General features: G+C 68.4%; 27 protein-coding genes and 1 pseudogene. 12 read left to right on the forward strand and 16 right to left on the reverse strand.

Annotated features, from left to right (window positions below; translation table 11 throughout):
• Window positions 1-456: 456 nt before the first annotated feature.
• The 4 genes from R5W23_RS26125 to R5W23_RS26140 all read right to left on the reverse strand — a co-directional run bounded on the left by R5W23_RS26125 (window position 457) and on the right by R5W23_RS26140 (window position 7,447).
• Window positions 457-1,209 (reverse strand): PIG-L deacetylase family protein, encoded by a 753-nt coding sequence (locus tag R5W23_RS26125; RefSeq protein ID WP_320688900.1) that lies wholly within the window; start codon window positions 1,207-1,209, stop codon window positions 457-459.
• A 116-nt stretch (window positions 1,210-1,325) separates the two neighbouring features.
• A complete protein-coding gene (locus R5W23_RS26130; RefSeq protein ID WP_320688901.1) occupies window positions 1,326-3,632 on the reverse strand; it encodes a hypothetical protein in 2,307 nt (768 codons plus the stop codon).
• A 277-nt stretch (window positions 3,633-3,909) separates the two neighbouring features.
• Window positions 3,910-6,348, reverse strand: coding sequence for an ABC transporter permease (locus R5W23_RS26135; RefSeq protein WP_320688902.1), 2,439 nt, complete (start codon window positions 6,346-6,348; stop codon window positions 3,910-3,912).
• Between the two features lie 172 nt (window positions 6,349-6,520).
• Window positions 6,521-7,447: an ABC transporter ATP-binding protein gene (locus tag R5W23_RS26140; protein WP_320688903.1), complete on the reverse strand. Its 927-nt coding sequence runs from the start codon at window positions 7,445-7,447 to the stop codon at window positions 6,521-6,523.
• 380 nt (window positions 7,448-7,827) lie between these two features.
• Between R5W23_RS26140 and R5W23_RS26145 the strand changes: the two genes are divergently transcribed.
• On the forward strand, window positions 7,828-8,673 hold the full coding sequence (locus R5W23_RS26145; protein WP_320688904.1) for a hypothetical protein: 846 nt from the start codon (window positions 7,828-7,830) through the stop codon (window positions 8,671-8,673).
• A 240-nt stretch (window positions 8,674-8,913) separates the two neighbouring features.
• On the opposite strand, the gene R5W23_RS26150 is transcribed toward R5W23_RS26145, so the two are convergent.
• Both R5W23_RS26150 and R5W23_RS26155 read right to left on the reverse strand, forming a co-directional pair.
• Complete coding sequence (locus tag R5W23_RS26150; protein ID WP_320688905.1) at window positions 8,914-10,449, reverse strand: MlaD family protein; 1,536 nt, start codon at window positions 10,447-10,449, stop codon at window positions 8,914-8,916.
• 98 nt (window positions 10,450-10,547) lie between these two features.
• Window positions 10,548-11,165 carry a hypothetical protein gene (locus R5W23_RS26155; protein ID WP_261188878.1) on the reverse strand — a complete coding sequence of 206 codons (618 nt, stop codon included), beginning with the start codon at window positions 11,163-11,165 and terminating at the stop codon, window positions 10,548-10,550.
• A gap of 218 nt (window positions 11,166-11,383) precedes the next feature.
• Here R5W23_RS26155 and R5W23_RS26160 point away from each other — a divergent pair, with 218 nt between their 5' ends.
• Together R5W23_RS26160 and R5W23_RS26165 are read left to right on the forward strand one after the other, a co-directional pair.
• Window positions 11,384-12,007: an OB-fold protein gene (locus R5W23_RS26160; protein ID WP_320688906.1), complete on the forward strand. Its 624-nt coding sequence runs from the start codon at window positions 11,384-11,386 to the stop codon at window positions 12,005-12,007.
• 12 nt (window positions 12,008-12,019) lie between these two features.
• Entirely contained in the window at window positions 12,020-12,658 is a 639-nt protein-coding gene (locus R5W23_RS26165; protein WP_320688907.1) for a hypothetical protein, read from the forward strand.
• On the opposite strand, the gene R5W23_RS26170 is transcribed toward R5W23_RS26165, so the two are convergent.
• Complete coding sequence (locus R5W23_RS26170; RefSeq protein ID WP_320688908.1) at window positions 12,615-14,054, reverse strand: DUF1501 domain-containing protein; 1,440 nt, start codon at window positions 14,052-14,054, stop codon at window positions 12,615-12,617. The genes R5W23_RS26165 and R5W23_RS26170 overlap by 44 nt on opposite strands.
• A 168-nt stretch (window positions 14,055-14,222) precedes the next feature.
• Between R5W23_RS26170 and R5W23_RS26175 the strand changes: the two genes are divergently transcribed.
• Both R5W23_RS26175 and solA read left to right on the forward strand, forming a co-directional pair.
• The gene (locus tag R5W23_RS26175) at window positions 14,223-16,268 is read left to right on the forward strand and encodes a trypsin-like peptidase domain-containing protein (RefSeq protein WP_320688909.1); all 2,046 of its coding nucleotides are present in this window, start codon (window positions 14,223-14,225) and stop codon (window positions 16,266-16,268) included.
• Window positions 16,269-16,274: 6 nt separating this feature from the next.
• Entirely contained in the window at window positions 16,275-17,420 is a 1,146-nt protein-coding gene (gene solA / locus R5W23_RS26180; RefSeq protein WP_320688910.1) for an N-methyl-L-tryptophan oxidase, read from the forward strand.
• 44 nt (window positions 17,421-17,464) lie between these two features.
• On the opposite strand, the gene R5W23_RS26185 is transcribed toward solA, so the two are convergent.
• From R5W23_RS26185 to R5W23_RS26195, 3 genes are all read right to left on the reverse strand, one after another.
• The gene (locus tag R5W23_RS26185) at window positions 17,465-20,050 is read right to left on the reverse strand and encodes a DUF4159 domain-containing protein (protein WP_320688911.1); all 2,586 of its coding nucleotides are present in this window, start codon (window positions 20,048-20,050) and stop codon (window positions 17,465-17,467) included.
• Between the two features lie 135 nt (window positions 20,051-20,185).
• Complete coding sequence (gene purL, locus R5W23_RS26190) at window positions 20,186-23,071, reverse strand: phosphoribosylformylglycinamidine synthase subunit PurL (protein WP_320688912.1); 2,886 nt, start codon at window positions 23,069-23,071, stop codon at window positions 20,186-20,188.
• Window positions 23,055-23,900, reverse strand: a complete 846-nt coding sequence (locus R5W23_RS26195) for a prephenate dehydrogenase (protein ID WP_320688913.1) — start codon at window positions 23,898-23,900, stop codon at window positions 23,055-23,057. Before R5W23_RS26195 ends, purL begins: the two co-directional genes overlap by 17 nt.
• A gap of 72 nt (window positions 23,901-23,972) precedes the next feature.
• On the opposite strand from R5W23_RS26195, the gene R5W23_RS26200 reads away from it, so the two are divergent.
• The 3 genes from R5W23_RS26200 to R5W23_RS26210 all read left to right on the forward strand — a co-directional run bounded on the left by R5W23_RS26200 (window position 23,973) and on the right by R5W23_RS26210 (window position 26,438).
• Window positions 23,973-25,355 carry a DUF1501 domain-containing protein gene (locus tag R5W23_RS26200; RefSeq protein ID WP_320688914.1) on the forward strand — a complete coding sequence of 461 codons (1,383 nt, stop codon included), beginning with the start codon at window positions 23,973-23,975 and terminating at the stop codon, window positions 25,353-25,355.
• A gap of 15 nt (window positions 25,356-25,370) precedes the next feature.
• On the forward strand, window positions 25,371-26,036 hold the full coding sequence (locus R5W23_RS26205) for a 3-keto-disaccharide hydrolase (protein ID WP_320688915.1): 666 nt from the start codon (window positions 25,371-25,373) through the stop codon (window positions 26,034-26,036).
• A gap of 225 nt (window positions 26,037-26,261) precedes the next feature.
• Window positions 26,262-26,438: a hypothetical protein gene (locus R5W23_RS26210; RefSeq protein ID WP_320688916.1), complete on the forward strand. Its 177-nt coding sequence runs from the start codon at window positions 26,262-26,264 to the stop codon at window positions 26,436-26,438.
• Window positions 26,439-26,446: 8 nt separating this feature from the next.
• Here the strand turns inward: R5W23_RS26210 and R5W23_RS26215 are convergent, their stop codons facing one another.
• The 3 genes from R5W23_RS26215 to R5W23_RS26225 all read right to left on the reverse strand — a co-directional run bounded on the left by R5W23_RS26215 (window position 26,447) and on the right by R5W23_RS26225 (window position 28,969).
• Complete coding sequence (locus tag R5W23_RS26215) at window positions 26,447-27,289, reverse strand: alpha/beta fold hydrolase (protein ID WP_320688917.1); 843 nt, start codon at window positions 27,287-27,289, stop codon at window positions 26,447-26,449.
• A 43-nt stretch (window positions 27,290-27,332) separates the two neighbouring features.
• Window positions 27,333-28,505: an enolase C-terminal domain-like protein gene (locus tag R5W23_RS26220; RefSeq protein ID WP_320688918.1), complete on the reverse strand. Its 1,173-nt coding sequence runs from the start codon at window positions 28,503-28,505 to the stop codon at window positions 27,333-27,335.
• An 83-nt stretch (window positions 28,506-28,588) separates the two neighbouring features.
• The gene (locus R5W23_RS26225) at window positions 28,589-28,969 is read right to left on the reverse strand and encodes a DUF309 domain-containing protein (RefSeq protein ID WP_320688919.1); all 381 of its coding nucleotides are present in this window, start codon (window positions 28,967-28,969) and stop codon (window positions 28,589-28,591) included.
• An 87-nt stretch (window positions 28,970-29,056) separates the two neighbouring features.
• Between R5W23_RS26225 and R5W23_RS26230 the strand changes: the two genes are divergently transcribed.
• On the forward strand, window positions 29,057-30,091 hold the full coding sequence (locus tag R5W23_RS26230) for a type II secretion system F family protein (protein WP_320688920.1): 1,035 nt from the start codon (window positions 29,057-29,059) through the stop codon (window positions 30,089-30,091).
• A 75-nt stretch (window positions 30,092-30,166) separates the two neighbouring features.
• On the opposite strand, the gene R5W23_RS26235 is transcribed toward R5W23_RS26230, so the two are convergent.
• Window positions 30,167-31,795, reverse strand: coding sequence for an ArnT family glycosyltransferase (locus R5W23_RS26235; protein ID WP_320688921.1), 1,629 nt, complete (start codon window positions 31,793-31,795; stop codon window positions 30,167-30,169).
• A gap of 660 nt (window positions 31,796-32,455) precedes the next feature.
• Here R5W23_RS26235 and R5W23_RS26240 point away from each other — a divergent pair.
• The gene (locus tag R5W23_RS26240; RefSeq protein ID WP_320688922.1) at window positions 32,456-32,776 is read left to right on the forward strand and encodes a hypothetical protein; all 321 of its coding nucleotides are present in this window, start codon (window positions 32,456-32,458) and stop codon (window positions 32,774-32,776) included.
• A gap of 274 nt (window positions 32,777-33,050) precedes the next feature.
• Here R5W23_RS26240 and R5W23_RS26245 read toward each other — a convergent pair whose 3' ends face one another.
• Window positions 33,051-33,794 carry a NotI family restriction endonuclease gene (locus R5W23_RS26245; protein ID WP_326522219.1) on the reverse strand — a complete coding sequence of 248 codons (744 nt, stop codon included), beginning with the start codon at window positions 33,792-33,794 and terminating at the stop codon, window positions 33,051-33,053.
• Window positions 33,794-35,014 carry a DNA-methyltransferase gene (locus R5W23_RS26250; protein ID WP_407936164.1) on the reverse strand — a complete coding sequence of 407 codons (1,221 nt, stop codon included), beginning with the start codon at window positions 35,012-35,014 and terminating at the stop codon, window positions 33,794-33,796. Before R5W23_RS26250 ends, R5W23_RS26245 begins: the two co-directional genes overlap by 1 nt.
• Window positions 35,015-35,391: 377 nt before the next feature.
• Here R5W23_RS26250 and R5W23_RS26255 point away from each other — a divergent pair, with 377 nt between their 5' ends.
• A complete protein-coding gene (locus tag R5W23_RS26255; RefSeq protein WP_320688924.1) occupies window positions 35,392-40,719 on the forward strand; it encodes an Ig-like domain-containing protein in 5,328 nt (1,775 codons plus the stop codon).
• A pseudogene (locus tag R5W23_RS26260) lies at window positions 40,692-41,462 on the forward strand (hypothetical protein); the annotation flags it as partial. The gene R5W23_RS26255 and the pseudogene R5W23_RS26260, both read left to right, overlap by 28 nt.

Raw genomic sequence — 41,462 nt, forward strand, 5'->3', positions numbered from 1 at the left:
CGGCACCGGCTCGGCGGACGCGGCCGGCGCCGCTTCGGCGTCACCCGGTGTTGCGGTCGGCGTTTCGGGCAGCGGTGCGGTCGGCGAGTCAGACGCGTTCGAGGTCGGGTCGGACGGGGTCATGTTGCGAGCGTCCTGGGGACAGCGGGGCGGCTCCGGCGGCGGAGTCGGGACGATTCACCGGCCGCGCGGGTTCGCGCGGCCGGCCGGTTCGCGCCTGAAAACGAGGCGTTCACGGGAAATGATTACGGGCGGGTCCGAGGTGCGTCAAGGAACCCGCGCCCGAACCGTCGGGCAAAGTGTGAAACGCGGAGGTCCGTTCCGTGTTTCAGGCGCGCGTCAGTTCGGGTTCAACCCGACTTCAGTCGTTTCAAGTTCCGCGTGAACCTGAAGGCACACGAATGGCCCGGAGTTTGTGCGCCGCGGGTCCTCAACTTGGTACGACTCGAATTGGTATCACACCGCGCCGAGCAGTTCCTTGAGAACGTTGTTCGCCGGGTAGCTGTGCCCGAGGTGCTGCCGGAACCCTTCCGCGAACGCCACGCCGGCGGCGGCCCCCTGCGCCGCCCCCCACTCGCGCATCGAGTCCACCAGGTTATCGACCCCGTGGTGCTTCCGCAGCCACGCGCGCTGGCTCTCGTGGCACTCCAGCATCCGCCCCTTGTCCGCAATAACCGACGAAATGTCGATCCGGAACGCCGGCGTGATCGGCCGTCCGAACGCGTCGCGGCCTTCGAGCGGGTCGCAGTAGAACAGGTGCGGGATGTGCGCGACGGGCGGGTGCAAGTGCCGCCCGTGCAGAAAGTTGGGGATCGGCGCCGCGAACGTGGCCGCCCGCACCAGCTTGCTCGTCTGCTCGTGGTCCAGATGGTAGTCGTCCGGGCTGTGCGTGAACACCACCGCCGGCGCGACCGCGTTGACGAGCCGCACCACCTTCTCCAGCGCTGCCTCGTTGTACACCACGCGCAGGTCACGCTCTTCGAGGCAGTGGTACGCGGCCCCGATCGCCTCGGCCGCGGCCCGCCCCTCGCCCCGGCGGATGCGGGCGATCTCCTCGGGCGTGTGCTCGGCGGAGCCACAGTCGCCCGGGGTCATGGTGGCCACGTGAACCGTCCAGCCGTGCTCCTTGTGGAGCCGGACCAGTGTGCCGGCGCAGAGGAATTCGGCGTCGTCGGGGTGCGCGAGAACGGCGAGCGCGGTGCGGTTCATGTCGGGTTGCGTGCGAATGGACGGGCGGCGTGTGGTGAGATGAGTGTTGTACGAACCGCGGGCCGCGGAGATGACCCCGCGGCCCGCTAATGTGCTTCGGTCTCGGCCCTTTACGGTTAGGGCTGCTCTTGCGGCCCCGCGCCGGGCTGCGGCGCCCCGCCGGCCGCGATGCCCGCCGGCTGCTTGCGAGAGACCCCCTGTTTCTGCCGCACCGACTCCTTCATGGAGTCACTCACCCACGGCCCGCCGTCCGGGGCCATCGACCCCACGAACGGGGACGAGAAGCTCTGGCCGGACACGTTCTCGACCACGTACCACTTCAGCTCCTCGCGGTTCCCACTGGGCCACAGCGGGTCCGCTTCCACCCGCGGCTCCTCGGGCCGCGGGTCCGGCTTGTCGTCGGGCTTGCGGGTCCGCTGCCGCTCCTCCCACTGCTTCAGCTCCGCGGCCCACTGCTTGCGGCGCTGGTCCAGTTGCGACTGGTACCACTTGTCCTGCATCGGGAACGGCAGGCTCAGGAACGGCACCACCGACTGCGACCCGCCGGCCAGCCGGTCGGCGTACTCGCGCACCCGCTCGTCGTCCTGCACCAGCAGCCGCTGGTACGCCATCTCGAACTCGCAGGTCTCCTCTTCGGTCCGGTCGGACCGCTCGGGGCGGTGGAAGGTGGGGTTGGCCCGCAGCACCTCTTTCCACTGGTCCAGCCCGTTCTTGTACAGTTGGATCGCGAGCGGCGGGTTGCCGATCTTGCGGGCCAGCTCGGCCTTATACAGGGTCTTCCGCGCGGCCACGGTCTCGCGCTTCTGCTCGGCGTTGGCCGCGGCGACGAAGTACGGGAAGTTGGTGACCTGCCGGTTCGAGGCGTAGTAGTCGAGGGCGGTCTTGGCCACGTACCGCTTGCGCAGGTCCTCGTCGTTGTACTGGTCCTGGGTCAGCTCCCCGGGGATCGAGCCCGGGTCGGTGGCTTGCGCCCGGAGCGTCTGGTACCGGGCGGGATCGACGTACAGGCCGTAGTCGGCCCCGTGCCGGTTCCACAGCTCGGCCGCCTTCTGCCACTCGACGAGGGACCACGCGCGGCCGGCCCCGGCCACAACGCCCTTCGGCCGCGACGGGCGGTCCGGGTCGTCCGCGAACCACAGCTTCGACGGCTCCGCGGTCGGGTCATCGACCAGCCAGCCCTCCTCGTCGAACCACCCTTCCTTCTGCTCCATCTCGGCCTGGTAGCTCTGCGCCCGGGGGGCGCCCTGGCGGAAGATCACCATCGCCGGGAGCCGCGGCACGCGGTGCTTCGCCGGGTCGTGCCCGAACTGCCCGGCCCGCGGGGTCGGACCGGGCACCGGCTGCCCCTGGGCGTCCTTGATCTGCGGGGGGAGCAGCAGCAGCGAGTAGCTGAACCAGGCCCGGGCCGCCTTGAACGCGGTGAAGTACCCGCCCGCGGTGGACAGCTCGGTCTTGGTCTCCATCTTGGGGTGCGCTTCGTTCGACTCGGTGAACTGGTCCGGCAGGGCCGGGAACTGCTTGTCCTTGTCGGCCAGCTCGTTCTTGTACTCGCGGGTGCCGTCCACCCGGTACACCACGCGGTACCGCGACGGCACCTCGTAGTTAGTCTCGAGGAACTGCACCACCTCCTGCGGGGTGGCGCGGCGCAGCTTCTCGGCGGCCTTCTTGTCGGTGTACCGCTGGTCCTCGCCGCGGAGCCGCCGCACGAGGTGCGGGTAGTCCTGGCAGAACGACTCGAACACGTCGTACCGGAACTTCTTGGTCTCGGGGTCCACGAACCGGCGCGGGTCGCGCTGCTCGGGCGGGATGCAGCTCAGGTCGAACAGGCACCGCAGCACCTCCACCTGGTCCGACACGCCGAACTTGTTCTGGTAGTAGAAGGCGATCTGGTACCGCATGTCCGGGGACCGGCGGTTCTGCCGCTCGCCCTTGGCCAGCAGCTCGATCCCGCGGGCGATGTAGAAGTACATGTCGCCGGACCCGTGCATCTCGACCGACACGTTGTACGCGATGTTCCAGCTCTGGAAGATCCAGGGCGTGATGAAGTTGGGCTGCAGCTTGGTGACGGCCTGCACCCGCTGCTCGAACTCGTGGAAGTCGTTCCGCCGCTGCTTGTCGATGGCCGACAGCCACAGCCCGGTGACCACGAACCCGCGGCTGCCGGTGAGGGTGAGCCGCAGCGCGCTGCCGACCACCTCGGCCTCGCTCTCCTCGGGGTTCAGCTCCCACACCTCCAGGCGCTGGGCCTGGCTCTCGATGGTGTGGTTGCCGGCCCACCGGAACGGGGCCGCGGCGCTGGCGGCGCTGAGCCGCAGCGGGAGCGGGATCACCCCGCGCCAGTACAGGCTGACCGTGAACAGCACGAGGATCGCGCCGAGGTAGCTCGCCTTGCGGATCGTCGCGGCTCGTTGCAGGGGGTTCATTCGCCACCGGAGGACAGAGGACAGCGATCAGAAGGTAGCGGCCAGACGACAGAGATCAGGCAACCGAAGGCAAAGATCCGAAGAAAAAGGCGCGGTCCGGTTGAGGGGAGCGAACCGGGCCGGCCCGATTTGCTCTCAACCTCGAACACCGAATCCGGTCGAAGAGTGCCCTTTCTCTGTGCGGTCGGTGTGACACCACCCGCTTACTACCGGCCTCACAGAGGCCGGCCACAGAACAAGGCGTGAGACAGGTCAACCGGATTCGGTCCGCACCCGACTACGCGGCCACCTCGCGGTTCCGCATCAAATAGTACGCCAGCACGGCCCAGGGCAGCAGGTACCCGGCGGTGACCACCACGTTTACCACGAGGTACTCGGCGTTGATGTTGAAGCCCTCCGCCACGAAGTGGCCCCAACTGAAGGACTCCACGTCCGGGATCAGGTTCTGGAACCGGCGGAAGAACCACGCGGCGATCTTGTCGCCGAACATCAGCGCGCGCGTCCCGGCCGAGTCGGTCACCTGCGCCGTGGACTGCTCCGCCTTCACGATCTGCGACAGGCTCTGGAACGGGCCGCCGATGTTGCGCCCCGTCGCCAGGTCGGTCAGGTGGTCCGTGAACAGCCCGATGATGTAGATGCCCGCCGACAGCAGGAACGCCAGGATGCCGCTGAGGTACGTGCTGGCCGCCACCGCCACGCCGATGAACATGCACAGCCGGCACCACAGCCCGACCATGCTCTTGAAGAAGTTCACCTCGTAGCGCAGCTCGTTGCGGAGCAGGTACAGGTCCGGCTCGGCCATCCCGAGCAACTGGCCGGGGCTCTCGCACTTCACGTAGATCGCGAGCCGCGGCAGCGCCTGCCCCCGCTCGTCCTTGCCCGGGGCGCCCTGGTTGGCGTTGCGGAACAGCCCGGCCGGCACCTCGATGCCCATGACCGTGTAGTCCAGCACCCGCTTGCCCCGGAGCTCGAAGAACCCGAACTCCTCGGCCAGCGCGCTGACCGCCTTCCACGCCGGGGTGCCGGGCCGCGGGTCGGACACGTTGGCCGGCTCCGCCGTCACCAGCCCGTCCGCCTCGGTCACCTTCACGCCGTTCGCCTTGAGCTTCTCGGCCAGGCTCTTCATGCGCTGGGCCAGCCGCAGCTCGGCGCGCTCCTGGTCGGTTTTGGGTTCACCGCCCTTGAGGCGGGCGGCGAGCCGGGCGTCGATCAGCACACCGGTGGTCAGCCGCGACACCGCGGCGGCGTAGTCCTTGCCCTGCTCGTCGTCCACCCACCGCCACTCCGCGCCCTCAAGCTTGGACGGCTGGCGCTGCGGCGCGTTGTGGGTGACGACCGTGAAGTTCGTCAGCACCCCGGCGTCCTGCTCGCCCTTGGTCATCCGGTACACGTCGAAGGTGAACTCGAGCGGCACCCGGTCCCCGTCGGGGCGCTCCAGGTCGGTCGGCACGGTGGCAAACTTCCAGATGCCGCGCTGGGGGGAGTCCGGGTGCCCGGCGATGTACCGCCGGTAGTCGAACTCGCGGCCCACGTTGGTCCCCTCGAAGTCCTTCTTCTCCTGCCGGTCCTGGGCCAACATGCTCTTGAACTCGAGCTTCCCGCGGTGCGGCACCCGGGCCTTGTACGTCTCCGCACGGGCCTGCGGGGATACCGACGTGTTGGCGATCAGCGCCACGCTGATGCCGGTGAGCCCGAGCAGCACCAGCGTCATCAGAGACACGTACCCGATGAACCGCCCGAGCACGATCTCGAACCGCTCCACCGGCTTCGAGACGATGGTGAAGATGTTCAGGCTCTTGATGTCGTCCGGGATGCCCAGCGCCGCCAGCAGCACGCCCGGCACGAGGCACAGGATGCTGAGGACGAACGTGATCGTGCCGGTGGTGTTCCGCAGCTCGTCGCTCGGCTTGCTCGGGAAGAACCACTGCCACGGGAACAGGGCCGGGAGCAGCATGATGAGGAACACCCACAGCACCCGCTTGCGGATCACCTCTTTGAAGCTCAGCTTGGCGATGGCCCACACCGGCCCTTCGGCCTCGAACAGCATGAGCACGGCCAGCGCCGCCAGGGCCACCCCGGCGCCGACCGCCAGGAGCCACGCCCAGATGGCGGTCAGTTGCGGCGCCCCGATGGCGAACAGCACGGCCCCGATCGCGAGGTACGCCGCGACCGCGCCGCCGACCGCGATCAGGAGCCGCCGGCTCATCAGCCCGCTCGTGTACGTGCCGAGGGCGTGCCCGAACCGCCGCGCCCCGGACGAGTTGAACGACACGTTGCGGCGCAGGATCTTGTACAGGTCGCGCACGAACGGCTCGCACAGCCCGAGCAGCGAGAACAGGCCGCCGATCATGAGGGCGATGGCCTGCGACTGCCCGTGCCAGACGGGCAGCTCGGGCTTGGGCGACTCGCCCGGCTGGGGCGGGGGCGGCACCGGCACCTCGCCCTTCTTGAAGATGATGAGCGCCACGTAGATCGCGTAGCTCACCAGCGCCAGCGCCGCCATGCCGAGCATCCAGGTGGACACCGGGACGCGGAGCCGCTCGGACTCGGACTTGTCGGTCGGGGTCGCGAGGGCGTACAGCAGGTACACGGCCAGCCCGACGGCCGCGAACCCGCCGGCGTCCTGGAGCCACGCCTGTACGAGCCCTTGGAGCTCGGCGTACCCCCACGGGTCGCCCCGGTCCAGTTGCAGAATGCCGAACAGCGGCGCCGTCATCGAGTCACCCTTGAGTCCGGGATGAGAACCCCGGCGATTCCCGATACGCGAACCCGGAACCGTCGAACCCGCACGGGCGGCACGCCGCCCGAACGCCCCGAACCCGACGGGGCCTTTTCACGTCGTGTCGCCTCGCGCCCGCCTCTTGTCCGCGGGCCGCGACGCGGACGGCTCACGCCTTCGGCGGCACCGCGGTGTTCTGCATCGCCTCTTCGGGCGGCAGGTACCGGCGGCCCGGCCGCGCCCGCGACTCCTCGATCACCCGCAGGAACAGCTCTTCCAGGGTGCTCGCCGGGTGCCCGACCGTTTCCAGCGTGCCGCCGTACTTTTTGAACAGCGCGGCCAGTTCGGCCTTGAGCTCGGGGGTCTCCTTCACGCTGCTGGCCCGCACCTCGAGCCGCGCCGCGTCCTCGACGAGGGTCGACACCTTGCCGAGCGTCTGGAGGTCGCCGTTGTAAAGGATCGCGATCCGCCCGCACACGTCCTGCACGTCCTCCAGGCGGTGCGAGCACATGAGGATGGTCTTGCCCTTCGCCTTCAGGTCGAGGATCAGGTCCTTCATCCACCGGGTGCCGAGCGGGTCGAGGCCCGAGGTCGGCTCGTCGAGGATGATGAGGTCCGGGTCGTTGATGAGCGCCTGGGCCAGCCCGATGCGCTGCCGCATCCCCTTCGAGTACTCTTTCAGGATGCGCTTCTTGTCCGCGGACAGCCCCACGCGGTCGATCAGCTCGGCCGCCCGGCGCTTGCGGGTGTCGGGGTCGATGTTGAACAGCCGGCCGTAGAAGTCGAGCGTCTCTTCCGCGTTAAGGAACCGGTACAGGTACGACTCTTCCGGCAGGTACCCGATGCGCTCGTTCTTCTCGACCTTCGCGGCCGGCTCGCCGAACACGAACGCGTCCCCGGAGGTCGGGAACAGCAGCCCGAGCAGCAGCTTGATGGTGGTGGTTTTGCCGGACCCGTTCGGCCCGAGCAGCCCGAAGATCTCGCCTTTGTAGATCTTCAGGTCGAGCGCGTTGAGCGCGGTCTTCTTCTTGCGGCCCCAGAAGTCGCGGTACACCTTGGTGAGGTTGCGGGTCTCTACGACAACGTCTTCGGCCATTTCCAAGCACTCCGGGCGCCGCACGAGCCGATTGAGGGGTGTACCCAGTTGTTACGTACCGGCCCGCGGGCCGGTTCGCCGATATGCTAGGAACCCGCCCCGGGGCGCGGCGAGGCGCGGCGCGCAGTGTCTCGCGAGCACCCCGCGGCGGCGGCGGGCGACCGAACGCAAAACCGGCCCCAGGCCGGAGCGCCCCGCCGCACCACCCGCAACCCCGGCAGAGGCGGACCGGCCCGGACCCGCATTCCGCGCTTCTCCGCGCCAACCCGTCTCGCGTTCCCAACGCCGGTTCGCCCGCGCCGGTTATGACCGTAGGCGCGGGGCCGGCGCGAGCGATACAAAACAGGACGAACGTGTCGGCGAATCCCGGAGGGTGGCAGATGAAGCGGTACGGAGTCGGCGCGGTCCTCTTCGGGTTCGCCCTGTCGCTCGCCGGCTGCGGGCCGGAAAAGGCGCTGCCGACCGACCTCCTGAAATCCGGGAGCGGTCCGGTTCAATCGACGGTACCCACCAAATCTGACCCCGAGGCGCTGGCGGTTATCGATCAGGCCGTGAAAGCGTTCACCGGCGGAAAGCCGGAGCTGCTCGCGAAAGGCAAGTACTGCCGGGTCGCGACAGAAGGGCTGATGTACTCGGTTGTCAGCTCCACCCCGTCGATCGAGGCGACCCGCGCCATCGACGCCGCGTGGCCCGACAAGATCCACTTTACCAACAACGGCCAGGGTCCCGAAAACAAAATGGCGGTGGAGTCGTGGCTCCGCCGCCCGGAGTTCGTGGTGGTCCACAACGGGGCCGAGCACCGACCGGCGAACCCGGCGGAGTGGGAGCAGAACCTCGCGAGCGACTTCGTCGGGCAGGTGTGGATGGCGTTCCTGCTCCCGCCCACCGACCCCAAGGCGGTCGTGTTCGAGCCGCAAACCATTACCCTCGAGCACCGCGACCTCAAGCTGGTGAAGCTCTCGCTTCGCGAGCACCCGGTGTACCAACTCTACTTCGACGCGAAATCCAGCGCGCTGGTACGGGTCGAGTACACCATCACCGAAACCGGCGTCCCGCGGCGCACGACGATGATCTTTTCGGACCACAAGCCGGGACCGGACGGGTTGCTCCTCCCGTACCGCTTGGAGTGCCTGCACAACAAGTCGGTCGTTGAGAAGTGGGCGGTCAAAAAGTGGGAGTTCCCGGAGACGATCAAAGACGACGAGTTCATGCCGAAAAAGAAGTAAGCAAGAAGAGTTTGGCCACAAAAAAGCACCAAAGACGAAGACAGAAGAGGATTGGCCGCAAAAAAGCACAAAGGGCACAAAAGAAAACCAAGACCGAAGCAGAGAAGTGAGTTTAACACCACTCTTGTCTTCGTCTTTTGTCTCCCTTTTGTGCCCTTTGTGCTTTTTTGCGGCCAATCCTCTTCTGTCTTCGTCTTTGGTTTCCCGTTGTGCTTCTTTGTGGCCGATCCTCTTCCATTTTCACGGTGGATAGCCCTGAACCGCTGGCGGTTTGCCGTTGTTTTGTGGCTCAAGCCATGCCGGACCGCTGAACGGGCGGGCCGACGACGCCGGCGGCCAGTCCGGGCGGTAGCTCGGCGTCCCGGGCAGTTCCTTCAACCCGCCGCTGCCGCGGAGCGCGCCGCCGACCCCGATCAGCTCCGGGCGCCGGGCGACCTTGTCCGCAAACACCTCGAGGTCGCGGGTGATCTTCTCCGAGCGCGCCAGGATGCGGGCCAGTGAACCCGCGGCCAGATCGAGGTTTTGGTACACCGTGGGGTCGCTGATGAGCTTCTGAACGGTGCCGTTCTCCTTGCCGAACGCGGTCACGATTCCGCGGACCTCGGCGATCAGTTTGCCGAGTTGCTCGGCGGACTCCGCGACCCCCTTCACGAGCCCCTCCGAACGCGCCGCGAGCGGCCGGGTCACCGCCCGCACGTCCGCCACCACCTGCCCCACTTCCGCTACTCGGTCGTCGATGTTTTTGACCGTCTTCTCGGCGCTGTCCAGCAGGGTGCCGAGCGCGCCGGCGAACTTGACCACGTTCAGCGCCACCGAGTTGAGGTTTTTGAGCAGTTCCGCGAACTGTTTGCGGTTCTCCGGCGACAGCACGTCGTTCACGTTGTCGAACGCCGTCCGCGCGCCCTTCACCGCCGCCGCCACCTCGGGCTCCAAGCGCTTGACGGTGGCGCGAACGTCGTCCACCGCCGGCTTGATGGTGCGGAGCGCGTCCTGGGCGTCGCGGATGAGGGTCTTCAGGTTCGGTTCTTCGGGCACGAGCGGGGGCTGGGTCGTGACGAACCCGACGGGCAGTTCCGCGCCGACCGGGGCCGCGCCCGGCGCCGGCGGCCCCTTGGGCGGGACGGGGCCGTCGGGGCCGAGAATGTTCTGGATCTTGGCGTTGGTTTTGCGCAGCTCGGGGATGAACGCGCGGACGTCCTTGAACAGCGCGGTGGCCTCGTCGGCGGTGGCCTCGATGCGCGGGCCGACCTCGCTGAGCCGCTCCAGCTTCTCGAACGCCTTGGTCATGCGCTCGAGCGACTGCTGCGCGTTCTGGAGCGCGTTCGACGCCGGGGCCACGAGGCTCCGCGGGGTGATCGGCGTGACGCCCGGCAGTTCGCTGCCCGGCGGCCAGTCCTCCCCGCGGGGAACGGGCTGGCCGTCGGGGCCGAGCTTCGGAAGGAAATCCACCGCGGTGTCGCCGCTGAGCAGCCCGCGGGTGATGTGCGCCTCTTCGGAGGTCCGCGGGAGGTACTTGCGATCGAGTTCGACGCGCACCCGCACCTGCCCGCTCTCGGGGTCGAGTTCGACCCCCGTGACCTGCCCGATGCGGACGCCCGATTTGCGGATCGGCGTGCCCGGCCCGATCCCCGGCGCTTCCGAGAAGAGGACCGAATATTTGACGTCGGACGAGAACACGCGGGGCGTGCCGCCGAACAGTACGACGAGGCCCGCGAGCGCGAGCAGCGACGCGCCCATGAACAGCCCCAACCGCATCCGTAGCGCGCGCTCGGCCATTACATTTTAGTTCCGGATCCCAGGTTCCAAGTTAGAAGGCGCATGGTTGGAGTTCTGTTGCCTTCAACCAACTCGGGACTCGGGACCTGAAGCTCTCCCTATCGGCACTCCCGGATCCGCCGCAGGATCTGCTGCTCGAAGGCGTAGTCGCGCCCGGTGCGGATCCAGCCGCGGTTCCCGGCCGTTTCGGGCGTGACCACTTCCACCTGCCGGTCCACGGTGGGCGCCTCCTGGAACACGGCGTTGCCGATGGTGGCGCGGGACGGCCGGGGCACGTCCTCAAGTTCTTTGTCCACCACGACGTACACCAGATACCCGCCGCGTTCCGCGGCGCGGATCTCGACGCTGGCGGTCTGGCGGGTGCTCTGAAAGGTGGCGAGCAGTCGCAGCCGCGGGTCCGGGTTGCCGGCCTTCCAGAACTGCTCGTACCCGGGCGCGACCCGCGGCTTAGTCGTGATGCGCCCCTCGTAAGGGTTCGGCGTGTTGAGGTCGAAGTAGTCGTCGAGCACCTCCACGCACTTCTCGAACACCTCGCGGTACGACAGCGCGGTGGGCTGGCCCGGGGACACGAGCACCGGGTTCTCGACCTCGGTGCGGCGGACCGTAACGGGGTTGTCCAGCGGCGGCGCGGTGGCGCACCCGGCCGGCCCGAGCGCGGCACACGCCATTATTACAGCCGCCCCCGAGGCGCGCGTAACGACTCGCCGCGTGGTCATTCGGAACGTCCCTCGGGACCAACTCTGTCCGGTATCGGGCGGCGGTATGCCCGAGACGGCCGGCCCGGTCAAGGCGGGTTGCGCCCGCCCGCGGCGCGCAAGCGCGGCCGTGAAGTTTGCGTGCGGGTCCGTCGCGCGGGTTGCACCGGCTCTCCGGGTCGAGTAGCCTTTCCAAAAATACCGTGCGGGTCGAGCCCCACATCCTCACGAGACGCCCCGTGGCCAAGACGTGTCCCAGTTGCGGGTACAGCCCCATCGGATCGTTCACCGACAACTGTCCGCTCTGCGCCGAGCCGGTCCACTCGTCCTGCGGCGGGCGGCGCTCGTGCGGCCCCTACGAAACCGGCGGGCTCTCGCCCGCCGCGCGGCGGGCCATCGGCGGCGGCTTCCTCCTGATGTTCGTGCTCGCCGTCTGCTACGGGCTGGGAATGTGGGGTGGCAACCGCACCGACCGGAACATCGAACGGCAGATGGCCGAGGTGCGGGCACAAATCGAAGCCGACCGCAAAATGCGCACCCTGAGCATTTCTGCCACCCAGTTGCTCCAGGAGTTCCAAGCCGATCCGACCGCCGCGGACCGGAAGTACCGGCACAAGTACCTCGAAATCGACGGCGTGATCGAGCGCAACGGCACTGACCGCGAGGACGACGCCCCGTTCCTGGTGCTGCACGCCGGGGATGATGCCGCCAAACTTCGGATCGAGTGCTTTTTCGACACCTCGGATGATGACGAAGAGGCACAACTCAAGCGGCTGAAGAAGGGCGACCGGGTGATCGTGCGCGGCGAGTACGGCGGGCAGGTCAGCAACGTGCAAGTGCGGGACTGCACACTGGCGAAGTGACCGGCGACCGTCATGAACCTGCTCTACCCGGCGCTGCGAGCGGACCAACTGGCCCCGATGGTTCGGGTTTCGCTCGTTTGCGCCCTCGTCGCGGGCGCTTACGGTGCGCTGCACGATCAGATCAGCTACGCCATCTCGCCGGAATACTTCACAAAACTGAAGGTGCACCAGTTCGCCTACGCGGACTTCGGGTGGCCGCCGCGGGCGTTCGCCTCGGCGGTCGGGTTCCTCGGGACGTGGTGGGTCGGGCTGCTGGCCGGGTGGTTCTTGTCCCGGGCGGGATTGGTCGAACTCCCGCCCGAGCGGCGCCGGCGGTGCCTGCTCCGTGCGTTCGGATTCGTGCTGTTCGGTGCCGCCGCCGGCGGGCTCGCCGGGGCGACCGTCGGTGTTGTGACGACCCGTGACGGCGACCTCCGCGGCTGGCAGCACTGGCGCACCGAGATCGGCATCGAAGACCTGCGCGGGTTCGCCATCGTGGCTCAATTGCACGCCGGCGGGTACCTCGGTGCGCTGGCCGGCGCGGCCTTCGCCTTCGTTGATGTCCGGTGCCAGCGGACGCGCCTTCGTACAGAAGCGGGCGCCCCCGGGCACGAGCCGCCGAGCGCGGCTACGCCAGCGCCTTCTCGACAACCACCCCCGCAACATCCGTGAGGCGCTCGTCGCGACCGCTGTGCCGGAACGTCAACTGCTCGTGATCCAGGCCCAGCAGGTGCAGAATCGTCGCGTGGAAGTCGTTCACGGAAATCAGGTCATCGACCGCGTTCAGCCCGAACTCGTCGGTCGTGCCCACGGTGGTCCCGCCTTTCGCGCCGCCGCCGGCGAGCCACATCGTGTAGCCGAGTGGGTTGTGGTCGCGGCCCTTACCGCCCTGGCTGTTCGGTGTTCGTCCGAACTCGCTGCACCACACCACCAGCGTGTCCTTGAGCATCCCCCGCTGCTTCAGGTCCTTTAACAGCGCCGCGATCGGCCGATCGACGTGGCCGCACATCTTCTCGTGGTTGGCGTTCACGTCGTCGTGGGCGTCCCACTGCGTCACGATCGGGCCGCCGCCGCTGTACACGGTGACGAACCGGACGCCCCGCTCCACGAGCCGCCGGGCGAGGAGGAGGCGCGTGCCGAAGTCCGCGGTGGCCTTCTCGTCGAGCCCGTAAGCCGTCCGGGTCGCCGCGGTCTCCTTCGCGAGATCGACCGCGTCGGGCGCGTGGCGCTGCATCTTGAACGCCAGCTCGTAGCTCGCGGTGCGGGCGTTGAGTTCCGCGTCGGCGCCCGCCTGCGCGGCGTTGAGCTTCTGCACGAGCTCGAACTGGCGCCGGTTCTGTTCCGCGCCCGTGTCCGCGGGCGGCTTCAGGTTGATGATCGGGTTCGGCCCGCGCCGCATCAGCGTGCCCTGGTAAACGGGCGGGAGGAACGCGCTCGACCAGCACGGCGCGCCGCCCTCGGGCACGCCCTCCGGTTGCGGCAGGACGCAGTAGGCGGGCAGGTTCTCGTTCACGCTCCCCAGCCCGTAGGTGACCCAACTCCCGAGGCTCGGCCAGCCCATCAGCGTGCGCCCGCTGTGCAGCTCGTACATCGCCGGCGCGTGAACCGTGTTGCTGCACCAGCACGACCGCAAGAAGCAGATGTCGTCGGCGCACGTCGCCAAGTGCGGCATGAGGTCGGACACGTCCGCGCCGCTCGCGCCGTGCTTCTTGAACGTCCGGGTGCTGGGCAGGATCACCTCCTGCCCGGTGGTGAACTGGCTCTTGGGCCGGCCGGTGGACTCCGGGAGGGGCTTGCCGGCCCACTTGGCGAGCGCCGGCTTCGGGTCGAACAGGTCCATCTGGCTCGGGCCGCCGACCATGAACAGGAAGATGACGCGCTTGGCCTTCGGCTCGAAGTGCGGCTTCTTCGCGGCGAGCGGGTTTGCGACGGGCGCGCCCCGCGCCCCCGCCTCGGCGCCGCGGGCGTCGCGCGCCAGGAGGTAGTTCAGCGCGATGCCGCCGAGCCCGCCTCCGGACCGGAACAGGAACTCGCGCCGGGACGCCGCGTGCGGGAAGTGGGTGCTCATGCCGTCAGCGTACCCGGCCCGTAACGGGCGTGCAAGAACGCGGAACCGGTGCTTCCGCGCCGACCGGTTCACACCCGGCGCGGAGGCACCGGCACTCGGCAAAGGAGGCGGCATGTTCCGTCGCGCCGCCGTTCGCCGTGGAACCGCGGATCGGGTAAGCTGGACGGCATGTGGCTTACCCTCTTAGTCGCCGCGTCGCTCGCGGAACCGTCGCTGAGTTCGTGCGCGTGGGTGCGGGCCGAAAACGACAGCGCAGGGACCGGCTTCGTTGTCGGCACAGACACGCGCCTCCTGGTCACCTGCCGGCACGTCGTGGCGGACCGGAAGAACGTGGACGTGTTCTTTCCGTGGGTTCGTGACGGTTCGCTCGTCACCGATCGAGCCGAATACCTGCGCAACCGCAGCAAGCTGCGCGAACTCGGACTGCTCGTGACCGGGACCGTGCTCAAAACGAGCGACGAGTTCGACCTCGCGTTGCTCGCACTCGATTCCCTTCCTCGCGGCACGAGAGCCGTCACGTTCGCAACCGAAGTGCCGCCGCCTGGCACGGAACTGTGCGTTATCGGGAACCGGCTCGACCTCGATACCGTGTGGAACGTCACCCGCGGCCCTCTTCGCACCAGCGGCCAATTGCGTGACGGCTACTTCTGGCGCGGGAAGAAGCTTGCCCTCAACGCCAACGCTCTGATCGCACAGTTCCCCACCGAAGAAGGCGACTCCGGCGGTCCGGTGTTCAATCCGCGCGGTGAGGTGGTCGGCGCGAATTGTGCGCTGCGACGGGCGTGCCCGCTCGCATCGGTGTTGATCTCCGCGACCGACATCCGCGCGTTTCTCCGTTCGCCCGCAGAACCCGCGAAGCCAGCCCGACCGGTGCCGGTTGCCGAAGCGCTGACCCGCGCAACCGTATGGGTGAAGCCCACGGCCACGGACGTTCACCTCGCCGGCGTGCTCATCGAACCAGACGTGGTGCTGACCGCCGCACGCGGGCTGACCGCCGGCGGCTGTGTGGGAATCGCGTTGCCGATACGCGAAGGCGACCACTGGGTCAGCGAACGCGACGCTTACGCCGATCCGCTCGGGTTATACCTTCAAGGGGTTTGGCGGAGTGGCACCGTGCTCGCACGCGACACCGGCCGCGACTTGGCGCTCGTTCAGCTCGATTCAACCCCTCGCGCGCTCAAACCGCTTCCGCTCGCGGAGCGTGTGCCGGCAGCGGGCGAGGCACTGCACGCGCTCAGTCACCCGAGCGGTCTGGAGTTCGCGTGGGTGTACTCTTCCGGATCGGTTCGACAGCGCGGGAACGTCGCGCTGGACATCGGCGAGCGGGCGCCGCGCGTCGAGGTGCTGGTGTGTCAACTTCCCGCGCAGGCCGGTTCGCCGGGTGGACCGGTCACAAACGCCGCCGGCGAACTGGTCGGAATCCTCTCTTCACGCGAGGGCGCCCAGCAGGTCGGGTACGCCGTCACGGCCGATGAGATTCGCGCGTTCCTGGATGAGGCTCGTCGCAACACCCCGCCGACCAGTCTCGCAGGGTTGCTGACGCGGCTCGAAGCGGTGCCCCGCACGCAGCGCGTTGTTTGGGCACGGGCACTCGCGCGGCAGGCGGACGCGCACCGCGTGGCGGGCCGATTGGCGGACGCGCAACGGCAGTGCGAGGCCGCCATTTCGCTCGACGCCGGATGCCCGGACGCGCGGCTGTGCCGCTCGCGGATGCTTGCCGCGGAACCGGCACTCGCGGAACTCGACGCCGCGGTCGAAGCCGGACCGTTTCACCGGGACGTGCTGCTGCGCCGCTCGGCGCTCGCGCGGGAAGTAAAAGACTTCCGCAAGGCCCGCGGCGACGCCGCGCGCGTTCTGGATGCGTTCCCCGCAGACACCGATGCGCGTGAGGCGCTGGCGCTCGCATATCTGGGCCTCGGTGACGACGCGAAGGCCGCGACCGCGCTCGGCGAGTCGGTTCGCGCCGACCCGGCGCGGATGAAATCGGTCGCGGGCATCATCCTCGCGCACGCCGCGGTGTTGGAGCAGAAGTTCCCCGACACCCCGGGCACCGCCGCCAACTGGCTCGCGAGCGCGCTCACCGGTGTGCAGAAGGGGACGCGATCCCCTCACCGGCGAACCGCAATCGCCGACGCGCTGAAAGCCGCCGGCGCGGCCAAAGATGACGCCACGCGACTCGCGCAGCTCCGTGCGTGGGTTGACAAAGAAAGGTAGCCGCCCGTGTCGCAATCGTTCGACGTGATCGTGCTCGGTGCCGGCGGCATGGGATCGGCCGCGTGCTTCGAGTTGGCCCGGCGCGGGCTCAAGGTGCTCGAGTTGGAGCAGTTCGCGCTTGTCCACGACCGCGGCAGTTCGCACGGGCACACGCGCATCATCCGCACCGCCTACGCCGAGCACCCGGCCTACGTGCCGCTCGCGCGGCGGGCGTTCGAGCGGTGGTACGAACTGGAGCAACTCACGGGGCGGCACCTGCTGACGGAGTGCGAGTGCCTGAACGCCGGCCCGCCGGGGAGCGAACACGTTGAGGGCGTGCGCGCCTCCGTGCGAACGCACAACCTCGCCGCCGAGGAGCTAAGCGGCACCGAGATTAACCGCCGCTACCCGGCGTTCCGGTTCCCGGCCGAGTACCGTGGCGTGGTCGAACGGGCCGCGGGCTTCCTGTACGTCGAGGAGTGCGTGCGCGCTCACCTCGACATGGCCGTGGAACGCGGTGCCCATATCCGCGCCGAAGAGCCCGTTCGTGCGTGGAACGTCATCGGCAGCGGCATTGAAGTGACGACGGACCGGGGCACTTACCATGCGGCGAAGCTGATCGTAACGGCGGGCGCGTGGGCTACCAAACTGCTCGCGGACATCGGGGTTCCTCTGCGCGTTATGCGTCAGACACTTTTGTGGTTCGACATCGGCTCGCGAGGGCACCTCTTCCGGCGCGACACGTTTCCGCTCTTCATCGCGGACGTTCCCGGCGCGCCGTTTTACGGCCTCCCTGCAATCGACCCGAACGGGCTCAAGGTGGCCCGGCACTACGGGGCGCCCGAACTCCCCAACCCGGACGGCGTGGACTGGAACCTGGCCGACGCAGACGTGTTGGCACTACGCCCGCTGATCGACGAGTTCTTACCGGGACTCGGCGCGCTGAGGAAGGGGCAGGTGTGCATGTACACGGTCACACCGGACCGGCACTTTGTGATCGACACGCACCCTGGCTCCCCGCAAGTGGTCGTCGCGTGCGGATTCTCGGGGCACGGGTTCAAGTTCGCCAGCGCGGTCGGCGAAGTGCTCGCCGATCTCGCACAGACCGGCGCCACGAAACACGACATCACCTTGTTCCGCGCCGGACGCTTTGCGGAACCGGCCCGCCAATGACGGGAGCCGGCGGTACGTGACACTCTTCCCAACCGCCACGCATTCTACCGCCGCAGCGAGTACAGCGCGATCGCGCTGGCGATGCGGAGCGCGCTCTCCTTGTCGTGCCCGAGGCACTCCGCGGACTTGTGCCCCTCGATCGCGCAGCCGATGTCGTACTTGCTGTAAATCACTGCCCACCGGCCGCCCACCTTCTTCCCGTCCACGATCTGCTCGTCAATCTTGATGCCCTCGAGCAGCACCGGGTAGTTGCGCAGCTCCCGCTCGGCGCCCGTGCCCTCCGCGTTCTCGCGGCGGCACTTCACGCTCCCCAGGTTCAGACCCGATTGCTTCGCCAAATCGAACAGCGGCTCGTTCGCGAACGGAATGGTCGTGAGCTTCTGGTCCGGGAACATTTTGGCCATCGAATCGCGGAACGACTTATCGAACGCCCGCCACTGCTTGATGTCGTTGCACGCGGCGTCCACCAGCAGCAGCCCGCCGGTCTGGAGGTTCACCTTGACGTTGTCCGCCTCGTCGGGCGTGAACTGGATCGGCTTCCGCCCGTGCAGGTACATGAACTTGTACCGCGTCAGCTTCGGGTCCGACGGCTGGAGCACCTCGCTCGTCAGCGCCACGTCCAGCTTCGCGTTCTGCCCCAGGTAGGACATCAGGTTCCGCAGCGCGTCCGACGCCGGCGGCTGCTGGACGCTCGCGTCGCTGACGTACTTCAGTTGCAGCGCCCGGAACTTGCTCCGCGCGATGCCCTTGTCCGGCGTGACGATCGTGGTCTTGGTGAGCTTCGGCTTCGGGAGTTCCATGCCGGTGGCGTACGCGATCACGTTCCGCGACAGGCAGAACGCCTTTTCGCCCCGGTTCTTCGGGTCACGGCCGTCCGCGGGGATGAACCGCCGCTCCTCCCAGTACCCCGCCAGCGGGCTCGGGCTGAACACCGCCACCGTGCGGCACCCGCGGTCGAGGTACATCAGGTCCGGGAAGTCCTCCGGCGAGACGCCGGGGAACATCTGCCAGATGGCGTGGTCCGGCGGCACCTTCTTCAACTGGCTGCCCGGGAAGATGCGGTCCACGAGGCTCTCGAACGAGGACGCGAAGTCCCGGTCACCGCAGCACGCCTCCGCGAACAGGAACCCGCCCTCTTCCACGTACCGCTTGAGGATCTGCTCGGCGACGTGGAGGGCCGGGTCGGTCGAGCGGGTGACGAACGGCATCGGCCCGTGCCCGTTCAGGTACACCAGCGGCGACTGGAGCAGCAGCCCCACCTCGGAGTCGATCCGGTCCTGCGAGGTCAGGTTCTGCAGGCGCATGTCGTACACCTGCCACGACAGCGGCGCGCCCTCGAAGATCTCGCGCTGCGCGAACTCGACGACGTTACGGCAGTCGTTGTGCTTGCGGTTCCAGTTCGGCGTGCCGGTGGCGTTGCCGCCCGGGTCGCGCTCGGTGAGGATCGCCTGGTCGCTCTTGCCCACCTCGCCGCGAACGAAGTTGCCCCACGCGAACTTGCTGACGAGCACCGGCGTGCGGCCCTTCGAGAGGTAGAGGAGCGCGAACGCCGTGGTGACGACCGGGTACGGCTTGTCGAGCCCCGAGGTGTTGGAGGTGTACACGAACGCGCCGTCGGGCTGCTGGAGCCGGAGCAGCCGCACGCACCCCTCGCGGTACCAGTCCATCCGCCCGATGAACCGCTGCCCGGACAGGCGCCCCAGCCGCTCGATGCCGTAATAGTTGTAGAAGTACGACATGCCCTGATCGAACGCGAAGTTGGTCCCGATGTAGTTCATCCCCTTGGCGAGCGCGTCGTTGTCGGAGTAGGCCCCGCACCGCGCGGCCACCCCGGTGTCCGGGTTCAACTGCTGCTCGCTCTTGTCGAGGCCCAGGTTCGCGATGATGAGGCCGCACGCGCCGCCCACGCTCATGGTGAAGCTCGGCTTGTTCTGGTCCAGGCTGCTGTACACCCAGAAGCCGGCCTTTTGGTTGCTCTGGTCGGGCTTCTGCGTGCGGGTGTAGAAGTCCTGGATCTCCTTCCAGAGCGAGTCCTCGATTTTGACGCCCGCGACCTTCGCGGCGTACAGCCCCAGCAGCGCGTACTGGGTGTTCGAGTTGTCGGGGATGTCGCCCACGGCGGATTCGGGCCGCGACGGGTAGCTCCAGCCCTGGAGCTTGCCCCCGGTGCGGATCGCGATCCGCGCGAGCCACTCGGCGTTCGCGTTGAGCTTCGACTGGTCTTTCTTGTCGCGCGAGAGGAGCTGGGCCTCGGACAGCGCCATCGTCTGGAGCGCGACCGCGTAGGTTTTGCGCGGGGTCCGCTTCCGCAGGTATTCGATGCCGCCTTTTACGGCCGGGTCGTCGACCGGCACGCCGGAGTTGAGCAGCGCCAGCACCGCGAGGGCGGTCGGGCCGCCGTCCATGTCCGCGAGCGTCTTGAGGAAGAAGCCCCCTTCCCAGCTCCCGTCCTTGGCTTGGTTCTTTCGGAGGTACGCGACCCCACGATCGATGGCGTCCTTGACCTTGTTGACGAGTTCACCGTCGCCGCCGCCGGGCGCGGGGGCCGGTTGCGCCGCCACCGGCGGCGCGGGAACCAGCCCCACGCCGGCACACAGTGCGAGGGCGGCAACCAGCAGCGAACGGGTCATCTCGCGATCCTCCGCGGGCGTGTGTTGCCCTTCCCTCCGGGCGGCGAAAACCGCGTTCCGGGTACGAGCCCCGGTCGCGTCGGCGCGCCGCCCCTCTCACCGAGGGCAGAACAAATTCGTCCGCCATTATACCCCTCACCAGCGGAGCGGTTTCTGCCACGCCTCCTTGAGGGTCGCCAGTTTAACCCAGACGAGCCACTCGGCGTTGGCGCCGGCGATGCGCAGCCGCGGCTCGGAAACGGTGGCCCCCACCCGCGCGACCGGCAAACCCGCGAAACAGTGCTCGAACGCCGCCGCGTGCTCCGGCTTCACCTCGACGACGAACCGCGTCGGCGATTCGCTGAACAGCTTGGCCTCGTCCGGCAGGTCACCCGGCAGCGACGTGACATCGGCCCCGATCCCGCCCGCGAAGCACATCTCGGCCACCGCGACCGCGAACCCGCCCTCGCTGAGGTCGTGGCACGCCCGCACCAGCCCCTGACCGATCGCGGCGTGGACCGCCAGGAACAGCTTCGGCGCCTGAACGACATCGACCGTCGGCACCGCCCCGCCGGTGCGGCCGGTGACCAGTTCGAAGTGCGACCCGCCCAGCTCGTTCTTCGTCGCCCCCACCAGGTACAGCGCGTTGCCCGCTTCCTTGATGTCCATCGTCACGCACCGGCGCACGTCGTCCACGCGCCCCAGTGCCGTTACGAGCAGCGTGTGGGGGATGTTCAGTCGCTCGTCGTTCTTGCCCTTGTAGGTGTTGTTGAGGCTGTCTTTCCCGCTGATGAACGGCGTCCCGTAAGCGACGGCCACGTCGCGGCACGCCTCGGCGGTGCGGACCAGCGCGCCGAGCACCTTCGGGTCGTGGATGTTGCCCCAGCAGAAGTTGTCCAGGATCGCGACACGCTGCGGGTCGGCCCCGACCGCGACCACGTTCCGCACCGCCTCGTCGATCGCGCACCCGGCGGCGGCGTAGGGGTCGAGGTCCGCGAACCGCGGGTTGATCCCGCAGCCCACCGCGGCGCCGGTCCAGGTGCCGAGCACCGGCATCACGACCGACGCGTCCGACGGGCCGTCGTTCAGCACGCCCACGAGCGGCTTGATGACGCTCCCACCCTGCACCTCGTGGTCGTACTGCCGGATCACCCACTCCTTCGAGCAGACCGAGAAGTGCGACAGGATGGACACGAGCACGTCCTGCGCGGGCTTCGGTTCCAGCACCGCGGCCGGTGCGCCCATCGCGAACATCGGCGGGTCCCACTCGGCGCTCTTCACGACCGTCGGCCGCCCCTCGTGCAGGAAGTGCATGTCGAGGTCGGCGACGACGTTGTTCTGGTAGGTGAGCTTCAACCGGCCGCTGGCCTCGAAGGTGCCCAGGACGGCCGCCTCCACGTCCTCGGACGCGCACAGCGCCTTGAGCGCGGGCCACTTCGCGGCCGGCACCGACAGCACCATTCGCTCCTGCGACTCCGAGATCCAGATCTCGGTGTAGCTGAGCCCGTCATATTTCAGCGGGGCGTTTTCGAGCTGCACCGTCGCGCCCAGTTCCGCACCCATCTCGCCGACCGCCGAGGAGAACCCGCCGGCCCCGCAGTCGGTGATCGCGGTGAACAGGTCGAGGTCGCGGGCCTGCAGGATCACGTCCTGCACCTTCTTTTCCGTGATCGCGTTGCCGATCTGCACCGCGCCGCCGCTGACCGTTTCCGACTCGTGCGTGAGCTCCAGGCTAGAGAAGGTGGCGCCGTGGATGCCGTCACGGCCGGTGCGCCCGCCGACGGCGACGATCAGGTCGCCGGGGAGCACCTTCTTGAACGCTTTATCCGTGGGGATCGTGCCGACGGTGCCGCAGAACACAAGCGGATTCGCGAGGTAGCGGTCGTCGAACAGGATGGCCCCGTTCACGGTGGGGATGCCCATCCGGTTGCCGTAGTCGCGCACGCCCGCGACCACGCCCTGCATCACGCGGCGCGGGTGCAGCACGCCCACCGGGAGCTGGTTCGGCTCGAAGTCCGGCGGCGCGAAGCAGAAGACATCCGTGTTGCACACGGGCTTCGCACCCAGACCGGTGCCGAGGAGGTCGCGGATCACCCCGCCGAGCCCGGTGTTGGCGCCGCCGTAGGGCTCGATCGCCGACGGGTGGTTGTGCGTCTCCACCTTGATCGCGATGTGGAAGTTCTCGTCGAACTTCACCACGCCGGCGTTGTCGGCGAACACGCTGACGCACCAGTCGTCCTCGCCCAGCTTGGCGCGGATGGTTTGCGTCGCCCCGAACACCGTCTCTTTGAGCAGGTTCTTATAGGTGCGGCTCTGCCCGGTGGCGTGATCGGTGAAGTGGATCGTCCCCTTCAGCGTCTTGTGGGAGCAGTGCTCGGACCACGTCTGCGCGATCGTTTCGAGTTCCGCATCAGTCGGCTCGCGACCCAGCTCGCGGAAGTGCGACTGGACGACCTGCATCTCCTCCAGCGAGAGCGCGAGCGTGTTGTCCTTGCTCAGCTTCACGAGGCCCGCGTCGTCCAGGTCGCGGAGCGGCACCGTCAGCAGCTTGAACTGGTACGGCTTGCCCAGCGCGAGGTGGGCGGCCTGGACCGGCCCGACCACGATCTGCTCGATCGCGTCGTTCGCCAGGACCTTGCGGAACAGCACGTCGCGGTCGAGCGACGGCAGCTCCGGCGGGCCGAAGTACCGGCGGAACGTGCGCACCGCGGTGACGGGGATGCCGAGCATCCGGACCGCCTCGAGCACCGTTTGCGCGACCGGTTCCATCACCCCCGGCTTGAGGAGCACCGTGTAGGCGTGGGCGGCGCGGGTGCCGACCGGGGCGAACTCGCCGCTCTCCACGAGCGGGTCGAGGAGCACCTCGTTCAGGAGCCGCGCGCGGTGCTCGTCGGTGAGCTCGCCTTCGACCAGGAACCCGCGGGCGCTGGCGGTCACCAGGTCGCCGCCGCGCTCGCTGTGCGTGAGCAGGTCGAACTCGTCGCACACCCGCTCGCGCTCGCGGTCCAGGCCGAGCGGACGAATCTCAAGTTCCCAGAGCATCGCGTACCTGCTTTCCTTCGGTCAGCCACCGCACGAGCCCCGCCCGGTCGCGGGATTCGAGCAGCGTGCGGAATTCGGTCATCCGGTCGGTGAATTGCGTCAGCGCCGCGAGCGTAGCGTCGCGGTTGGCCTCGAAGATGGCGGCCCACAGGTCCGGGTCGCCGGCGGCGATCCGGGTCACGTCGCGGAACCCGCCGGCGGTCAGCTTCAGCCACTCCTTCGGGGTGACCGCCGCGACCCCGGACGCCACCGCGTGGGGCAAGTGGCTGGTGGACGCGACCGTGCGGTCGTGCTCCTCGGCGTTCATCAGCACGACCCGCGAGCCGAGCGCCTCCCAGAACCGGCCCACGGTCACGGTGCGGCCCCAGTCCGCCCCCAGCGCGCCGACGATCAGCACCGTGACGCGGTTGACGAACAGGTCCGCGCGGCCGTTCTCGGCCCCGCCCTTCTCGGACCCCGCCAGCGGGTGCGCCGCGACGTACTCGACGCCCGCCGGCAGGCGCCCCTGCACCGCCGCGACGATGTTGCCCTTCGTGCTGCCGCCGTCGGTGAAATATGTGCCCGGCCGGACGTGCCGCGCGGCCGCGACAATGGCATCGGCGATCCGATCGACCGGCGTACAGACGACCACGAGCTGCGCGCCCGCGACGCCGGCGGCAAGGTCGGTGGTTCCGGTGTCGATGGCGCCGACCCCGGCGGCCCGGGCGATGCAGTCGGGGTCGCGGTCCACGCCGACCACGCGCCCGGCCACGCCGCGGGCCTTCGCGGCCAGCCCGACCGACCCGCCGATCAGCCCCACGCCGACAATCGTGATCTGGTCGAACAGCATTCCGAAATTATAAGAACGCGGGCCGCAAGAAACCGCTTGCGGCGCCCGGGGGCGGTACGGGATAACGGAGGGATGCCCCGCGCACCCCACTCACCCGGCCCGTTCACGCTGTCGCGGCGCGACTGGCTCCGTATCGGCGTCCCGGCGGCGCTGGGATTTTCGGCCCCGCCGGCCGGGGCGAAGCCGGCGGGGCCGGCGGCCGGCTTCGGTCGCGCGAAATCGGTGGTGGTGGTCTTTACGAGTGGCGGGCAGAGCCAGCTCGACACCTGGGACCCGAAGCCGCACGCGCCCGAAGAGGTGCGCGGGACCTTCCGCAGCATCCAGACCGCGAACCCGGAACTGCGGGTGTGCGAGCACCTGCCGCGCATGGCCGCGCTGGCTGATCGGTACGCGATCGTGCGCTCGATGACCCACGACGACCTCGACCACGGGTCGGCGTGCTACCTCGCGCTCACCGGACAGTTTTACCCGCGCAAGTCCTCGAACCCGCCGCCCCGCCCCACCGACTTCCCGGCCCTCGGGGCGGTGGTCAAGCGCCTGCGCCCGGCGGTCGCGTTCCCGCACACGGCGGTTCACGTCAACGGTCCACTATTGGCCCCGATCGAGGTCGCCCCCGGGCAGTACGGCGGGTTCCTGGGCCGCGGGTACGAGCCCGCGGAACTCGGCAACGTGACCGACACCGACCGGCTCGTCGAGTCGCTAAATTTGCCGGCCGACGTGCCCGCCGAGCGGCTCCAGGCGCGGCACGACCTGCTCGCCCGCTTGGACCCGGGGACGCGCGCGGACCCGCTCGCCCGAAAGGCGTTCGAGTTAGTGAACGCGCCGCAGGTCCGGGCCGCGCTCGACCTCGACCGCGAGCCCGAGAAGCTGCGCGACCGCTACGGCCGGCACCGGTCGGGGCAAGCGTGCCTGATGGCCCGGCGGCTGGTGGAAGCCGGCGTCCCGTGGGTCACGGTGTTCTTCAACCACGGCATCCGCGGCCAAGACGACCACCCCGACGACACCGACGCATACGGGTGGGACACCCACAACGACATCTTCGATTCGCTGCGAACCCACCTGCTCCCCCGGTTCGATGCCAGCGTGTCCACGTTCCTCGAAGACCTGCGCGCCCGCGGCCTGCTCGACACAACGCTCGTGGTGGTGATGGGCGAGTTCGGCCGGGCGCCGCGGGTGGCGCGGGAAAAGAACTTTGCGGGGTCGTCGCCGGGGCGCAAGCACTGGGGCGCGTGCTACTCGGTCCTACTCGCCGGAGCGGGCGTCACGCCGGGCGCGCTGGTCGGGAAGTCGGACCGGATCGCGGCGTACCCGCAAAGCGACCCGACCGCCCCGGGCGATCTGGCGGCCACGATGTTCCACGCCCTCGGCGTTCCCCCCGACGCGCACTACACCGACGCGAACGACCGCCCGTACCGGGCCGTCACCGGTCACCCGATCAGCCGGCTGTTCGGCTAACACACGGACCCCCTCATGCGCTGGCTCTCCACACTCGCAGTGTTCACCGCGTTCCTCGCCGTCGGCCCCGCGGCCGACAAGGACGGCTTCGCCCCACTCTTCGACGGCAAGACGCTGGACGGCTGGACGTTCATCGTGAAGCCCGACAAGGACGGCAAGAAGGCCGACCCGAAAGGCACCTGGAGCGTCGTTGACGGCGCCGTCCGCTGCACCGGGAAGCCGAACGGCTGCATGGTCACGAAGGGCGAGTACGGCGATTACGTCCTGAAGCTGAAGTGGCGGTTCCTGGAGGGCAAGGGCGGGAACACCGGCGTGCTGCTCCACGTGCAGGACGAGAAGTACTGGCCCACGTCGATCGAGGCGCAGCTCCTCACCGGGCACGCCGGCGACCTCTTCCTCAACACCCCGCCGGCCGTGAAACTCGACGTGGACAAGCGGCGCCATGACCCGAAAGTTGAGCGCCGGTTCCTGCGGCTGGAAACGCCCTCCGATGTTGAGAAGAAGCTGGGCGAATGGAACGAGTGCGAGCTGACCTGCTCGGGCGGGGACATCACGTTCACCGTCAACGGGGTGAAGGTGAACGAGGGGAAGAACGGGAACCTGAAGAAGGGCCGCATCGCCCTCCAGTCGGAGGGCGTGGAGGTCCACTTCAAGGACATCGTCATCAAGAGCTTGAAGTAGCTCCCTGGAGCGCGGGCCTCCGGCCCGCTTGGCTTGCGAGCGGCTTCGTGCCGTAAAGTTCCGCCAAGTCGCTCCGGACGAGTCGCAAAGCGGGCCGGAGGCCGCGCTCCAGGAAGCCAGGAAGGCAATCCCTCGACAACCGCTCGGCGGGCGCGGTACACTTCACGAACGCCTTCACGCCGCCGAGTTACCAGCCGGCGCAACGTATCTCTCCGAGGTTCGGTCATGGACCAAAGCGCGAAGAAGCGGCACCACGAAGAGGCCCGCAAGAGGCACAAGCACGAGATGCAGGAGCACGCCCGCGAGGCCGCCCGGCAGCGGCCCTCGAAACTCCCGCTCATCCTGCTGGTCGCCGGGATCGTGCTGGTGATCGCGTTCGTGGTCTTAGCCGTCGTCGGTTGAGCCCGCGATCAGCGCGAGAGCCGGGCGTCGATCCACGCCCGCGCGTCGGACAACCACGGGTGGTCTTCGCGCTCGAACTCGAGCGTGTGATGTGCCCCCGGGTAGGTTTTGACTTCCGTCGGCCCCGGGAACCGGCCGACGAACGCGGCGGTCGGCGCGTTGTCGATGACGCGATCGTGCTCCGCGAGCAGCAAGAGAGTGGGGACCGCCACCCGCTTCGCGGCCCGACGCAGATAGATGTCCAGCGAGAAGCTGCTGAACAGGAACCGCGACGTGGCCGCGCGTAGCCCGTGCGGTTCGGTATCGATGTACCGGCGCCACGACTCAGAAGCGGTAAACAGTTCCGGCTCGTTGAGCGGGATCGGGAAGAACTTCCACGGCCGGAACAACCGCGCCACGGCAATCCGCGCCCGTTGGGGCAGCGGCGGCGCGACCTTCGGAACGAGACCCGGGCAGAGCAAAATCAGACCATCGACGAGGTTCGGCTTGCGGTACGGCAGCCCGACCGTGAGCTTTCCGCCCCACGAAATCCCGCACACGAACACCGGCAGCCAGGCGCGTTCGGCGCGGAGCCCCTGTACGAATTCCGCGACATCATCGATCAGGCGCCGGAAGTTGGGCGCGTCGCCCCGGTGCGCGGTATTCAGACCAGAACCGCGGCGGTCGAGGAAGTACACGTCCAACCCGGCGCCGGCCAGCTCGGCGCACGAGCGCGCATACCACCCGCCGTGGCTGCGAATCCCGTGAACGACCACAACGCGCGCCCGCGGTTCGCCGACGGCCGGATACCGGCGGTAATAGAACCGGTACCCGTCCGAGGCGGTGAACAGCCCCAAACTTGAAAGCGACATCCCCCCAGGCCCGTGATCGGCCGAGGAGAGCGGTTGGGCGTGGTCAGCCAAGGAGCGACTCCTTGCGCTGGGTAGCACGGTCGAGCCGGGCCGGATCGACCTGGAAGCCCAGCCCGCTACCCACGAGAGCGGGCGCCGAGCCGTTGCGCCGGAACGTCAGGTCTTCGGCGCCCAGCGCCTCCCAGACTAGGTGCCGGTCGTAGCTCCCTTCGGTGTAACGGAGGTTCGCAACACTGGTCGCGAAGTGCCGGCCTGCGGCGCTCAGAATGGCCGTTTCGCCGACCTGACACCCGAGCTGGTACCCAAGGTTGTGCCGCGTCGCGAACTGGGCGAGCCGCAGAGACGGAATGAACCCGCCGCACTTCGACAGCCGCAGGTTGAACAGGTCGCACCACCCGCCCCGCACCGCCCGCTCCGCATCGACCGGACCGCACAGCGACTCGTCCAGCATGACCGGCGTGGCGACCTGCTTCCGGACCTCCGCGAGACAGGCCACGTCCTCGTGCCGGACCGGCTGTTCGACGCTGGTGATGCCGAACGGTTCGAGTTCCTGGATTCGAGCGGCCACCTCGGCCGGCGCCCAGGCCTCGTTCGCGTCGATGCGCACGTCGATCTTGCGCCCGAGCCAGCGGCGCATGAGCTTGAGCCGCTTGACGTCGTCTTGCCCCTCGATCCCGACCTTCACCTTCACCTGCGAGAACCCGGCGAGCCGGTACACAAGGGGGTACAGGCGCTTCTTCCAGCCCCGCGGGTTCCCGATGACGCCGCTGTACTGCACCCGGTCGCGGAACCGGTACAGTTCCGGCGCGACCAGCTCCGTGACCCTCGTGAGCGGTTCGCCGAACGCCCGGCCGAAGGCGTCGAGCACCGCCAGTTCCACCGCGCACCGGGCGGCGTTGCCCCCGATCCCGCGCTCGTCGCCTGGAACCGTTGCCAGCGCGAGTTTCTCCGCGAGGTGGACGGCCTGGACGAAATCGTCCACGTCGGCGTCGAGTTGCTTCGCGAGGTCGGAGCGCGTCAGCAGTTCGAGCGCAGAGCCCAGCGTCTCGCCGGTCACGTAGTCGCGCGGGACGCCTTCGCCGTAACCAGTGCTGCCGTCGCTGAGCTTGCAGCGAACGACCACGTTGTCGGTGTCGGTGCGAACGTGGCTCGCGTGCGTCACCTTACGCCGCAACGCGACGCGCACGTGCCGGGCTTCGAGTTCAACAACACGCATGCGGGCTTCTGGTTCATGAAGAAGGCGGTTCCCGGCGGGTGCGCCCGTGCCGGTCGTCTTTGTTGTAGCTGCCGCGGCGCGGGTTACACCGGGCGCAGGGAGATCTCGGGCGGCGCCGCGGCCGGGGCGCCGACGTGCCCCAGCGCGACCGCCAAGTGCCCCGCCATCGCCTCCCAGAACGGATCGATGACGATCCCCCGGTGCGCCGGGCGGTACGGTTCCATGTACCGCCGGCCCGAACGGTACAGTCGGGCCGCACCGGTGTGGTTGCCGCGCCCGAAGTGGTGCAGCGCCACGGCGGCTTGAATCAGCGCTTGGTAGAACCGCCGGTCCGGGGCCGGGCAGTCGCGCCAGAGTTCCTCCCACACCTCGTGCGCGTCGAAGAACGCGCCCCGGTTGAACAGATCAACGCCCGCCAGGAACCGCGGATCGGGCGAATCGGCGGTGTCGGTGCCGTCGGCCATCGGGTATACCGAAAGGAGCGGTGCGCGAGATCGAACCCGTCGTGCAACGTCTTCTACGATATCCGCTTCCCCCGCGACGCCACAGCCATGCTGTTTTCGTCTTCCAAGTGCCCGCTTCCGGCCCTCGTGGAGTGGTGCCGGGCGCTCCGGTTCAGCCTCAGCGCGGGGCTGGACCCGCTCAAGATCTTCAAGCAGCAAGCGAAGTCCGGGCCGCGCCCCCTCCGCGCCCTGGCGGGCGACCTGGCCAAGAAGCTCGCCAAGGGCTCGTCGCTCGAAGACGCCCTCGAGCCTCACCGGGCCAAGTTCCCGCCGCTGTTCGTGGAACTGGTCGCCGTGGGCGAACAGACGGGGCGGCTCGATGACACGTTTCAGGAGCTCGAACAGTATTTTGCGGCGGCGCTCACCACGCAGCGCCGGTTCCGTGCGCAGATGGCTTACCCGGTTATCAATTACGTGGCCGCCGTGGGCATCGTCACGGCCCTCATTTTCATCCTCGGGATGCTCGGCAGCAAAATGGACCCGACCGGGCTCGGGCTCACCGGGACCACCGGCGCGCTGGCGTTCCTGGGGTGCGCGGTGGCGTTCGCGGGATCGATCCTCGCGGTGCTGAAGATCGCCACGGAAAACCTCCAGTTCCGGGCGCGGCTCGAAGGGCTGTTCTTGAACGTCCCCGGGTGGGGGCCGGCCCTGCTGGCGTTCGCGCTGCTTCGGTTCGCCGTGTCCCTGCGGATGTGTGCCGAGGCCGGACTGCGGGCCGAAAAGACACTGCACTACTGCTTCCGGGCGACGTGCAACACCCGGTTCCAGCAGGGCGAGCCGCGGGCCGTTGCGGTCGTGAAACGCGGGAGCGAACTGGTGGAGGCGCTCGAGGCGTCGCGCGCCCCGTTCCCGCAAGACTTCATTGGCGCGCTGATGACCGGGGAGGAAACGGGTAACACGTCGGAAGTGATGGACCGGTTGGCGGAACACCTCCGCGAGGACGCGGACCGCAAAATGAAGGGCGCTGCCCAGATGACCGGGTACATGATCTACGGCATGGTCGCGCTGATGATTATCTTCTTCATCTTCCGCATCGCCACCGCGATCTCCGGGGTGTACAGCGAAGCCCTGGGCGGGATGTGACCGAGTCCGGTTGAAGAGGGCCGGAGGCCGAGCGTGCGACTACGGCGGCTCGGCACCGGACCACCACCGCTCTTTTCACTCGGCCCCGTCCTTCGGCGGGACGTGGTACTTCGGCACAACTACGGCCATGTCGCACAGCCCCCAAGGGGTCGAGCCCGTCAGCTTATCGAGTAGCGAGGCCTTCACTTTGCGCTTGAGGGTAGCGGATTCGACGATCTCCAGGCTCGGCGGCAGCGTGCTCTTGAACCCCGTGAAGGAATCACTGTGGGTGAACAGGATCACCGTCCGCGGCCGGTGGTGGCAGTCCACCAGGAGTTGGTTGACGCTCTTGGTCCGCACGTTTCGCATGTCGGACCGGTCGTGATAGAACGCGAGCGAGTCGCAGTTCCGCGGGAAGCACACCACCGCCACGTCGTGGTCCGCCACGAACCGCCCGACGAGTTCCGGGTTGCCGAACGGCGATCGCTCCTTCGCGTACCACGGCACACCGACGTGGTGAACGAACAGCAGAAACGCCGCCATGCCCCCGATCAGCGCCCGGGTGCGGAACTGCACGTTCCACCTCGTCCGGGCGACGTACTCGCCGAGAGCCAGACACAAGAACGGGTAAGCCGGGAGGACGTAGGTAGGCAGCTTGCTCCCCGAGCAACTGAAGAAGAACACGCACCACGCGCCGGTCAGCAGCCAGAACCCGCCCGCGAGCGACCGGCTCGCACCGTCTCGGGGTGCAGACCGCAACAGGTTCCACAGGTACGCGACAAGCAGAATCGTCCCCGGTAGCAACCCGCCGATGAGAATGGGCGCGTAGTACCAGATCGGTTGCAGGTGGTCGAACGGCTGGAGGAACCGCATCACGTTGTGTTCCCAGAAGAAGTACTTCAGGAACTGCGGCTCGCGCAAGTAAATGGCCACGTACCACGGCAGGTTCACGGCGAACACCACGCCGAAGAACACCAGGTACCAGTACCACGCGACCCGGGCCGGGCCTCGCGTCCCTTCTCCCTCACGGCCGATGGCAGGTGGCGAGGAACCGCGTGCCAGGAACCCGAACGCCCAGAGCGGTACGAACAGCAGCACTTCCGAAATCGGCCCCTTCGTCAGGAACCCGAGCCCGGACGCGACCGCCGCCAGCAGCCACCAGCCCCGCTTGAGGGTGCCGGTGCGAACGGCCTCGAACCCGCACAGCACCGACGTGGTGACGCACAGGACGAGCAGACCGTCGAGCAACAGCAGCCGGGCCACGCTCACGAACCCCGGCGCCACGGAGAGCAGGAGGGCCGCCCAGCACGCGCCGCGCGCGCCGATGCTACGCCGCCCGAGCAGGTACACCGCCAGAATGGTGAGGTGAACGCACAGTGCGGGCACGAGTCGCGCCGCTTCCGGCGTCGTGCCGAACGCGCGGTAGCTGAGGGCCACCAGCCAGTACATCAGCGGCGGCTTGTCGAGGTACGCTTCGCCCTGGAGCGTCGGCACCACCCACGAGCCCCGCTCCAGCATTTCCTTGGGGATCTGCGCGTACCGCCCCTCGTCGGGTTCGAGCAGGTGGAACCCGCGGGTGGGGTACAGCAGCGCCGCGGGCAGCAGCAGCACGAGCAGGAACGGGAGCAGCCGCACGCGCGTGTCCGTGTCCGCGGTGCCTGGGAACAGAAGTCCCGTGAACAAATACCGGCACCACCCGACCACGCCCTTTTCGGCCCCGTCCATGCGCCCGCCTCCGGAAGTTGTGGCGTTATTGCACAGAAGTGCGGCGGCGGTCAATCCGGGGTGCGCGGGGTGCGGCTCGACAACACAGGGGCGTGCGCACACGACGCCACATTTGCCGGCCGAGTCCTTCCGCAACCACCGAGTTCGGATGGCTTTCGCCACGGGTGTGTTCCAGGTCCGTGGGGTCGCGTAGCGGTGTTCGCCCGAACCCTTTACCCGCACAACAGTTACCGCCTGAAGAACCGTCATGACTGAACTTCCCATCCCGGATTGGGATTGGCAAGCCCGTACCTGTTCGCGGTCAAGAATAACCCGCCCACAGTTCATCACGACATCGCATGCCGGTTCGGCGAATCGGCCGCCTTTCCCCCTACCAACAGGTCTGATGGGCGGCTGAGCAGGACACGGCCACGAGCACCGATAAGGGGCACGGTCGGATCGAGACGCGCCCCCATGCGAACCACCCCGGCGCCGTCCAGGTACCCGTAGGCGTGGCCCGGGATCGCTCAAGTGTCCCAGATCCACCGGGTGCGCCGGGTCCCTGACGGGCACGTCGAAGAAGAAACGTCTTACGGGATCACGAGCCTGAACCCGCTCGAGGCCGGTACCGCGCGCCTGTGTCTCTGAGCCGCACACACGGGTCCATCGAGAACAACCTGCATGGCGTTCGCGGTGTCACGTTCGGGGCGGATGCGGCTCGCATCCGCCCCGGCACGCAAATCCTCGCCGCCATCCGCAACGCTCTGCCTCGCCTACTCACCTTTGCTCAAGGAAGTTGAAGGCGAACAGTTCGCCAGAAAAGACCGGGCGCTTCGGAAGCGTGAGTCAAGATCGGCGCTCGAAATCGCAGTCCGCACACGGGACCGGCATGAAAACGCCAATCTTGCAGTGAAGGCGTTTGAACTCTCTCAAAACGTTGTCGTCAAATGGGATTGGCTGATTTCGACGCCAAGCGTCGGTTGCTGGAAATTATCGGTCTGAACCTGACACTCGACGGCGCAACACTACGCCCGAAATGCAGGAAGCCCTTCGACCAACAGGTCGAAGGGCTTCCTTTGAGAAGAGTCGGGCTGATAGGATTTGAACCTACGACCTCTTGGTCCCGAATCAGTGGCTCGATGAGGCGGTATGCGTAAGAGCAGGCCGCCCAATGGCTTACGGATAGCACACATCACACAGTTTACAGCCCAGCACCCGGTCCCGCCACCTCAGATGGCACCCTTGGCACGGAATACCGTGCCCTTCCGTGCCCCGCTCAGCTCTCGTTTTCCTCCTCCGCCTCGGGGGCCTCGGGCACCGGGAGGGGGGCGGTGTCGGACAGGCTGGTGCTCTGGGGCATCTTTCGCGCGATCGCCCGCAGCATGTCCGGCATCGCCACCTCCATGCTCGCCTTGAGGGCGAGGCAGCGCGCCGTCCCGGCAACGTCCGTCGAGAACCGCTGCTTGATGCGGATCTGGTATCCGGTGGGCGCCTTCACCATCTCGTACACGTGGAACTGCATCGGGTCCGCCGGGTTGTGCCCGGTGATGTGGTCGAAGGCGTATTCCCCGCGGAGGTAGTCCAGCAGGTGGTCCTGGAGCACCAGGACGAACCGCTTGCCGAGGTGGTCGAACGTCGCCACCTTGTGGTGGAGCTGGCCGAGAATCGTCTTCGCGCTCATCTTCCAGTTCATGCCGAAAGAGCCGCGCGTGGCGATGTCAGCCGGGGGCACAGGGACGCCGCACTGGTGCAGGAACCGCTGCCGCTCGGGCCATACGCTGCCGTTCGTATCGAGCCCCTGGAACTCGATGCCCACAAAGTCCTCAATCACGCCGTCGCGGACCGAGACCAGGAAGTAGTCCACCCGCCCGCCGGGTATGTTCACCTCCGAGACGATGCGGACCTCGTTCCCGGCACGGTGCCCGGTAAGGAGCGGCAGGCAGTCGCGGAAGGCGGTCCGGTCTTGGAGGAACCTGGAGGTGCAGATGATCATCAGCTTGGGCGGCTGATCGTGGATCATCACGCACGTGCCGATCTTGATCGACTTGTCGCTCTTGCGAAACTTCCAGCAGTCCGCGTGCAGGTAGGGGCACTGCTTCGCCTGGACCGCGCCCGCCCAGTCCGCGGGGAGGAAGGTGGGGAGGCCGTACAGCTCGGCGACCTTGGTTGGTGAAACCTCAGCCGCGGCTGCCTTTCGCGGGCGAGCCGGAGGTACTCGTCCGACACGTCGATGCCGACCGAGCGGCGGCCCAGCCGGAATGCCACAAGGTTCGTTGTGCCGGTTCCGCAGAACGGGTCAAGCACCACCCCCCTCTCCGGGCACGAGCAGAGGGTCGGCATCTTGCAAAGGTCTTCGGGATACGGGGCGAAGTGGGCCTTCCGTTTTTGCGTGTCCTCCGGCAGGATGTCCCACACATCCCCTAGCTTCGCCCCGTTCGGGTGGTATTTGAGGAAGTAAAAGCCCTTCTCGCGCATCTCCCTGGCCCGGCCGGACACCTGCTCCGAATCGGAATGGGTCGTGCGCTGTTGCCCGCGGATGATCATCCGGAAGTCGGCCAGCCGTCCTTCCCGCACGTCACCCAGGATGCCCTCCAAGGCGGCGAACGCCGTCCGCTTTTCGGCGTCGGTGAGCGCCGTAGATAGCTCGATCTGCCGCCGGTACCGGACGCCTGAAACGCCGGTCGCCGAGACGACGGAACCGTTCACCACCTTCGACTGCCCCGGCGGCTTGCGGATCGCGTCAGCGTCGTAGTAGTATTTGCCGCTCTTGGTAAAATGAAACAGCGGCTCGTGGACGTTGCGGAATTTGTCTTTGGCGTTGTCCATCCCGCCCTTGACCTTGTTCCACACGATGTCGTTTCGCAGAATCCAGCCCTGCACATCGGTCATCGCGATGGCAATCCGCCAGGGTATGGCGAGCTGGCACTTCTTGTCGTAGGCGTCGCCGATGTTTAGCCAGAACGAGCCGGTAGGCTTTAAGACCCGCTGCACTTCGGCGGTGACGGCCAGCAGGTTCTGGATGTACTCCTGATACGTCGGCTCAAGGCCGATCCCGCCCCCGGCGTATGCCCGCTGCCCCCAGTAGGGTGGGGATGTCATCGCAAAATCGACCGAGGCGGCGGGAAACTCTCTGAACGCGGCGAGGGAATCGCCCGAAAGGAACAGCGGGGTCCGCTCCTCGGACTGGAGGTAATCGACCACGGAGGGTTTCTTGTGAAGAACGCCGTTTGCGATGCCCATGATCGAGTTGCCCTGCCGGGACGCGAGACCTGCACCTATTCTACCAGTTGCAAAGCCTTGCGGCAGCTCGGTTTGCGCCTGACGTAAGTTGGCGCGAGGCGCGAACTTACGGAGTATCGGCGTTTCGGGCTGCGGAAAATGAGGGGAACTGCGGGGGAGATTTCCACCGTCGCCGTCGGAGTGTTTCGTATGCGGGGGTTCGCTGGTCATCCCCCGCATACGGAACGCGACAGAGGCGGCGGTCTGGGGGAGCCACTAGAGCCAGAGGAGGATTCGGCGCGGGGGTGCTTACCGCCTGTGGCCTTCGTGCCTGCGGTGCTTGCGACTGTACTCGCCTTCGGCTTCCCGTCGGCGGGGCCACCGGCGCCCCGCCCCTGGTGCGGGCGTACGACGGGGAGACCGGGGAGCTGGCGTTCGAGCGGCAGCCGTTCGACGCCGGGTTCACGGGCGGGGTGCGGGTGGCGGCCGGAGACGTGAACCACGACGGGATGCCGGACCTGATCGCCGCGGCCGGCCCCGGTGGCGGGCCGCACGTGAAGGTGTACGACGGCCGCACGGGGGACGTGCTCAGCGGGCCGCTCGGGAGCTTCTACGCGTACGACGCCGGGTTCACCGGCGGGGTGTTCGTGGCGAGCGTGGACGTGGACGGGGACGGGTGGGCGGACGTGGTCACCGCGGCCGGACCGGGGGCCGGGCCGCACGTGAAGGTGTTCAGCGGCCGGACCGGCGGGGAGCTGGCCTCGTTCTACGCGTTCGCGCCGGCGTTCGCGGGCGGGGCCACGGTGGCGGCGGCGGACTTCACCGGGGACGGGAAGGCCGAGCTGGTGGTGGGCGCCGGCCCGGGCGCCGGGCCGCACGTCAAGGTGTTCGACCTGGCCACCGGGCAGCCGATCGCGGGGCCGCTGGGCAGCTTCTACGCGTTCGACCCGGCGCTCACGAGTGGCGTCGAAGTCGGTGCGGACCTCCTGGCGGGTGACGTCACGGGTGATGGTCGAGCGGACCTGGTGGTGGGGACCGGGCCGGGGACCGGGTCCCGGGTCCGGGTATTCGACGGGGTGAGCGGGGCCGTGGTGTCGGACTTCAGCCCGTTTGGGACCGAGATGACGGCCGGGGTGCGGGTGGCGGTGGCGTATGTGAGCGACGACGGGGTGGCGGACGTGGTGGCGGCCACCGGGGCCGGGGTACCGGGTCAGGTCAAGGTGTTCGACGGGGCCACGGGCGCGGAGCTGGCGGCCCCGATGACCGGGTACACGCCGTTCGGAGCCGGGTACACGGGCGGCCTGTACATGGGGGCCAGCAACGACCCGGAGGACGTGAGCGGCGGGTCGGGCGGCTCCGGCGGGAGCGGGGGCAACTCGCCTCCGGGTGCGGTGGACGATTTCGTCACGGTCGGGTCGGGCACGCTGGCCGCGATTGCGGTCATGAGCAACGACTCCGACCCGGACCTGGACACGATCTACATCACGTCCGTCGGCACGCCCTCCCACGGCACGGCGGCGGTCAGCGGGAGCGTGATCAACTACACCTCGAGCGCGGGATACGCCGGCCCCGACAGCTTCACGTACACGATCGCCGACGGGCACGGGCACACGGCCACGGCCACCGTCTCCGTTAACGTCAGCGGCGGCAGTTCGGGTGGCAGCGGCGGAAGCGGCGGATCCGGAGGAAGCGGCGGTGTTGCGATTTCCGACCCGAACCGGGCTGACGGGGGCGCTGCCGACTGCGTGGACGAGGGGCTCACCGAGGCGCGAGGTGCGGCGAACAACGGCGGGGTGACGAAGACCGAGTCGGGGGTGGAGGACACGGGCGCGGTGCGGGTGGTGCTGGCGAGCGTGGGCGGGGACGGGTTCGGGCCGGGGATGAGCAGCGGGGTGACGTGGAGCAACGCGCTCGGGTACGCCGAGGGGACGGCGGGCGGCGGCACCCAGGTCGGCGACTGGACCCGGCTGGTGTCCACCGACACGGCCACGGGCGACGTGGCGGTGATCACCTCGGCCAACTCGCGGGTCAGCTTCGACGCCGCGTCCGGGGGCGGGTACACGACCGGGTTCGGGAGCACGATCCAGTTGAAACTGGACGCCGTCAACCACGAGTACACGCTCACCGCCGTGGACGGCAGCACGCAGGTGTTCTACGACCTGTCCACGTCGGTCGCGGCAGAACTGCGCGGGCGGCTCAAGTCGCGGGCCGATGCGGCCGGGAACGCGGTCACCGTGACTGGGTACGACGCGGCCGGGCGGCCCCAGGGGCTGCAGAAGGTGGACGCCGCCAGCGGGGAGACGGAGCGGCTCGCGTACACGTACAACGGGGCCGGGCAGGTGGCCACGGTGACCCGCGAGCGGAAGCCGGCGGGCGGGTCGTTCACGACCGTCCGGTCCACCGAGCTGAGCTACGCGACGCCGGCCGGGGCGAGCGGCCCGGCGCTGGTGGGCACGGTGGACAAGGACGGGGCCGGGGCGGTCCTGGGCGAGACGTACACCCGGTACTACGCGAGCGGCGCGGCTACCGGGTACGCCGGGGCGCTGAAGTTCCACCTGGGCGCCGACGCGGTGGCCCGGCTCCAGCAGGCGTACCCGGCCACCGCGCTGGACGCGCTGACCGACGCGCAGGTGGCGGCGTACGCGGACAACTACTTCGAGTACGACGCGAGCGGGCGGGTCACCAAGGTGGTGACGGCGGGGGCCGGGTGCAGCGCGTGCGACGGCGGGCTGGGCACGTACACGCTGTCCTACGACTCGCGCTCGGCGGGCAGCTACGGGGTGAACGAGTGGCGGACGGTGGTGACCGAGACCCGGGACGACGGGACGGTGACCAAGCGGTACGCGAACACCAGCGGGCAGACGCTGCTGACGGCGGTGACGGAGCCCGGGGCGGGCGGGCGCACGTGGGTGAGCTACACCCGGTACACGGCCGACGGGCAGGTGGCGCTGACGGCGGCCCCGAGCGCGGTGACCGGGTACAGCGAGGGGTACGCGGACCTGGTCGGGTACAGCGGCGGGAACGCGACGTACCTGAGCGACACGGCCGGGCTGGTGACGGTGTACACGTACGGGAGCATCACCACCGCGACCACCTCGGCCGCGGGCGACGCGATTGGGTACCTGAAGCAGTCGGCGATCCAACAGGGCGAGACCGGGACCGCGGTGCCGCAGCAGACGCTCGCGTACATCATGAACACGGTGGGAGGGCTGGACTTCTTCCATCTGGCGTCGGAGACGGTGTACCGGAACGACAACGGGACCGGCGGGCAGACGACGAGCTACAGCTACACGTTCCGGTCCGGGACCAACGACATCGCTTCGACCACGGTCACGCTGCCGACCGTGACCACGGCGCAGAACGGGTCCAACAGCGCCACCACGGTCACGACGGTGAACGACACGTTCGGCCGCCCGGTGTGGCAGAAGGACCAGGCCGGGTTCCTGACGTACACCGCGTACGACGCGGCGACCGGGGCGGTGGTGAAGACCATCACGGACGTGGACACGACCCAGACCGGGACGTTCGCGAACCTGCCGAGCGGGTGGGCCACACCGTCGGGCGGTGGGCTGCACCTGACGACCAGCTCCGAGGTCGACGCGCTCGGGCGCACGACGAAAGTGACGGCCCCGAACGGGCGGGTGGACTACACGATGTACGACGACGACGCGCACGAGGTGCGATCGTATAGCGGCTGGGATGCGACCACGAACCGCCCGACCGGATCGACAACGGTGACCCGTTCGGACGCGGCACGTGGGTACACCGAGACCCTGACGATGAGTGCGGCGCCGGCGGTGAGCGGCGGGCGGCCGACCGGGGCGGAGGCCATCTCCCAGGTGCAGTCGCTGTCCCGCACGTACGTGAACGCGGTCGGCCAGGCGACCCACACCGACTCCTACTTCAACCTGAGCGGGCTGACATACGCGACCGGGCCGCTGGGCACCGAGGGAGTGAACTTCTACCGCACCCAGACCGGGTACGGGAAGACGGGGCAGTCGAACAAGACGGTGAGCGCGGCGGGCACCATCACCCGCACCGAGTACGACGCGCTAGGCCGGGCGGTGAGCGTGTGGGTGGGCACCGACGACACCCCGACCACCGGGTTCTGGAGTACGAGTAACCTGGCCGGCACCAACATGGTGAAGGTGCGGGCGTACGAGTACGACGGGGGCGGGGTCGGGGACGGCAACCTGACCACGGTGACCGAGTACCCGGGCGGCGGCGCGGCGGCCCGGGTGACGCAGACCTGGTTCGACTGGCGGGGCCGGGCGGTGGCGGTGAAGCAGGGCGTGGAGACGAGCGAGTCCACGAGCGTGAACCGGCCGCTCACCTACACCGATTACGACAACCTCAGACAGGTGACCAAGACCCGGGTGTACGACGCCGACGGGGTGACGCCGATCATCACGGCCGGGGTGCCGCAGCCGCTGAGTGCGAGCCTGCTGCGGGCGCAGTCCACAACCAGCTACGACGAGCTGGGGCGGGCGTACCGCACCGACACCTACGCGGTGGACCCGAGCACGGGCACGGTGGGCTCCAACACGCTGTATTCACTCACCTGGTACGATGCCCGCGGGCGGGTGCTCAAGACGGTGTCGCCGGGCGGGCTGGTGCAGAAATCGACGTATGACGGTGCGGGTCGAGTCACGGTGAGTTACACGACGGACGGGGGCGGTGACAGCGGGTATGCGGACGCCGACGACGTGACCGGTGACACGGTCCTGACGCAGGTGGAGTACGGGTACGACGCGAGCGGGAACGTGCTGACGGTGACCAGCCGGGAGCGGTTCCACGACGCGAGCGGGACCGGCGTTTTGGGTTCGCCGGCGGGCGGGATCGGGGCGCGGGTGAGCTATGCCGGGTACTACTACGATCTGGGCGACCGACGAACGGCATCGGTGGACGTCGGCACCAACGGCGGGACCGCGTGGACCCGGCCCGGGAGCGTGCCGACGGGCACCGCCACCGTGTTGGTGACGCAGACCCGGTACGCGACCGACGCGGTGCAGTGGGTGCAACTCACCGGGGCCAACGTGGGGGGGGCGTTCACCCTCACGTTCGGCGGTCAGACCACGAGTTCGCTGGCGTGGAACGCGTCCGCGGCAGCGGTGCAGTCGGCGCTGGAGGCGTTGTCCTCGATCGGCACCGGAAACGTGGCGGTGACAGCTGCGCCGGGCGGATACGGGTGGGAGGTGCGGTTCACCGGAACACTCGGCAGCAAGTACCAGCCGGCGCTGGTGGCGACGGGCGGCAACCCGACCATGTCCGTAACCGTCGTTAATGCGGGTGGGGATGCCGGCTTGGCGGCCGAGGCGACCGACACGGCGGGGCGGGTGAGCCGCACCTACGCTGACGCGCTCGGGCGCACTGTCCGCACCGTCCAGAACTTCGTCAACGGGGTGGTGAGCGACGCGGATGATAAGGCCGTGGGGTACACGTATAACGGGGCCGGGATGACGTCGCTGACCGCCTACGTGACGGGCGGCGGGGGCCAGACCACGCAGTACCTGTACGGGGTGAGTCAGGGCACCGGCAGCGCGGTGGACTCGTTCGACGCGGTGGGCGTGACCCGCTGGCCGAACCCGAGCACCGGAGCCGCGAGCGCGTCCGAGCAGGAGGTCAACACGGTCAACGCGCTGGGGCAAACGCTGACGGCGACGGACCGCAATGGGAGCCGGCGTGGAAAAAGGCGTGGGTGGCCGAAATCAAGGGGCAAACGCTGACGGCGACGGACCGCAATGGGAGCGTTCACACGCTCACCTACGATGTGCTCGGGCGGGTCGTGAGCGACGCGGTGACGACCCTCGGCAGCGGCGTCAACGGGGCCGTGCGGCGGATCGAGACGGCGTATGATAGCCAGGGGAACGCGTACCTCATCACCAGCTACGACGCGGCCTCGGGCGGTTCCGTCGTCAACCAGGTGCAACGGGCTTTCAACGGGCTCGGACAGCTAGTGACTGAATGGCAGGCGCATGCGGGCGCGGTGAACACCTTGACCACCCCGAAGGTGCAGTACGGCTACTCGGAAATGGCGAGCGGCGCGAACCACTCGCGGCTCACGTCGATCACGTACCCGTCCGGATATGTGTTGACGTACAACTACGCGTCGGGGATAAACGACGGTATCAGCCGGCTGTCGTCGCTGAGCGATTCGACCGGCACGCTGGAGAGCTACTCGTTCCTGGGGCTGGACGCGGTGGTGGTCCGGGCGCACCCGCAGCCGAACGTGGACCTGAGCTACGTGAAACTGGCCGCCGAGAGCGTGGGCGACGCGGGCGATCAGTATACCGGCCTGGACCGGTTCGGCCGCGTCGTGGACCAGCGGTGGCTGAACCCAACAACTGGCACCGCGACGGACCGGTTCCAGTACGGGTACGACGCGGCCGGGAACCGCACGTACCGCGACAACCTCATCAACACCGCGTTCGGTGAGGTGTACAGCTACGACGCCCTGGACCAGTATCCA

Origin of the sequence: Gemmata algarum, assembly GCF_034097035.1 — a bacterium.
Classification (GTDB): Bacteria; Planctomycetota; Planctomycetia; order Gemmatales; family Gemmataceae; genus Gemmata; species Gemmata algarum.

Bases quoted from the DNA above. Each gene is read 5' to 3' on its own strand.
- R5W23_RS26205 (WP_320688915.1), top strand. From the start codon at position 25,371: ATGCGCTGGCTCTCCACACTCGCAGTGTTCACCGCGTTCCTCGCCGTC.
- R5W23_RS26185 (WP_320688911.1), bottom strand. From the start codon at position 20,050: ATGACCCGTTCGCTGCTGGTTGCCGCCCTCGCACTGTGTGCCGGCGTG.
- R5W23_RS26150 (WP_320688905.1), bottom strand. From the start codon at position 10,449: ATGGCCGAGCGCGCGCTACGGATGCGGTTGGGGCTGTTCATGGGCGCG.
- R5W23_RS26145 (WP_320688904.1), top strand. From the start codon at position 7,828: ATGAAGCGGTACGGAGTCGGCGCGGTCCTCTTCGGGTTCGCCCTGTCG.
- R5W23_RS26240 (WP_320688922.1), top strand. From the start codon at position 32,456: ATGGCGTTCGCGGTGTCACGTTCGGGGCGGATGCGGCTCGCATCCGCC.
- R5W23_RS26220 (WP_320688918.1), bottom strand. From the start codon at position 28,505: ATGCGTGTTGTTGAACTCGAAGCCCGGCACGTGCGCGTCGCGTTGCGG.
- R5W23_RS26225 (WP_320688919.1), bottom strand. From the start codon at position 28,969: ATGGCCGACGGCACCGACACCGCCGATTCGCCCGATCCGCGGTTCCTG.
- R5W23_RS26210 (WP_320688916.1), top strand. From the start codon at position 26,262: ATGGACCAAAGCGCGAAGAAGCGGCACCACGAAGAGGCCCGCAAGAGG.
- R5W23_RS26235 (WP_320688921.1), bottom strand. From the start codon at position 31,795: ATGGACGGGGCCGAAAAGGGCGTGGTCGGGTGGTGCCGGTATTTGTTC.
- R5W23_RS26250 (WP_407936164.1), bottom strand. From the start codon at position 35,014: ATGGGCATCGCAAACGGCGTTCTTCACAAGAAACCCTCCGTGGTCGAT.
- R5W23_RS26140 (WP_320688903.1), bottom strand. From the start codon at position 7,447: ATGGCCGAAGACGTTGTCGTAGAGACCCGCAACCTCACCAAGGTGTAC.
- R5W23_RS26165 (WP_320688907.1), top strand. From the start codon at position 12,020: ATGAACCTGCTCTACCCGGCGCTGCGAGCGGACCAACTGGCCCCGATG.
- R5W23_RS26170 (WP_320688908.1), bottom strand. From the start codon at position 14,054: ATGAGCACCCACTTCCCGCACGCGGCGTCCCGGCGCGAGTTCCTGTTC.
- R5W23_RS26215 (WP_320688917.1), bottom strand. From the start codon at position 27,289: ATGTCGCTTTCAAGTTTGGGGCTGTTCACCGCCTCGGACGGGTACCGG.
- R5W23_RS26200 (WP_320688914.1), top strand. From the start codon at position 23,973: ATGCCCCGCGCACCCCACTCACCCGGCCCGTTCACGCTGTCGCGGCGC.
- R5W23_RS26155 (WP_261188878.1), bottom strand. From the start codon at position 11,165: ATGACCACGCGGCGAGTCGTTACGCGCGCCTCGGGGGCGGCTGTAATA.
- R5W23_RS26230 (WP_320688920.1), top strand. From the start codon at position 29,057: ATGCTGTTTTCGTCTTCCAAGTGCCCGCTTCCGGCCCTCGTGGAGTGG.
- R5W23_RS26135 (WP_320688902.1), bottom strand. From the start codon at position 6,348: ATGACGGCGCCGCTGTTCGGCATTCTGCAACTGGACCGGGGCGACCCG.
- purL (WP_320688912.1), bottom strand. From the start codon at position 23,071: ATGCTCTGGGAACTTGAGATTCGTCCGCTCGGCCTGGACCGCGAGCGC.
- R5W23_RS26245 (WP_326522219.1), bottom strand. From the start codon at position 33,794: ATGATCCACGATCAGCCGCCCAAGCTGATGATCATCTGCACCTCCAGG.
- R5W23_RS26195 (WP_320688913.1), bottom strand. From the start codon at position 23,900: ATGCTGTTCGACCAGATCACGATTGTCGGCGTGGGGCTGATCGGCGGG.
- R5W23_RS26125 (WP_320688900.1), bottom strand. From the start codon at position 1,209: ATGAACCGCACCGCGCTCGCCGTTCTCGCGCACCCCGACGACGCCGAA.
- R5W23_RS26130 (WP_320688901.1), bottom strand. From the start codon at position 3,632: ATGAACCCCCTGCAACGAGCCGCGACGATCCGCAAGGCGAGCTACCTC.
- R5W23_RS26175 (WP_320688909.1), top strand. From the start codon at position 14,223: ATGTGGCTTACCCTCTTAGTCGCCGCGTCGCTCGCGGAACCGTCGCTG.